We start from the raw sequence: 42,479 nt of genomic DNA, 5'->3' as shown, positions 1-42,479 counted from the left end.
GAATAGAGGTGAACTAGGGGGGGATTTTGTTCGGTGCTAGACTGATATTTGAGTAAGCCAGACAGGAGCCAGAAAAAGATATTTATCAGAAAAGTCATGATCAAGCTAGAGGTTTAAAGGCTCTCTTGGATTTGGTGGGTAAAATGTATTCTAAGATACATTCCTCCTAGCGAGGGGGTGGAAGGAACCACAAAGACACAGAGGACACAAAGATCGATCACTACTATATAAGTTAAACTGATCACACAAAGAATAAGAGAGCCATGACTGTTTACCGATCACTAAACAAACCCCACTTCCCCGAACATTTGTCAAGACTCCCAGGGAAAAAGCCGCGTTTGTTTACACAGCTTAATTAAGAGTTGTAACTTTTAATGAACAGGAAGGGAGTCTAGGGCTGAGAGCTTGCTATAGTGAATCCTAGCCGTTTTTTCACGGCTGGTCATTATCATCTCAGAGCCTTTACTCGTCTCAATCATCATCCCAGAGTAAAATCAATAATCCCTATGGTCAGCACGATCCAAAAACCAGAATTCGAGGAAATCCGTCCGGGTATAAAAGTTCCCGCTAAAGAAACGATCCTCACTCCCCGCTTCTACACCACTGATTTTGAAGCGATGGCGGAAATGTCGATCGCCGCTAACGAGGAAGAACTGAAAGCGATTTTAGAGGAATTCCGTACCGATTATAACCGGCATCACTTCGTTCGCAATCAAGAATTCGATCGCTCTTGGGATCACATTGATGGCGAAACTCGCCGCTTATTCGTGGAATTTCTGGAAAGATCCTGCACGGCTGAATTTTCCGGCTTTCTTCTCTACAAAGAACTCGGCAGACGTTTAAAAAACAGAAATCCCGTTCTCGCGGAATGCTTTAACCTCATGTCCCGGGACGAAGCGCGTCATGCTGGGTTCCTTAATAAGGCTTTATCGGATTTTAACCTCTCCCTTGACTTGGGATTTTTAACCAAAAGCCGTAACTACACCTTCTTTAAACCGAAATTTATCTTCTACGCCACCTATCTTTCCGAAAAAATCGGTTATTGGCGTTATATCACCATTTATCGTCATCTCGAACAACATCCCGAAGATCGGGTTTATCCGATTTTTAACTTCTTCGAGAATTGGTGTCAAGACGAAAACCGTCACGGGGACTTCTTCGATGCGCTCATGCGTGCGCAGCCTGATATTCTTAATGATTGGCGCGCTCGTCTCTGGTGTCGTTTCTTCCTGCTTTCGGTCTTCGCTACGATGTACCTCAATGATACTCAGCGTTCTGGTTTCTACGCCATTCTCGGTTTGGACGCTCGCGAGTACGATAAGTATGTAATCGAGAAGACCAATGAAACCGCCGGCCGCGTCTTCCCGATTGTTCTTGATGTGGATAGTCCTGAATTTTATGATCGCCTAGAAATTTGTGTTCGCAATAACGAGGGATTACGGGCGATCGATAGCGAAAACAGTGCCGCACCAGTTAAATTCCTGAAGAAATTGCCTATCTTCGCCTCTAACGCTTGGCAATTCCTCAAATTGTACCTGATGAAACCGATTCGGGTCGATAAATTAGCTGGTAGCGTCCGTTAAAAAGTTTGTTTTCTTGAGACATGGTGAGGGTGGGTAAAACCACCCTTTTTTTGTCGATAAAATTCTTAAGAAAATCCTCTAACATTTCTATCCTCGCTAGACTGGATCCTAGGGGTGTGAACTAGGTTTTTACTTTTTACTTTTCACTGTCAAAAATATGGCTATTTATAGTGAATTACCCACAGGACAACGTCTCTATCTCGATAATCAAGGGCTGCAGACGATTGTAACCCTCGCTAGTGGTGCAGTGGGACAACAACAACAGTCTAGCAGTAGTTTTGCTACGGGAGTTTGGACACAAGAACCCCAAATAGAGATAATTCCCCAAGGGGCAATTATTGAAATTATCACTGAAACCGGACCCCACAGAATCCAAATTCAAGGAAGCAGTATCGGTTTTTCCTCTCCTCATACCTCTGGAGTTTCTCAGTCCTCTCAATCGACCACTGCTACCAGTTTCTCCTCCTCACCGATGCAACCAATGCAACCGATGCAACCGATGCAACCGATGCAACCCATGAAAATGGGTAATATGTCGATGAATTTTACCCCCATGGAAATGCAAATGGGAGATATGAAAATGAGTATGGGAGACACAAAAACCGTCAGCAAAGTCCGATTTTGTCGTCAATGCGGGGCAAAGGTAGCGGCAACCGATCGCTTTTGTAGTAGCTGTGGTCATCAGTTACAGTAATAAAACCTGTTTAGCTAAATCCATAACTCCTTTTCGGGCAAAATTTTGGGGAGCATCTCATTTATGCAGGTTAGTAGTTATACTTGTCACTAAAACTGTTTTCTAGCAAGGCTTTCAAAATAGCTTGACATAAAAACCTGATTTAAAGGTTACAAAGGTGAGATGCTCCCAAATTTTGTTTATATTAGCTAAATTTACCCGCTTCTAACCAGATTCGTCCACAGCGATCAAAAAGTTTATCGAATAGGGAATTGGCTGTGCCAAAGTAATAAAGCAACCGGTGTAAAGATCAGTTGCTCTGGAGAAGAACTGTATTTCAAGGGGGAATTGCTGAACTGCCCAATTTTGCTATACTGAAACCCATAACTCAAAATAGCGTTTGTTAAGTTGAGGTGTTAATGCAAGCAATGACTCCTATATACATAGAACGCCCTCCTATCGAGGAGACCTGTCGTCAGGCAATTCAAAATCCTGGAGGCCTGATTCGTATTAAAGCTCCTCAAAAAATGGGCAAAACTCTCCTACTAAGAAAAACTCTAGATTATGCTAGAAGCCTTGGATACCGAACCGCTAGTATTGATTTCTCGGAGTGGGGTCTGAATAATCCAATTTTTGATGATTATGAACCATTTCAGAAGTCACTGTGTATTGAAATTTCTAAATGTTTACAAATAAAGGATAAGGATATTGAAAGGAATATTTCTGAAACTTGGGGAATTAGATTAAGTCAGACAAAACCTACAAACTATTTTCAGGATTATTTACTTAGTCAGGGAGGGCTAGTCGTTAGCTTTGATCGGTTTGAGGTTTTATTTGATAAACGAAATATCTTTGAAGATTTTTGTTGTTTGTTGCGATCATGGCACGAAAAAACAGAATTACAGTGGCAAAATTTTAAATTGATTCTTGTTAATTCAACAGATGACTACCCAGAACTTGATATTAATCACTCACCATTTAATGTCGGTATAGGAGTTAATTAATCGACTGGATTAACTGGATTTTCCCTTTCACAAACAAGAGAATTATTAAATTTTTATCAGCTAGAATATCTAAGCAGAGCTAATGAAACAGTCCTACAGAAGTTTGTTGATTTTGTGGGGGGTCATCCTTTTCTTTTAGATGAATCCTTCAAGTATTTACGAATAAACCCGACTCAAACTTTACAACAAGTAAAGGAGGAATCTCCTACACAAACAGGGATTTTCAATCATCATCTTGGAGAAATTCTAGAAACTCTGGATAGCCACCAATATCTTAAAGATGATTATATTAAAATAATTCAACAATTTAATCGCGGTATCGCTAGAATCGATGCTCAAAAAACTCATAGTTTCAGCCTTAGTTTTACAGAACATGATTTACGACAGACATTTCCCTATAAAAATATTCCCTTAGCTTTTATTAATGATATGGAAGCCATACCAATTCTCCAAAGTCTGACTACAGAAGTTTAATCCCCCTAAATCCCCCTTAAAAAGGGGAACTTAAAGGGGGATTTAAATTCGATGTGTAGTTTTCATTTAGAGAAATGGTATTAGAAGAACTTTACACTGCTGAGTATCAATCCAAACCCGAAGATAATCGAGCCTTGATGCTAGTTACTGACGGTCTAGGTCAAGCATTATGGCATAGCTGTTCAGAAGGACAAAAATTAAAACCGATACCTTCTGAAGGGGGACATACTGATTTTGGAGTAAGCAATGACCAAGATATAGAACTTCTAAAATTCTTAAAACGACTGAAACAAGACAAAGATGATAATAGCCCTGTCAGTTATGAATATGTCCTTTCCAGACCTGGTTTGGTCAGAATATATCAGTTTCTGAAAAATCTACCTGAATGGGGAAACCAACCCGATATGAATGATGCCGATACCATCATACAATTGGCACAATCTGGAAATACACTATGTAAAAATGGGCTCTTCTGGTTTCTGTGTGGAAACGAGGTCTATACTGATAGTTTATTTAACAAAATAGTCCTAAAAGTTTTTCCCAGTAAACATTTCACGATTTCATAAGCAAAAATTATCACACAAAGTCGAGAAGAGCCAAAAATGCCTTAGATCAATTTATTTCTATTTGGGGAGCGCAGGCTGGAAATCTAGCTCTCACTTACAAGGCGGTTGGCGGTGTCTATATTGGAGGTATTTCTATCCCGATTGAAATTTTAAAAGAAGGTAAATTTCCGGATGCTTTTATTAACATTGAATTAGGGTTTTCAGAAAACGTAGCCTAGTACGATCGCGACGCAGGGAACAGAGCCAATAGAGAGCCGAGGAAAAACTGCTACCCCGTTCAAGAGGAAGACAAGTAGCTTCAACGCTAGTGGAACACTGCATCTCGTAGGGTTGAATCTGCCACAGGGGACGACCAACCACATCATTTTCTCCCCAATAGCCGAGGATGACGATGATTGATTAACCAAAGAGCATCCAGACGCGAGGTTAGGGGGTCACGGGGTTGAAATAGACGAGTGACGAGAGGTTTCCGCATAAGTACCACAGCTAGTAGAATTACCTTACCTCAGAATTAGAACGGGGTAGTAGCTTTTCTGTCCGTTTACCCGCCTATAACGATCGATAATAGAAAAAATACTTTCTGCCGATCGGTCACTGTTAATGGCTTCTAATTGGGATATCTTGTTAATACAAGCGGCACGTCAGGGCAATCTGGCGCGGGTTCAAGCTTTACTGAGTCAGGGGGCAAATGTCAACGCCACCGATGGCCAAAATACGACGGCTTTAATCTATGCCGTGCAGGGGGGTCATCGGGAAATTGTGGCAATTTTGCGAGAATTTGGGGCAGATATCAACAAAAGTAAACAACCTCAAGGTTTAAGCCCTCTCATGTTAGCGGCTGCCCTCAATCACAGTGAAATCCTCGCTCAATTAATCGCCGCCGGTGCTAATGTCAATCAGGTTAATCAAGATGGTACACCAGCACTAATGATCGCCACTTATAAGGGTTATACAGCGATCGCAGAACAGTTATTAACCGCCGGCGCTCGGGTCAATATGCGCGATCGGGATGGAGATACGGCTTTATCTGTAGCAATTAGCCAAAATTACGATGCAATTGTCGGTTTACTGCTCGATAGTGGTGTAGATGAAGAAATCCGTCAAGAAGCTTGGTTACAGGCTCTCACCGCTAATTGCCCAGAAGTCCTCCAATTGTTTATTAACCGTGGTATGCCCCTCGATGCTCCCACTTTATCCGGGGAAACTCCCCTCATTTTGGCTGTAGAGAGGGGAAATCTCGGCAGCGTACAAACTTTACTGCAAGCGGGAGCAAATCCGAATATCAGCACGGAGGAGGGAGAAACTGCCCTGATGCTCGCCGCTGCTGAGGGATATTTCGATATTGTCCGACTTTTACTCGCTCAGGCGGCCAGTGTTGACAATCAAAATCAGGCCGGAGAAACGGCCCTGCATTTAGCCACGATCGAAGGACATTTAGAGATCGTTCAGGCCCTACTACAAGCCGGTGCTTTTGTCAATCACCGCAACCATTTTGGGGATACACCCTTGCTCATCGCCACGGTGCAGGGATACGAAGCGATCGTTTTAGAATTGTTAAAACAGGGGGCCGATCCTAACCTAACTCAGCAGGGAGAAACACCGTTAACTTTAGCTCTACAGCGCCAATTTACGGAAATCTGCCGTTATCTCCTCGACTACGGGGCTAATGCCAACGCCGTTTATCCCGATGGCAAAACCGTCCTCATGAAAGCTTGTGAGGGCAATAATAGTCAATTGGTGCGCTGGTTAATCGATATCGGCGCTGATGTCAATAAACTCGATTTTAGCGGCGCTTCCCCGTTAATGTGGGCCAGTTATCACGGTTGTCTCGACACGGTTAAAGTTTTGTTAGACGGGGGAAAGGTGAACTTAAATCAGAAAAATCAAGGGGGAATGACCGCTTTAATGTTAGCTAAATTTAATCACCATCAGGCGATCGTTTCTTTATTACAACAAGCAGGAGCGATCGAGTAGAAGTGCAAGTTTAGCGATCAGCGATCGCTATTTCCTCTCAATTCTGCGTTACCATGACCACGGTGATATTATCAGAACCGCCGGCTTCTTTGGCCGCTGCCACTAAATTCTTGACAATTTCCTGACAATCGGCACCAGTTTGCAAATAATCGCTAATTTCCTGGTCGGACAGTTCTTCCGTCAAACCATCACTACAGAGAATTAAACTATCGCCAGATTGCAGATCGAGGGGAGATACCGTCACTGGGGGCAAATCGCGACGACCAAGACATTGAAATAAAATATGTCGCCAAGGGTGGTTTTTCGCCTCTTCTTTGGACAGATCACCCATTTTGATCGCCCTAGCTATCCAAGTATGATCCTCCGTCACCTGTTCTAATTTTTGCTCACGAAAGCGATAGAGACGGGAATCACCAATATGGGTGTACCAAGAGCCATCATCTCGGACGATAGCCATGACTAGAGTTGTCCCCATGTCCTGTCTTTCGGGATGTTTCAGTTGATCTTCAATAATCTTCTCGTTAGCGACGGTAATTGCCTCCTGTAGCAATTCTCCAGCAGTCAGGGGCGAATTCCAGTGTTCTTCTAGATGAACTTGGATAGTTTCAGTGGCGATTTGACTAGCTTCCTGGCCTCCCGCATGACCTCCCATACCATCAGCAACGATAAAAAAGCGCTGCTCGGGGTCGATATAATAACTGTCCTGATTAACCGATCGCACTACACCTGGATCAGTCATTCCTCCAAAAGAAAGATTGTTCATCGAAATTTTTGGTGCTAACACAATATTTATTATCCCGCAATCGATTACATCATACGATCCTGACGTTCAATTTTCTGCCAGAGTCTCACAAAAGCTATCCCCGGCAGCAGCGAAATCGCCATCGGTACTAAAGTTAACCAACCAAAACCACTGACGAATAGAAGCGTCGCTGAGATAAGCAAAGCACTGATCAGTAAAGTATAGTTGGTTCCCATTTGAATCATACCCAATCGCCGCAAAAGTCGATCGGATTCGCTGGAACGTACCCGAACACGGATATCACCCCGTTCTAATTTTTCGATCGTATCATCGATGCGTCGGGGTAAACTCAGGGCGGTGCTGCTCACTTGGGCTGCTTGTCGTCCTAACTCATCGAGGATATTACTGCCATTATTTCCTGTCATATCATTTACTAATTGCAGGGCAAAAGGTTGGGCCACTTCCATAAAGTTAAATTCGGGATCGAGTCCTTTGCCTACCCCTTCTAGGGTAGAAAATGCTCGCATGACGAAGGTAAAGGTAGCGGGAAAGCGAAAAGGCTGATCGTAGGCGATTTCATAGAGATCATCGCTGATAGAGGCCACGGATTGCTCCTCAAAGGGTTTATCCATGAAGTTATCGAGCATATACTGGATCGATCGCCGCACTGCTCCCATATCACCATTAGCAGTTAATGCTCCTAAATCCACCAGAGAAGTGACCACGCGATCGGCATCTTTTTGGGCAATTCCCAAGAGAGTCTGCATTAATTTTTCGCGCACGTTGGTTTTAATTTGTCCCATCATGCCGAAATCGTAGAAAATTAGGGAGCCATCACTGTCAACGGCAATATTGCCAGGGTGAGGATCTGCGTGAAAAAAGCCGTTATTGAGTAGTTGAATTAGATAGGCTTTTGCCCCTAGTTTAGCCAACAATTTGCGATCGAGTCCGGCCGCTTCTAGGGCTTCATAATGACTGATTTTGATGCCGGGGAGGTATTCTAGGGTTAAAACCCGGGGAGCGGTGTAGCGCCAATAGACTTTCGGTACTTTCACCCAATCTTCCCCGCGAAAATTACGGCGAAAAGTGTCAGCGTTACGACCTTCATTGAGATAATCGGTTTCTTCCCAGAGGATTTTACAGCATTCTTCATAAATACCCGTCCAATCGCGACCTTTACCCCATTTGGGATGATTTTGGAAGTATTGGGCGATTTTTTTTAGGATGGTCAGATCGATACTAAATAATTTTTTTAATCCGGGCCGTTGGACTTTGACCACCACATCTTCCCCGCTCTTCAGTTGGGCCCGGTGAACTTGCCCTAAACTAGCGGCTGCCAGGGGAATAGGATCAAAGCTTTTAAAGAGTTGATTGAGGGGTTTACCGAGGGATACCTCGATAATTTTGCTGGCCTGTTCGTAGGTAAATGCGGGAACCTGATCCTGTAGTTTCGAGAGTTCTTCCACATATTCGAGGGGAAAAAGATCGGCCCGGGTGGAGAACAGTTGACCGACTTTAATAAAAGTCGGTCCCAATTCTAGCATGGTTTCCCGAATCCAAGCGGCTTGTTTTCTGCGTCTGCTGGCGAGTTTTTCCTCGCTATAGCTGCCGTTATAGCTCCATTTTTTACCGTTGAGCCAGAATTGATAAAGTACAGTCAGAACGAATCGCCAAATATCTAGACGACGACGATTGATGGAATAGTTTTCTTGATTCCAACGATAGCTATTTTTGGCGACTTGGAGGGCCGGCATTGCTGGGTTTAACTCTAGGGTAACGGGGACGGGTAGAAGGGCTGACACGCAATTTTTGGGGCTTTAAAGCGACTAAAAGAGGGTTTTTGGTTAATTTCGGTAGTTTTTTAGTTCCGAGCGCAATTGGGCGATTTCAGCCCGCATTTCGTCGATGTTTTCCTGCACATCGGCACTGGAGGAACCACTGGAGTCTGTACCAGTATATACTCCCTTTTCCATGGCTCGCTCGGCTCTCATTTGCACTTCTTCGACGAATTGCCGCAGGTTTTCCCGTTGTTCGGCATCAAATTTGCCTAATTCGCTTAAAGCGTTGGTAAACGCATCTTCTAGCTGTTCACTGACCACTTCAGCGATCGCTCGTCCGAGGAAAAAGGCGTGAATAACCGGGTTAGTCATAATCTTAAATGGATGTTTTCGCTTCGGGGTTTGTGGACGGGAAAGGCGATAATAGATTCCCTAACTACTAGGTTAGGCGACAGAACCAGAAAAGGCAAATCGTTTTTCTGAAAAGGGAGGTGAGACGGGGAGGTTAATCGACAAAATCAGGAGAAACAAAAGGCGCTAAGGGAGCAAAATCCGCTTCGATCGCGTCGAGAATTATCGCTGAAATCAACCCGATTAGCGAAATAATAGTGTCATCAACAATATCAGTCCCCGGAGAGTTAAGATGCTCAGAAAACGTTTATTAATCCCCTTAATACTATCCCTAGTCACTTTCGGTCTAGTGGTGGCCTGCAATTCCGGCACTCCCACCAGTCAAACTAACCCCAGTCCCGCAGAAAACGCCGCCACTGCTGCTATTCCCATCGGTGCAGCTTTAGCTCAAACCAGCAATCTCGCCCTATTGGGACAGGAACAGGTGATCGGTGTCAAGATGGCTGAAACATATTTTAATAAAAAGGGCGGAGTCAATGGAACACCGATTAAAGTTATTATCCAGGATGTGGCTGGGGATGAACAGGGCGCAATCAACGCCATCAATACCCTAATCACCCAAGATAAAGTGGTGGGTATTCTTGGTCCCTCCCTGTCCCAACAAGCTTTTGCCGCTAGTCCGATCGCCGATCGAGCTAAAGTTCCCATTCTCGGCCCGTCTAACACGGCTAAAGGTATTCCCCAGATCGGTGAATATGTGGGTAGGGTGTCCGCTCCTGTGGCTGTGGTCGCCCCCAATGCAGTTAAAACCGCTTTAAAAATCGATCCCAAGATTAAAAAAGTGGCTGTCTTTTTTGCCCAAAATGATGCTTTTAGTAAATCGGAAACGGAAACTTTTCAAGAAACCCTAAAAAGTTTAAATCTTGATATTGTCACCGTGCAGAAATTCCAAACCACCGATACAGATTTTCAAAACCAAGCCACCGCCGCTATTAATATTAAACCGGATTTAGTGATTATTTCTGGTTTGGTTGCTGACGGGGGCAATTTGGTCAAACAGTTGCGACAATTAGGCTATCAGGGGTTAATTATTGGGGGCAATGGTTTAAATACTTCTAATATTTTCCCGGTTTGTCAAGCTCAATGTGATGGTATTCTCATCGCTCAAGCTTATAACCCGGAATTAGATAATCCTATTAATCGGGATTTTGTCGCCGATTATACAGCAGAAAATAAAAAAGCACCGCCCCAATTTACCGCTCAAGCTTTTACGGGAATTCAAGTTTTTGTCGAGGCCCTAAAACGGGTAGATGATAAAAATAAACTCAGTACACTTTCCCTCGAACAAATTCGCCAACAATTAAATCAGGAAATTTTAGCGGGTAAGTATGTGACTGTCCTGGGAGATATTGCTTTTACTCCCGAAGGGGAAATCATTCAGGATAAATTCTCCGTGGCACAAATTAAAATGGATGCCGATGGTAAAAATGGTAAATTTACTTTTGTGAAAAATTAATCAGTAAAGGGTTCTTCTCATTTCTATCTCGTTGCAAGGAACTCCCTTGCAACGCATTTCCAGAGGTTCTAGCTTTTGTGTCATAATCAGACACGCTATAAACTAGGCGATGTTCTTTTGTAATGCGTCGTGACCATAATCCTGATAGTTCATGTTTTAATGCTTCTGATTTTCCTAGTCCAGAAAAAGGCTCTCTTTGAACATCTGGTTCTTCGGTGCAATTTTTGTCAATTGTTTGCGATCTGGAGCGAACTAATCAATTAAATCTCTTGCCAGATAAGGATTTAGTCGATTTATGCCCCCCTATCGAACCATACCAAGTAACGAAGAACCGAACATCTTTAATAAGGCTGACAATTTTAGCGTAAACTTTCTTGTCTGCGATCGCCTATTGGTTAAACTCATCAAAACTTCGGGTTAGAAAGGCGACTTTCCTCATAAGTTAGCAGCATCTACATAAATATAACTATCAGGATTTTTAAGAGATTCTATTGCCTCTTGGAGATGTTGACGGTTAGCTTCTGTGGAAAGCAGATAGTCCGTTTCATCCATTTCAGCAGCTTCTTTAATCAATAAAATCGCTTCGACCACTGTTCCTTCTGGTAAGTCGAGGGGAGGTAAACTAAGTTGACCATTTTTGATGATTGTTTGGTATTTTAGTGCATTCATATAATTTTACTATTCTTGAGATTTTATTAATTATAGCAGTTTCAACGATAACTTGGCTCTTCTCGTTTCTGTATAGTCTTACCTCGTTGCCAGGGATACCCTGGCAACGCACTTCCAGAGGTTCTATAGCAAAAAATGGGTTATTTAGGACGCTTTCAATTTTCAAACTCTTATCGGTCAAGGGTTTCAGCGATTGATTGTCCTAACCACCCCGATCTTTGCTATAGCTTTTAGGCGTTGTCAGATAAAGAGATGAGAAAGCAAAATAGATAGAAACTCAATGAAGGAAAAAAACGATGAAATGTCCAGAATGTAAAAGTAACCACATCAATAAAAATGGTCATCGTGGTCAAAAACAAAACTATATATGTGTAAACTGTGGTCGTCAGTTCATCCACAGCTATGAAACAAAAGGCCATAGGGATATTGAGCCTTTAAATTATGTGTCGAAATGTGTCGAAATGTGTAGAAGTGCCGCCCCCAAACCCCCCGCGCATTAGTTTTTCGGTGAGATGCTTACAGACAGCTGCTGATATATCTGTAATAATTTAAAAGTCACTGATAATTGCTGATTGTCGGTATTTCTGCAAATGTGGGATGCACCCAGGGAGAACAAAGCTGCCCATTGCCTATTGCCTATTGCCTATTGCCTTTTCTGACTGATGGCTGGGGGCTAAAAAGCTGATAAAATTTGACGGCTGAAAACTAATTAAGCCAGAAAGCTAGAGATTGATTCTAGATTGAGTAACAAAGTGAAATATTTTTTCTTAACGGCAGGTTGGACAATAGGACGGGTGTGGGAATTTGGCGGTTTGTGGGACCATGCGAGTAGTTGGCGACGACCACCGCAGATAGAGCGATTAAATATCGGTATTTTGGAAGGAGAACAGGTTTTATGGCTTTATAAGGTGGAAGAAGCCGTGATTATGGTGGAAGTTGCCCCCAAGAGTGCCGAAATTGCTGATACTGTCCCCACCATCGGGCAAGTGGTGCTAAAACGCTTGATTAGTGCCGAACAAGTCCTCGAAATCCTGCAAAATGCCGAAGAACTACTGAGGAAGTAATCAGTTATCAGTAATCAGTAATCAGTTATCAGTCATAATTCCCCATCTCCCCACACCCCACACCCAACACCCTACACCCTACACCCCACACCCAACACCCTACACCCTACACCCCACACCCCACACCCTACACCCTACACCCTACACCCTACACCCTGATCTGGAATATTCTGGCGGAAGATCGATCGCAAGCACTTGAAATCTGTTCTAACAATAGTTACACTTCTTTAGAATAGATACACTTTTCAAGGGATAATGTAGGTTGGCTAACTCTTGCACTTAACAGTCGAGATTGTTGGGCTTATATTTTGACCCTGAATATAAAAAGCGTCTAAGTGGACACTAAATTGTCAATAGGAGGAGCGTAGTCAATGGGACTACCTTGGTATCGAGTACACACAGTCGTTCTCAACGACCCGGGCCGTTTAATTTCCGTTCACCTGATGCACACCGCACTGGTAGCGGGTTGGGCTGGCTCCATGGCCCTCTATGAGCTTGCTATTTTCGACCCCAGTGACCCCGTATTAAACCCGATGTGGCGGCAAGGAATGTTCGTGCTGCCCTTCATGGCCCGTTTAGGTGTCACCGGTTCTTGGGGTGGCTGGAGCGTCACCGGCGAAACTGGTGTTGACCCCGGTTTCTGGTCTTTTGAAGGCGTTGCCGCCGCTCATATCGTCTTATCCGGTCTGCTATTCCTAGCGGCGGTTTGGCACTGGGTTTTCTGGGATTTAGAATTATTCGTCGATCCCCGCACGGGCGAATCTGCGCTCGATTTGCCGAAAATGTTCGGTATTCACCTGTTCTTATCTGGTTTACTTTGCTTTGGTTTCGGTGCTTTCCATCAAACAGGCCTTTGGGGTCCCGGGATGTGGGTTTCCGATGCCTACGGTTTAACTGGTCATGTGCAGCCCGTAGCTCCGGAATGGGGACCGGCTGGTTTTAACCCCTTTAACCCCGGGGGTGTGGTAGCTCACCACATTGCTGCGGGTATCGTCGGGATTATCGCCGGTTTATTCCATTTAACCGTTCGTCCCCCCGAAAGACTCTATAAAGCCCTGAGAATGGGTAATATCGAAACGGTGCTTTCTAGCAGTATCGCCGCCGTTTTCTTTGCCGCTTTCGTCGTGGCTGGAACCATGTGGTACGGTAATGCTACCACGCCGATCGAACTCTTTGGCCCGACCCGTTACCAATGGGATAAGGGCTATTTCCAAGAAGAAATTGAGCGTCGTGTGGAGGCCAGCATCGCCAATGGAGCCACCATCGCCGAAGCTTACCAAGCAATCCCCGAAAAACTGGCTTTCTATGATTATGTCGGTAATAGCCCCGCTAAAGGTGGTTTATTCCGTACTGGTGCCATGGATAGCGGTGACGGTATCGCTAAATCTTGGTTAGGACACCCCGTGTTCAAAGATGGCGAAGGTCGCGTCCTCAGCGTGCGTCGGATGCCTAACTTCTTTGAAACCTTCCCCGTTGTCCTGACTGACTCGGAAGGTATCGTTCGCGCTGATATTCCCTTCCGTCGTGCGGAATCGAAACTGAGTATCGAACAAAGTGGTGTTACCGTTTCTTTCTACGGTGGCTCTCTCGATGGTCAGGTCTTCAGCGATCCTGCTGATGTGAAGAAATTTGCGCGTAGAGCGCAACTCGGTGAAGCTTTCGAGTTTGACACCGAAACCCTCAAGTCTGACGGGGTATTCCGCACTTCTCCAAGAGGTTGGTTTACTTTCGGTCATGCTGTCTTTGCTTTACTATTCTTCTTTGGTCACATCTGGCACGGTTCTCGTACCATCTACCGCGACGTATTCGCCGGGGTCGATCCAGATCTGGAAGAACAAGTGGAATTCGGTTTATTCCAAAAATTGGGTGATCTTAGCACTCGTAAACAAGAAGTTTAGTTTTAGCTAAATCATCTATATAACTAAAGGAGTCAAGTCTTTGACTCCTTTTTTTAATTAGGGTATGCTGAAAAAGTTTTTCGTGGGGGCAGGGTGTGGGGTGTGGGGAGAAGGGAGCAGGGAGTGGGGAGCAGGGAGAAACAATTCATAACTTGAGAGTTAATCACACTATTAAAAACGGATTTGGTATTAAAGTTCGATCGAGCTTTACTTTTCACCGAATAGTGAAAAAACCGCTAGTTATTTCTATAACTAACGGCTTTTTGCTGGGGGAAATTACCCGTAATGGAATTACATAGAGGAACCTAAACCGGCGTAAGCTCCGTAGAAGAAAAGACCAAGCACAGCGATAACGCCTAGACCGGCGATGGTGGCGACTAACCACAAAGGAATACGACCTTCTGCGAACATGAATAACACCTCCTAATTGCGATGACAATAAATCGGGACTAATTAGTTAAAGAAATAGCTGGAAAATAAAATTCCCAAGACAGCAACTAGGAGTAAACCTAGATAAAGAGAAGTACGATTTAACTCGACGGCTTGCCGATTCGGATTAGGTGTTCTTTCCATAATTGTTCTCCTAGCGTTGAATAAACTGCATTGCCGCAATTGCACCGATAAAGAAGACAGTGGGGACCGCTAAGGTATGAACTGCCAACCAGCGAACGGTGAAAATGGGGTAAGAAATGGGTTGATTGGGATTACCACTAGCCATTGTTTTTATCCTTAATTAAAGTAAACTACTGATTAAACTGCTCGATTTGATTTTTGGCCTCAAAGCGATCATTAATGATCGGTAATTCTTGACGCTCTTGAGTGTAATACTCATCGGGACGGGGAGTGCCAAAAACATCGTAAGCTAAACCGGTACTCACGAATAACCAACCTGCGACAAAGAGCATGGGGATGGTGATGCTATGGATAATCCAGTAACGAATACTGGTAACGATATCGCCAAAAGGACGTTCGCCGGTACTACCTGACATGGATGGTTCTCCTCGGAATGATAGGACTTGAAAAATTCAATCTCTATAATAGAGACTTTGTTGACCCTGAGACAAGTTTTAGGCCGGCTCGCTGGGGGGATTATATTTCAGTAAAACCCCATCTTGTCCCAAGACAAAACCCTTGTCGGAATTGATAAAAACAATTCGATAGAGATTGGAGGGGACACTTTCCACCGCGCGATCTTTTTGCCAAGACTGGCCGTTGTCATGACTGACCAAGAGATTGCCGCTACCACCAGCGACCCAAATTTCTTCGGGGGTGCGGTAGTTGAGGTCCAAAAGTCCCCAACTGGTGGAAAACTCGGGGAATACCTTATCTTCCCATGTATCGAGATCATTGGGGCTAGTAAATTGTAGTTGACCACCCCGGGCCAGGGCCCACAATTCCCCTTTTTCACCATAACCGACTTTTTGTAAACGGCGGGAAGAAAGACGATTGTGGGGTTGCCATTCTGTTGACCCCGGTTCCCAAGTGGAATAAAAGTTCCCGCGTGCGGAAACGGCCACATATTTACCATCATGGGAACGAACAATTGTCCGGGCCACACCCACAGCACCTTCCACTAAAGCTTGCCAAGTTTTGCCTCCGTCTTTGGTGCGGTAGATAGCGCCTAAATCCGTGACCATTTCGGCGGTTTTGTCGTTCAGAGCGATAATTCCGTAGGGAGAACCGGGTAATTTTTCACTTAAGGAGATACGGGACCAGCTGCTGCCCCCGTCTTCGCTATGGAGAAGAATTGAGGGTTTACCGACAATCCAACCCTCTTGGTCGTGGAAACTGACGGCGCTAAAGCTAACTTTTTCGTCGCCAAGGTTGAGGACTTTTTGCTGCCAACTGTTCCCCCCATCGCTGGTTTCAAAGAGGGTAGATTTGGTTCCCACTAACCAACCGTGCTGCAGGTCGTCGGTAAAGGCGATATCGGCAAAAGTGGAGTCAGTGTCGAGGGTGAGGATTTGCCAAGGACTATTGCTCAGGGATGGCACACTACTACAGCTAAAGCAGAAAAAGGCTACAGCTAGAACTATTACAAATTGTTTCAGTTTTCTCATCAATGGTTCAGAGGTATTGGTCAAGGAATCGGGACGGATTAAGGTTTGTACCCGATGAGTTACAGGCTCATAAGAGCCGTTAGATTTAAAGATAATGAGTGCTTGAGTTAGTTTAAACCATATAAACTAATAAAGAAAACAAATCCTAGCGCTAAAGCCCCGAAAATCAAAATATTTTTTTGTGCGGGAGTGAGACGGTTGACTCCAAAACCATAGCTAAGATTTTCTTGGAATCCCGAAGGAGCATCTTTAGCTCCGATGTTGATAAATTGGGAACGACGCACACCACACACGGGACAGCGCCACGTTTCTGGCAATTCCTCGAAGGGGGTTCCAGCGGGAGTGTTGGTTTTACTATCTCCCTTGCTGGGGTCGTAAACGTAGCCGCAGGAGCGACATTCGTGGTTGGCAGGGGCCTGGTCGGCTAGGGTTAGTTCTGGTGGGCGATCGCTCATGACTAAGATTAAAGGAATTTTCAACACTCTGTTACAAATTATCCTTGAAAATTGACCTCTCTGACGGCCAACCCCTAACAGAATAGCCAGTTTTCAAGTCTGAAAAGGATTAGCGAGGCAGCATATCGGCTTAAAAAAAACCAAGATTAATCTATTAGGGCTTAAATGTCTATTAAAACTTTATTAAGTTGATATTTGGGCTATTTACCCTGATTTTGGTAGTAAAATTTAGTCTGAGAAATTGAGAAATTTCAGGCAGGGAAGAAATTCGGGGTCTGATTTCTCATCTCTAACTGATTATTCTTGACCAAATTGACTAAATCCCCGGCTTAATTTCTTCTTAGAGGCGAGAGTGAAGCTAAATTACTTGTCCCTCTCCCTTATGGAGGCTTTCCATTTAATTAATTTCTAAGTGCGAGTAGAGAGTCACTAATTCTACCCGTGTCACCAAAGACATGGTATTCCCTCAACCCCGTTAAGCTTTTTTCACGAAAATAACGTCTTTTTCGACCTTGACTTGATAGGTGGTTAGATTGCCTTTTGGGGGTTTATTCGTGACGACTCCAGTGGCGGTAAATTTTCCCGGATGGCAGGGACAAGCTAAAATCTGTGCGCCAGTATTCCATTTCACCGTACAGCCTTCATGGGTACAAGTCGGGTTTACTGCACTGATCTTTTTCGCCTTTTTCTCCCAGATTAGGAGCAAGGAGCCGACCGGGGATTTTTTATCCAGAAAACTGCCTTTGGCTTCCAATTCTTTGAGGGTAATGCCCGTCACTTTCACAAAGCCATCCGCCGCTTGGGCCGGGGTCATCTCTTGGTCGGTAGCCGTCCCTAGGATTTCTGGGGCGCAGGCCATGGCTCCGCCAACACCAACGAGGGCAACAAATTCACGACGATTCATGGGATTAGGTTTTTTCCAACAGTAACGTTAACTTTCACTGTACCGTAGAAGCTCTTTCCATTCAATTAATTTCTAAGTGCGAGTAGAGAGGGCCAGTAAGCAAACGCCTGACCAGGATTAGGCTTCAGAAGCTAGTTGCGACCGATAATTAATTTTTGAGGGTTCAAAAATGGCAAAAATAAGGATTAAATGGCATAAAATATGTAAATAGACTATTTAGTTAATTATTATTCATTCTTAATTCTCCTGACTCCTGACGACCGACTCCTGACTCCTAACCCTAACAACAATTTTTGATTTTTACAACACTCCTAATGAATCCCCTCGTCAATTATTTTCGCAACCTGCACGAAATCCACTCATCCCAAGCAGCGGTAAAAGAAACCTCCTACTACGGCACTCTCGAAACTCTCCTCAACGAAATCGGTAAAACCCTAAAACCGCGAGTCCGCTGCATTATCAACCTCAGAAATCAGGGTGCGGGATTGCCGGACGGGGGACTTTTTAACGTCGATCAATTCCCCAAAAATCAAGAATTAGAACCTTTTACGGCGATTTTTCCCGAAAGAGGCGCGATCGAGATTAAGGGAACCAAAGAAGATATCAAAAAAATCGCCGCCAGCGAGCAAGTACAAAAATACTGGCAAAAATACGGTCAAGTATTAGTCAGCAATTATCGCGATTTTCTGCTCATCGGTCGCAATAGCCAAGGTCAACCGGTAGAATTAGAAGCCTATAGTTTAGCCCCGTCAGAAGCCGAGTTTTGGCTAAAAACCTCAAATCCATCCAAATTTGCCGCCGAACACGGTGATAGCCTCTTAGAATACCTAAAGAGAGTGCTTTTACAGGCGGCTCCTATCACCTCACCGGCCGATGTTGCTTGGTTTCTTGCTTCCTATGCGCGGGACGCAAAAGCACGCTTAGAACATCATTCCGATCTTCCCGCTCTGGCCAATATTCGTCAAGCTTTAGAAAATGCCCTCGGTATCAAATTTGAACGGGAACAGGGAAATAAATTTTTCCGTTCTACCCTCGTGCAAACCCTCTTTTATGGTTTATTCTCCGCTTGGGTATTATGGCACAAGCAAAACCTCAATCGCGAGGATAAAGAGGATAAGTTCGATTGGAAATCCGCAGCCCACCATCTCCATGTTCCCATGTTAGCGATCCTATTTGAGCAGATCGCCGCACCGAGTAAGTTAAAATCTTTGGGATTAGTAGAAGTCTTGAATTGGACTGGTGCAGCTTTAAATCGAGTGCGACGAGAGGAATTTTTTCGTCAATTCGATGAGGGACAAGCGGTACAGTATTTCTATGAACCATTTTTGCAAGCTTTTGATCCTGATTTACGCAAAGAATTGGGAGTTTGGTACACTCCTCCGGAAATTGTTCGCTATATGGTAGCGCGAGTCGATCGAGTTTTACGAGAAGAATTAAATATCGAGGACGGTTTAGCTAATCCCGATGTTTATGTTCTCGATCCTTGCTGTGGAACTGGTGCTTATTTAGTCGAGGTTTTGCGCTATATTACCGATACTTTACAGGAAAATGGGGCGGGTGCTTTAGCCATGGCTTTGGTGAAAAAAGCAGCCATAGAAAGAATTTTCGGTTTCGAGATTTTAACCGCTCCTTTTGTCGTCGCTCATCTACAATTAGGTTTATTCCTGCAAAGTTTGGGTGTACCTTTAATAGAAGATAGTGAACGAGTCGGGATTTATCTGACTAATGCTTTAACCGGTTGGCAACCCCCCGATGAGGAAAGTAAACAGAAAATTCAACAGCTACAATTGAGTTTTCCGGAGTTAAATAAGGAACGAGAAGCAGCCGATGAAGTTAAGCGCGGTAAACCGATTTTAGTTATTCTCGGTAATCCTCCCTATAATGCTTTTGCTGGAACCAGTCCCGCAGAAGAAGCGGGTTTAGTGGAAGTGTATAAACAGGGTTTAATCTCCGATTGGGGGATTAAAAAGTTTAATTTGGATGAGTTATATGTGCGCTTTTTTCGTTTAGCAGAAAGATGTATTTCAGAAAATACTGGTAAAGGGGTTGTTTGTTATATTTCTAATTTTTCCTATCTCGGTGATCCTTCTTTTGTGGTGATGCGTCAAAGATTTTTACAAGAATTTGATCGTCTTTGGTTTGATTGTCTCAATGGGGATAGTCGCGAAACGGGAAAGTTAACCCCTGAAGGTAATCCAGATCCTAGTGTTTTTTCTACTCAATACAATAAGGAAGGAATTCGAGTCGGGACAACTATCGGACTAATGGTAAGAAAGGAAGTAAGGAATAAAAATGTTGATGTCTATTTTCGCCATTTCTGGGGAGTTGCTAAACGAGAACAGTTATTAGATAGTTTAAATAATCAAGATTTTGATGCTTTTTATCAAGTCTCTAACCCAGAACAATCTAATCGTTATTCTTTCCGTCCCTCCGATGTTTCTTCTCACTATTTAGCATGGCCAAAGTTAACAGATTTATCTTGTCAAGATTCATCATTAATTATTCCATTACAGGGTATGGATGAAGATCGTGCAAATGCACTGATAGATTATGATCAAGATATTTTATCATTAAGAATGCAAAAGTATTTTGATAAAACAACTGACTGGGATGAATTTTTAACTTTAAAAACTGGGTTAAGTCGAGATAGTGCGTCTTTTGATGCTAAAACTGTACGAAAAAAAGCACATCAATTAGATTCGTTTAAAGAAAATAACCTGAAAAGATATAATTTCCGTCCCTATGATACAAGATGGTGTTATATTACTTTAGCCCCTAATGTTTGGAAAAGAGTAAGGCCAGATTTATATGTACAATACACATATAAAAATTTATTTTTATTAAGTCGTTCTAAAGGAGTTGCTCAACCAGAAGGAATTCCATTTCTATTTACTCAAAGTCTTTTTGCTAGGGATTGTATGAGAGGTCATGCAGTTGCATTTCCCATGTTAATTTATCCTTCTGCGAAACATGAAGCAAAAAAACAAGATAAATTATTTAATGTTGAAAGTTATACAACTGTTAAAACAAAAGCCAATCTCTCAGAAAAATCTCGTCAATACTTAAATGAACTGGGTATTAATAATCTTGATGAAAATATCGAGAATGCTTCCTTAATTTGGCTGCACTCGTTAGCGATTGGTTACTCTCCCTTGTATCTTCGGGAAAATGCCGACGGTATTCGTCAAGACTTCCCAAGGATTCCCCTTCCTAATAGCCAAGAATTATTAATTAAATCTGCCCAACTAGGACAAGCGATCGCATCTCTTTTAGACACAGAAAACCCCGTTATAGGAGTCACCAAAAAACCGACCCCTGCACTGCAAAAAATCGCCTTGATTTCCTGCACTGATGGGGGAAATTTAAACCCAGATAAGGGGGATTTAATTATTAACGTCGGTTGGGGACATGGGGGTAAAAATGGTGTGACAATGCCGGGTAAAGGAAAAGCGATCGCCAGACAATATACAACCGCAGAAATGAGCGTAATTAGCCCAGAAATGCGAAAATTATTAGGAACGACCACCTATGATATTTATCTCAATGATCGAGCCTATTGGCAAAATATACCGGCCCGGGTTTGGGAATATACCATCGGGGGTTATCAAGTCATTAAAAAATGGCTAAGTTATCGCGAGGAAAAATTATTAGGACGGGGATTAACTATCGCAGAAGTGCAGGAAGTCAGCGAGATGACGAGAAGAATTACTGCGATTATTCTCCTAGAATCAGATCTAGATGATAACTACCAAAATATCAAAACTGCCGTGTATTCTTTTTAATTAAATGATTGAAACCTGCCTTATCAAGGGGGGCAGGGGGGATCAAACCCCCCTTATCAAGGGGGGCAGGGGGGATCAAACCCCCCTTATCAAGGGGGGCAGGGGGGATCAAACCCCCCTTATCAAGGGGGGCAGGGGGGATCAAACCCCCCTTAATAAGGGGGGAGTAAGGGGGGATCAAACCCCCCTTATCAAGGGGGGCAGGGGGGATCAAACCCCCCTTATCAAGGGGGGAGTAAGGGGGGATCAAACCCCCCTTATCAAGGGGGGCAGGGGGGATCAAAACTAAAATCGATTGGTATTAGGTGAACTGGACTCAGAGCAGTTATCAAAAGTTGAAGATGTTTGGCTTTTTTGACTTGGGCTACTCTAGAACTATGAATTTCTGAAAATGCGATCGCTTAAGTTAAAATAGAGAGGTTCAGTTTCAGGGACGAAAAAGGTAAAATAGATTAAAAGCTTACAATCTTCTAACTCGCTGCTATGCCAGTCACTCGCCAAGCTCTTAAGCAAGACCTTGACCAACTAACTAATGATCAACTTCAGCAAGTTGCTGACTTCATTGCCTTTCTCAAGTTCCAAGATAAACGCCGCCGGATCATTCTCGATCCTAGTCAACTTGTTTCCCTTGCGACTGATTTCGCCGAGGAAGACCGTATCTTTGCCGAAGCTGGAATGGATGATTATGCAGTGATGCTTGCTCAGGAAGATCATCAATGACTGAACAGCTTAAACGTGGGGAAGTTTGGTTAGCAAACCTCAATCCTGCTCAAGGTTCTGAGCAGGCAGGTATTCGTCCCATCATTATTTTTCAAAATGATATTGTTTCTCAATTTTCCACAACAACCATTGCTATTCCCCTAACGACAAACCAACGCCGTGCTTTATTACCAATCTGTATGTTGATTAGACAGGGAGATGGCGGGTTATCGCAGGATTCAGTCGCACTTTGTTTTCAAATTAGAGTGTTAGATAAGACCCGTTTAATTCAGCGGTTAGGACTACTTAGGACTGAAACAATAGCTCAACTAGAAGATGTTGTGTTGATAACATTAGGATACCAACTATAAGGATAGTACGATCACCGCTCTTGTCGGGTGCAAAAACCCGCAGGTAACGCATCAATAATATCTTTGAGGCTCATCCCAATAATTTTCTCTAGCTTGGGGAATTTCTATGAAGAGCCGGTAGGCGTTAGGCTGTATTTGTTTTGACATCAACGCCCCGTATTGTTCTCGGTAAAACCCCACACCCCACACCCCACACCCCACGAAAAACTTTTTGGGCAAACCCTAATTATTGCCCCCCCAATAGCCATCATTGCTCCTTGCGAGCGGCGAATCATTAATAATTTCTTTAGTAAACGGCAAAACCGATAAAAATTTTCTATCAAAAAATTGGCAAAAATTGGCAGGACGAAAAATGCTGATCAGCTTGGAACATCTGAGATAGAGCATCGTCAATCTGGACATTCAAAATGTCACCAACTTGCTGTGATCCCAGTGCTAATGGTCAGAGATAGACTTGCATAATTTCAAAATCTAAGTTAATCTCACCTAAAAGTCACCTTTAGGTATTTTGACTAAAAAGTAAAGTTGCTTAACTTCTACTCTAGCCTCAAGGCTAATGCTGAAAGCTAGACCCATCGGCTTAATCCACTGGCTCTAGCTAACTCTTTACACCACAGGAGGTCTGTTTGAAAGAGACTTTTATCCACAACCCCATGACATCCGCTACCCCAGAACAGAATTGCACCGCTGAGTCTAACCGAGTCCGTTACTCAGTTGCTCTACTGGGATTAGCACTCTCTCTGGGAGTACCTAGCATTCTCAACTCCACCTCAGAATCAGCCCAGGCCGCCAATTCTGTACCCTTAGAATGGGAAGTGATTGACCTGGCCCAAAAAGCCAAAGCTGCGGGTAAAGAACTAAAAGAACCGCAAATAATCCAATCCCAAGCACTCGCCACCGTCAAATTCATCGCCACATCAGTGGTTGAGCATCAGGTAAAACCGGGAGAATCCCTGTGGAGTTTAGCCGACAGCTATCAAACCACCCCCACAGTGATCGCTGCCCGCAATAATCTCTCCCCCCAATCCGATTTGATTATCGGACAAACCTTAAAAATTCCCACTCCTGAGCAGTTGCCCCCGGCAGCCCCGGCAGCAACTCCTGAGCAGTTGGATAGTTCCTCTGCTAGTCTCCGTCAAACCCGTCAACGTCTCCAAGAAAGTTTGGCCGCCCTGCGAACCGAGGAAAACCCCCATCAGTCCAATTCCGGGGAAACGGTAATCGTCACCGAAACTACCGCTCTCGTTCCCGATAATTCGCCAACTAGCGTCGAGATTCCCGTTATTGCTCCCGAAGAATCCCCCCGACCAACCAGCCAGGTGATCCCGATTCCCGTTCCCACCCCTGAAAGCGATCGCCCGATAGCCACAATTCCCCTTAATCCTCCCTTGACAAGCAGACCGGAAATTCCTAGCGTTGCCCTACGAAATCCGGCTCCTGTGACTGAAATTCCCGCCGTTCCCAATCCTCGGGTCATAGTTCCCCCAGAAAACCAAGTTTATCGGGTTCGGCCAGGAGATACCTTAAACACGATCGCTCGCGCTCTCGGCATCACCCCCGCCGAATTAGCTAGGGAAAACGGCATTGACAACCCCAACCGGATTAAAGTTAATCAAACCCTAGTGGTTCCCGATCGCTCTGCCAACGCTAGAGTTAATCAAAATCTTACCCCTTTGGACGGCGATCGCCCTAGGTTGTCCTTTAACCCCAGCAATCGACAAAATCCGCCCGCGGAAACTGCCACCACGGGGACGGAAGAATTCCCCGAAAATATCACCGGCAGCTATCGGGAAAGATTGCGCCAAGAGGTGGCTAATCTGCGGGAAACTAACCTTTCGGAAACCCAGAAAAGTATCGCTATTCCCGTCGATAATCCCGCAGAAACCCTCGATGAGCCGCAAATAACCCCTAATCCCCAATGGACTGCCCTTCGTTCTCGTTCTAACCAAAGCACCCCCCCACAGATTATCGGTTCGGCTCCTACCAATGTGGAAGAATATAATGACCGCCTCCGAATTCCCGTCGGCGAAACCGTAGAACCTTCCCTTCCTCCCCTCACTAATCCCGATGAGCATTTACCTAATCCCGCCCCGATTTTTACCGGCTTTATTTGGCCCACTAGAGGTGTGTTAACCTCTGGTTTCGGTTGGCGCTGGGGCAGACCTCATCGCGGCATCGATATCGCCGGTCCAGTGGGGACTCCGATTGTGGCGGCGGCAGCCGGTGAAGTAATCTCCTCCGGCTGGAATTCTGGCGGTTATGGCAATCTGGTGAAACTTCGTCACCCCGATGGTAGCACCACTCTCTATGCCCATAACAGCCGTCTGCTGGTGCGTCGCGGCCAAACTGTTCAGCAAGGCGAGCCGATCGCCCAGATGGGCAGCAGTGGCTTTAGCACCGGCCCCCACCTACATTTCGAGGTTCACCCCTCCGGCCGGGGAGCAGTTAATCCTATGGCTTTCCTGCCAGGCAGACGTTAAAGATGCCCCCAAAGGGAAGAAAAAATCTTCCCTTTTTTGCTCTTGTGCAATTGGGTGATTATGTGTTATGATTGATAACTGTGTAAACAACGGCTTAGTAGCTCAGTTGGTCAGAGCAGGGGACTCATAAGCCCAAGGTCGGCAGTTCAAATCTGCCCTGAGCCATTTTAGGAAAACCTAAGTGTAGAATTTTAGAAATACAGAATCTTGCTTGAAGATTATCTCGTTCCCCAGTTCTACCTGATCACTGCCCCCACCAAAGCCTTTTTTTTGATTTATGGAAATTCGCACCCATAAGTATGGGAAAGGGCTTGACTTAGGCGGCGGTTTGCGTTATGCTTTTTTTATAATGGGAATCTGTGCCAATTTAGATAATTGTCAATATTTCCATTATGAATAAAATCTTTTAGAAATATTATCTCAAAATCTCCCCAGAAAAGCAAGCAAAATTTTGCCAATAATTGTTAAGTTTTGTTAAAAAGAAATGGAGAGATCAGCCTTTATTTTTTCCCTTGCAGTAAGCCAAAACGAATTAAACCCGACTCGTAACCGCGCCGCATTAACCCTAAAGATAAAGCCCCTTGGATAGTAGTGTAACCGCTGGCTAACAAACCTGCGATCGCATCTGGGGTTAGGGCCGAATCAATCACCACATCCCAAAAAGCGGCCACCGATAGAGACCAATCATCGGTTTTTAGGTCTTGAAAGCCAATGTCACGGGCAATATCGGCGTATTCTGGCAAAGAAATCACATAGGGCAGACAATAAACCTGATAAATCTCGTTTAATAGTTTAATCTCTCCTTCCGTTAAATTACCAGCCAGGGAAGTGGTGGAACGATGACACCAAGTAGCCATCAAAAAAGTCCCCCCAGGCTGCAAAACCCGATAACATTCCCGCAGAAATTGCCTTTTATCGGGCATATGTTCGCCACTTTCCAATGACCAGACCAGAGCAAAATTATCGTCAGGAAAAGGGGTTTTTAGGGCATCAGCCACACAAAAACTGACTTTTTCTTCTAAATTAAACTCTTGCGCTCTTTGGCTGGCTCTAGCGGCTTGTACCGGGGAAAGGGTAATCCCCACCGCTTGGCTGTGAAATTTTTCGGCCAGATAAAGACTACTGCCACCAATACCACAACCGACATCAAGAATCCGATTAGCACCGGTGACATGACCCCAAGTTAATAATTCTTCTATTAAATCAATTTGTGCCTGACGGCGATCGAGTTTAATCTTGCCGCCGCGACCGTAGTAACCATGGTGCATATGTTCGCCCCAAATCCTTTCCCATAGTCCACTAGAGGAGTCATAAAAATCGGCTATTCGTTGATAAAGTTCCATGGTGATTTCCTAAGTGAGTGGGTGGTGTCTTTTTCTCCAAGTTGTTGATTCATATAGTCCACAATACCTAGCTCATCAATGATAGCGGCGATGATGCCTAAATGGTCGGGATTTTTAACGGTTAGTTGAGTCATTGTCAGGTGAGTGACTGGTTGATTTGATTGTAGCTATTCCGTCGCTATTTCTGAGTTTATTTTTTACCTCCTCTTAACCAGTACGGAATATGGGTTACAAAGGTGAGATGCTCTCCTCTAATACCATTTTTCTTTATTTGCGTCACAACGAATGCAAGCTTGGCAAGCATTCGAGCGTGGATGTCTGTCATGGATTTAGAAATTTGGTATAAGTCCTAAAAATAATCTCCCGACTCCTGAATTCTGATAACTGATTCAAGGCTAAGGGTCAACAATGCTAGGATAAAGGCTTGAGTAGAGAACGATCAAGCGAAAGCCATGTCATCGACAGCCGATCTTGTAGGGTGCGTTCCCTAATGCAAGTCCTACTGCTCCACCGATCGATTTTTGGGGAACGCACCATGCACATTTATTGCAGCTGTGGGTTAAAGTGCGATGCCGCTCTGATGGGTTGAGTTCTGGATTGGTAACCTGTTACCGAGCAAACCCGACGATGTTGGAATGATTCTGATAGCTGACGGCTAATAGCTAAGGGTTATCAATGCTAGGATAAAGGCTTGAGTAGAGAACGATCAAGCGAAAGCCATGTCATCGACAGAAGTAAAAACCCCGCCCCCAGACAGTACCGAATTCCTCGATGAGTTACCCGGAGAAGTGGAAATGTCCTTATTTGACCACTTGGAGGAGTTGCGGCGCCGGATTTTTTATAGTTTAATTGCCGTGGCTGTGGGTGCGGTGGGATGTTTTATCTTCGTTAAACCCCTAGTACAAGTGCTGGAAGTTCCCGCCCAAGGGGTAAAATTTTTGCAGTTAGCTCCGGGAGAATTTTTTTTCGTCTCCCTAAAAGTAGCTGGATATAGCGGCATACTGGTGGCTAGTCCGGTCATTCTCTTACAAATTATCCTCTTTGTGCTGCCGGGGTTAACCCGTCGCGAACGGCGTTTAATTGTCCCGGTAGTGTTAGGATCGAGTGTTTTATTTTTTGCTGGTTTATTTTTTGCCTATATTGCCCTGATTCCCGCCGCTTTAAACTTTTTTGTCAGTTATGGGGCGGAAGTGGTCGAACAAGCTTGGTCGATCGAGCGCTATTTTGAATTTGTCTTACTTTTACTGTTTAGTACTGGCATCGCCTTTCAAATTCCCGTTATTCAATTGATTTTGAGCTTTTTGGGCATTATTTCCTCGCAAACGATGTTATCGGGGTGGCGTTTCGTGGTTTTGGGGGCGGTGATTTTAGGCGCGATTTTAACCCCTTCCACAGATCCTCTCACCCAATCCCTGTTAGCAGGGGCGGTCTTGGGTCTATACTTTGGGGGCATTGGGGTGGTGAAATTAACGGGACGTTAGCAGTTTTTTGATAAAATTTGACGGCTGAAAACCAATTAAGCCAGAAAGCTAGAGATTGATTCTAGATTGAGTAACAAGGGACTTGCGTATTAATAAATTACCATCTAGACTTATGGTAACTGAACTGACTGAAAAAATCAAATCAAGCTTGAAAGATGCGGCAAAAAAGCTGACAGGTTTTAAGAAAAGGGCTTTTATGGCGCAAGTAACTATAGACTATTTTAACTCTTTGCCGCGCCGGGCTGAAACAGAATTGGGATGGTCTAGGCAGGCAATAGCAACGGGATTGAAAGAGCTAGAAACTGGAATTATTTGCGTTGATAATTATCGTGCTAGGGGGAGAAAAAAAACGGAGGAACTGCTACCAAACTTAGAGGCAGACATCAAAAGTTTAGTGGAGATGTACTCGCAAGCAGACCCTAAATTCCAATCAACTTTTGCCTTTACTAAAATCAGTGCCAGAGCCATAAGAGAGGCATTAAAAGAAGAAAAAGGCTATCGAGATGAACAATTGCCCTCTCGTCAAACCATTGGAGATATTTTGAATCGAATGGGCTATAGTTTAAAAAAACACAAAAAATAAAACCGCTCAAAAAAATCCCAGAAACCGAGGCAATTTTTGCCAATGTAGCTCAAGCCAATCAAGCCGCTGACAACCAGACTAAATCCTTGAGAATTTCCTTGGATAGCAAAGCTAAAGTTAAGATAGGCAATTTGTCTCGTGAGGGTAAAGCCCGCTATCTCGAGCCATTAAAAGCTGATGATCATGATAGGGAATGGAGGGCTGTTTTAGTCCCTTTAGGAATTCTAGATGTGAGGGGAGAACGCCTGTCTATTTATTTCGGTCAATCGGCTGAAACCTCAGATTTTGTAGTAGATTGTTTAGAGTTGCGGTGGCAAGAAAATCAAGCAATCTATCCAGGGTTAGAAGAATTAGTCATTGATTTAGATGGAGGAGCCGCCACTCGCAGCAACCGCACTCAATTTATCAAAAGAATGGTAGGATTTGCCCGAAAAACCCAATGGCAAATACGGCTCATCTATTACCCGCAAATGCCATAGTAAATATAATCCCATTGAAAGGTGTTGGGCAGTCTTAGAGAACTATTGGAATGGGGCAATTTTAGATTCAATTGATGCGGCTCTTAATTGGGCTTCTAACATGACTTGGAAGGGTATAAAACCTCTAGTAAATTTGGTAGAAGGAACTTATGAAAAAGGGGTGAAGGTTTTGGCTAAAGAACTAGAACAATTGCAACCTTTCAACGCAGCGTTCTGAAACTTTGCCCAAATGGGATGTGACGGTTCTGCCCTCCTAGCTGGCATCTTATTTTTACGCAAGTCCCCAAAGTGAAATATTTTTTCTTAACGGCAGGCTGGACAATAGGACGGGTGTGGGAATTTGGTGGTTTGTGGGACAATGCGAGTAGTTGGCGACGACCACCACAGATAGAGCGATTAAATATCGGTATTTTAGAGGGAGAACAGGTTTTATGGCTTTATAAGGTGGAAGAAGCCGTGATTATGGTGGAAGTTGCCCCCAAGAGTGCCGAAATTGCTGATACTGTCCCCACTATCGGGCAAGTGGTGCTAAAACGCTTGATTAGTGCCGAACAAGTCCTCGAAATCCTGCAAAATGCCGAAGAACTGCTGAGGAAGTAATTAGGGTTTGCTGAATAATGGTAAAACCCTTTTTAGATAAGGCTTTTGACCTGTTAAAATCCGATGTTCATGCTGCGAAAATAGGATTGGAACCTTCAAAAACCTTGCATTATCCTTCTTACAGTACATAAACTGGTACAAGAAAAGGGGGCAACAAAGCCTGAAACTCCTGCCTCACAGCCTCGGATCATTCTGCCTGACCCTATTCTAGGCCTTTTTCAGAAGAAATTAATTAATAATTATTCTCAATTATTTGAGAAGATTACTCTAGCTGCGATCCAAGATTCATGCTGAAAAGCCTTGATTTTCAAAGGCTAAACCGGCTAAAAATACTAATGTATCAAAGGATACCGAGCAACTGTAACAATTCTTAACTTGACTTTATTGAGAATTATTCTAGACTAAGACTTAAAGCTTATTGCATATTATTATCAATAAGCTTGGTTCTATTTTCGTTAAAAGATGCCATGCAGACCTACGACAATCCTCAGATCAAGTACGACTGGTGGGCAGGAAATGCCCGTTTTGCCGATAAATCAGGCTTATTTATCGTTGCCCACGTTGCCCAAGCTGCTTTAATCGCTTTTTGGGCAGGAGCCTTCACCTTATTTGAAATTTCCCAGTATCGCCCCGATATAGCCATGGCAGAACAGGGCTTAATTTTACTGCCGCACCTGGCCACTTTAGGCTTTGGAGTCGGAGAAAAGGGGCAAATCATCGATATCTATCCCTTTTTCGTGATTGGCTCAATTCATCTGATTTCTTCGGCAGTTTTGGGAGCAGGAGCCTTATTTCACCTGTTAAGAGTCCCAGAAACCCTGAAAGATTCCTCTGGTCCGGGGAAAAAATTCCATTTCGATTGGAGTGAACCCCGACAATTAGGAGTTATTCTCGGTCATCACCTGCTCTTTTTAGGTATAGCTGCATTATTATTAGTGGCCAAAGCTATGTACTGGGGGGGATTATACGACGCAACTATCGGCGCTGTCCGAGTCGTTAGTGAACCAACCCTCGATCCTTGGGTTATCTATGGCTATCAAACCCACTTTGCTACTGTGGACAATCTCGAAGATTTAGTCGGTGGTCATATCTACGTCGGTTTAATGTTAATTGGGGGCGGTATCTGGCATATTATCGTTCCCCCGCTCAAATGGGCGAGAAATGTGCTGATTTTCTCTGGAGAAGCCATTTTATCCTATTCTTTGGGCGGAATTGCCCTAGCTGGTTTCGTGGCCGCCTATTTCTGTGGGGTAAATACCCTCGCTTATCCAGTCGAATTTTACGGGCCAATTTTAGAAGTGAAGTTAGGAATTGCTCCCTACTTTGCCGACACGGTGAAATTGCCCTTTGGAGTACATACGGCGCGCTGTTGGTTAGCTAATGCCCACTTTTTCCTCGCTTTCTTCTTTTTACAAGGTCATCTCTGGCACGCTTTACGCGCGATGGGTTTTGACTTTAAACGAGTAGAAAAAGCCTTAAATGCGATAGAAGCCTAGTTTTTTCAAGGAAGATTAGGATAAATTATCGATTTTCCTAATTTTCCCCGCTGATCAATCTTTCTAACTGTCCCTTATGCCTTACTGTACCTGTTGTAACACCAAATTGCTGCATCACATTGGACGCTCTCGCTCTTATTGGTACTGTAGTTCTTGCCGGCAGGAAATGCCAGTTTCAGAGAGAGAAAACTGTAATCAGGGGCTTTATTCCCTATCAAGGAGAATTAAGAGTTAAACTCACTTATTTCGCAACAAGGACAAATTTTATGGCAAAAATTGGCTTATTTTTTGGCACGCAAACCGGCAAAACCGAAACGGTGGCGGAAATGATTCAGAAAGAATTTGGAGGTGAGGCAATTGTAGAATTACACGATATCTCCTCCGCTTCTACCGAGGATTTTGCCCCCTACGATGCCCTGATTATCGGTTGTCCCACCTGGAATATCGGCGAATTACAAAGCGATTGGGCGGGTTTTTACGATGAATTGGATGACATTGATTTCGTCTCCAAAAAGGTCGCTTATTTCGGGATGGGGGATCAAATCAGTTATGCGGATAACTTTCAAGATGCTCTGGGGATACTGGAAGAAAAAATCGCCTCCCTGGGGGGTAAAACTGTCGGTTACTGGCCGACAGAAGGTTACGATTTTAACGAGTCGAAAGCCCTAAAAAATGGCAAATTTGTCGGTTTAGCCCTCGATGAAGACAACCAATCCGATTTAACTGAACAACGGATCAAAACTTGGGTCGCGGGACTTAAGGGCGAATTTGGCGTTTAGTTAGCTATCAATCAGTTATCAGTTATCAGTTATCAGTTACCAGTTATCAGTTATCAGTTACCAGTGAATAGTATTAAGTGGCTAGTTCGCAGCTTTCTTTTCACCGACTACTGATTACTGTTTACTGATCGCTAAAAAATCCCCTATATCCTTGATTATTATGTCTCGATTACCTGATGCAGTTTGGATTAATGTTAACCCCAGTTTTCGCCGTTTTGATCGCCCGGTGTTGGATTGTTTAGCCCGGGAAGTTGCGATCGCTGATTGGCAATACTGTCAATCTCTTGATCAGCCAGCTTCTCTTGATATTGCCTTAGTATTAATACAAGATTACCTGAAACAATGCGATCGACCGCTGCATTTAGTCGGCCACGGCACGGGGGGATTAGTAGGATTACTGTATGCGCGTCGTTATCCAGAAAGGGTAAAATCCTTAACTTTGCTCTCTGTGGGAGTCTATCCGGCGATCGATTGGCAAGCTCATTATTATGTGCTATCAAAATTACTGCCTTGTTCTCGTCAAACTCTGCTCAATCAATCGGTTCACAATCTTTTTGGTCATCAATCCTGCGCTTTAACCCAAGAATATCGCTATCTCTTGGAAGAGGATTTATTATTGTCCCTTTCTCCCCATAATCTCTATCAGAATGCCCATTTCCCCCCGGGGACAGTTCCCGTACCCCTGTTAGTCTGTGGGGGAGATATCGATACGGTAATTGATCGGCATTTATTGCAGGGATGGCAACCCTGGTTAAAGTCAGGCGATCGCATTTGGAGTTGTCACAAAGGGCGTTATTTTTTCCACTATTCCCACCCCTACAGCGTCAGTCAAGAGATTTTTAGTTTCTGGCGATCTCTAGTTCCACAGGAATTCCTTTCTGAGCAAACTGTAATTATTCCTTAATTGACAAAAATCGAGATTTATGTTAAGGCTAATACCGCTCTTTTGTCCGATCGCAATCTGGATAACGCTGCTGTTCTTTTTTACTGCCCTTTTTCTTGCTGTTGCCCAAGGGCGCCGGCAGTTGCAAAAGCTGCATCGAATTCCCTGTAGTCGCTGTGTTTTTTGTACCGGAGATTATCGCTTGAAATGTGCGGTGCATCCAATGCGTGCCTTTTCGGAAGAGGCGATCGATTGTCGGGATTTTGAGCGAGAAACACGTTGGAAGTCGAGGATTGGTCTAAGTTGGACTTGTCTCGGTAAATTTTCGAGATATAGTCATTTCAATTAAGATTGGGAATATCAATGCCAGATAGAATAAGGGTTTTATCGATCGAGAGTGTATCGTACTTATTTGAAATCACTACAATAGCATTCTAGACCCAATTCGTTAGGGTTAGAATGGACACTTTTCGGGGGATCGATCGTCCCGGAGCGATGTACTATAATTAGACTAGGTAACTCGCGCGTCCCGTTCTCATGAACTTCTCGAACATAACAGAATTAAAAGACTATCTTCGTCGATATAACTCTCATTCTATTTTAAAAATGGGAGCTAATATTTGTTGGCGCAACTGGGAAAGCTGGAAGAGTGATCCTTGTAAATGGGTAGAAAGTAACGCATTACGCAATTATGCGATTCGATTGATCCTTCTTGCTAGTGCGGGAAACATACATCGTGATCAAGAAATAATTCCAGAAGAATTCGATTCTTTGATTCAAGTTTATTTTGGTTGGCCGAACCATACAATTTCAGACAAAAATCTGTTGAAAAAAGAATCGGAAGAAATCGTAAATAACATTGCAAAATACGAGAAAAACCATATAAACAAAGTTCGTAACTGGACGATCAAGCCTAGTGATTTTATCACAAAAGAGAAAGTGCGCCGCCATTCGCCAGGACTCTTCTGTCAGCGTTCGGCGGCTTTTCAAAATTCGGGATTTGGAGACTCAATAGCTCGTATTCAGCGCACGATTAAATTATTGGAGATTATTCATCAATCACACCCTCTTATTCTTGAGCTTTTTTATCAGCGAGCGGGATTATCAACCCAGGTTTACTTTAATCAATTTATGTCGGCGATTGAATGGGGAAAGAGCAATGGAGAGCAATGGGGTCTTATCGACTTTTCTCGGGATAAAGAACTCGAAGATCAGGGAATTACTCAAGAGAATCTTGAAAAATTTATTTCACTCAATAGCTTGCCTTTTAATCTATCTACAAAAAAAGATTCTCAATGTTTTTGGACAAAAGTTGAGCGAAGTATAGAAACAGTATCAGAACCTTATCAACCATTCTTTTATAATTATTTTTTAGATATTCCATTTATATATCTTGGCAAACAAAAATACTGTCTTCCCGATCCTCTTTCTTTGTCTGAATCCTGCTGGAACCAGATTAACACAAATATTCTTACGCCCTACGAAGAGAATCGAAAAAAACGAGATGGTATTTTAAGTGATGCGGTGGAAACATATCTGGAAACAGTTTTTTTGCCCCAGATTGCTCCGACATCTTTTGAAAGAATTCCTGTTGACGAAACAGACTCGATCAATAAAGCGGGAAAACGAGCAGACTTTTTGATATGCCTTCCTAATGCCTATATTATTATCGAATGTAAGAATTCGCTAATGTCCCCTGACACTAGCGCCTGTTTTCATCCTGAAGGACTAGCCAATTTTTATATGAGATTTCACGAAGCTACAGAACAAATTTCGGCAACCGTTCGAGCGTATAATTTGAAAGATAAGCCTGTTATTCCTTTGGTTCTCTCCTTTTATGATGCAATAAGACCTTCTCAAATGTTTGAATTTATGATCGAGGAAACTAATTATTGTTCGGAATTAGGTCTGACAATGCCGCCTGTTATTCGTTCACTACATGAGTTTGAATATTTTACAGAAAATAGAAGTCTAGAAAATTGGGCCGAGTTAATAATTTGTCAAGCTAAACAACCTCGGTTTGTTCCACCAGATGAACGAGGACAACCCCAACCACATCCTGTTCCACGCGATAATCGGGGTCATGAATATAAGCACTTGGCCGATTATAAATTATGGCTCTTCTAGAGTAGTTATGATATATTAGCACAATAATTCCTGTGAGACTTGTGTAGCAAAGCTTACTAGGAATTCAAAAAAGCAATTTTAATAAAAAAGCTTTTTATTTTGTTGGATTCTCTACTTTTTAAGGAGTTAGGCTCATTTAAACTACTCATTTGCTATAACCAGTCTAGGAGAGCCACTTTTTGCTGGCTATGGAGTACATCTAAGCAGAGTATAGTCAGTCTGAAAAATAAGGGGAATGATTACGAACTCAACCCTTAATATACATAGCTTATAGATGTTGAGCGCATTTTTCTCTCAGACATCAGCCCTCCTCTGCTAAGATGATAATCATTATCATTTTAGCAGGCAATGGTCAATCAGATTAAGTCCCCCCGAGCAGAAAGCTCCGTTATCGAGGAAGATTCGCAAAAAATCGTAAAAATACGCCATACTTGCGCCCATATCTTAGCGATGGCTGTACAAACTCTCTTTCCTGAAACCAAAGTCGCTATTGGTCCCTGGACAGAAACGGGATTCTACTACGATTTCGATCGCCCAACACCCTTTACCCCCGAAGATTTGGAGAAAATAGCGGCAGAAATGGGGCGAATTATCGGGAAAAACCTGCCAATTATCCGAGAAGTGCTGGAAAGAAGCGAAATTACCGCAGAAATCGAGCGCCTTAATCAACCCTACAAAAAGTTAATTTTAGAGAGAATTCCCCCAGATGAAACCATTACCCGTTATTTTATCGGTAGTCCGGACGCAGGACGGAGCGATCGAGAACCCTCGTTAATTGATGGTGCTGTTTCTCCCCCGGAAGAATTTTGGTGGGATCTGTGTGCGGGACCCCATCTCAACTCGACGGGGGAAATTAACCCAGATGCTTTCGCCTTGGAGAGTGTAGCGGGTGCTTATTGGCAAGGAGATGAAAAACAGCCGCAATTACAGCGAATTTACGGCACAGCTTGGCAAACCCCCGCAGAATTACAAAATTATCTCCAACAAAAAGAAGAAGCGCAGCGACGAGATCATCGCAAATTGGGACAACAATTAAAATTATTTAGCATCCAAGAAGATGCCGGTGGCGGCTTAGTTTTTTGGCATCCCCGGGGTGCAACAATGCGTTATTTAATCGAAGATTATTGGCGCCAAGCTCATTTAGAAGCGGGTTATCAATTTCTTTATACTCCCCATCTAGCTAATTTAGATCTGTGGAAAACTTCCGGACATTGGGACTTTTATCGCGACAATATGTTTGAGGCGATCGAGTTAGAACAGCAAAGCTATCAAATTAAGCCGATGAATTGTCCTTTTCATGTTTTAACCTATCAAAATGACCTGCATTCCTATCGAGAATTTCCCCTCAGATGGGCAGAATTAGGCACAGTTTATCGTTACGAGCGATCGGGGGTTTTACACGGATTAATGCGGGTAAGAGGTTTTACTCAAGATGATGCTCATATTTTTTGTTTACCCGAACAAATTGCCGCAGAGATTCTAGGAGTTTTAAATTTAACCGAGAAAATTCTCTCCGATTTTGGCTTTACTAATTATCAGGTAAATTTATCGACTCGTCCCAGTAAATCCGTGGGTAGCGATAGTGTTTGGGAATTGGCAACTGCAGCTTTAATTGAGGCATTAAATGCTAAAAAGTGGGATTATATTGAGGATCAGGGAGGTGGGGCTTTTTATGGTCCAAAAATTGATATAAAAATTCAAGATGCGATCGGTAGAATGTGGCAATGTTCCACGATTCAGGTCGATTTTAACTTGCCAGAACGCTTTGATATGCAATATGTCGCTAGGGATGGTACTCGGGAAAGACCGATTATGATTCATCGAGCTATTTTTGGCTCTTTGGAAAGATTTTTTGGTATTTTAATCGAGAATTATGCGGGAGATTTTCCTCTCTGGTTAGCACCTATTCAAGTCCGTTTATTACCCGTTAGTGATGAACAGCAGCATTATGCTTTAGAGGTAGCAGTGCAGTTAAAACAAGCTGGTTATCGAGTGGAAATCGATAAAAGTGGTGAGCGTTTAGGCAAACAAATTCGTACAGGAGAACTAGAAAAAATCCCTGTCTTAGCTGTGATTGGAAAACGAGAAGTTAGCAGTAAAACTCTAAGTGTTCGCACTCGACAAGGGGGTGATTTAGGTTCGATGACGCTGGCAGATTTATTAGAAAAAATGCAAACGGCGATCCTATCTAAAACTAATCTCTGAAACTTTTGTATAAACCAGCAATTAGTGGATATCGATCCCCTCCAAGCGAATTTAACAGGGTTGAGAAAAGCCTATTTTCTGCCAATTAATTAACTTACAAGTGGGTTAGCTGCCATGAGTTCTTTGATAATTCCCCTCTCCGATTCCCTCCCTTGCTTGCCTAAATCAGGAATGCCTGTGACGATTATTACTGGTTTTTTAGGGAGTGGAAAAACCACCTTACTCAATCATATTCTTGACAATAAAGAAGGGTTAAAAGTTGCCGTCTTAGTCAATGAGTTTGGGGATATTAATATTGATTCTCAATTGCTTGTTTCCATCGATGAAGATATGGTAGAATTGAGTAATGGCTGTATTTGTTGTACGATTAATGATAGTTTAATTGAGACAGTCTATCAGGTCTTAGAAAAAGAAATACCCGTGGACTATCTAATTATTGAAACCACAGGATTAGCCGATCCTTTGCCAATTATCCTCACTTTCCTAGCCACGGAATTAAAATATCTGACTCGCTTAGATTCTATTATTACCCTCGTGGATTCTGAAACCTTTACTGCCGATCATTTTGATAGTAATATTGCCCTTAGTCAAATTCGTTATGGTGACGTGGTAATTCTCAATAAAATAGATCGAGTCAGTCCCAAGAAATTAGATGATTTAGAAAAGTTTATTCGTCGAGAAAAAGAGGGTATAAGACTCCTAAAAAGTAGTTATGGTCAGGTTCCTTTGGGTTTATTGTTAGATCTAGGTTTAACTAAAGAAGAATTGTATAAAGTCCAGTTGAGAGACTTTCAAAAAAATCGCCAAAGCTCCAGTGATAATCAATCTCCTGAAGACTTTAATTTTGTCTCCTTTGTTAGCGATAAACCATTTAATCTAGATAAATTTGAACCTTTTCTCACGGAAAAAATTCCAGTAAATGTTTTTCGAGCTAAAGGGATTCTCTGGTTTCAACAAAGCGATTTAAAACATATTTTTCAATTGAGCGGTCTTCGTTACGATCTGCAAGCGGTAGAATGGGATACATCTCCTCAGAATCAGTTAGTTTTTATCGGCAGAAATTTAAATAAAGAGGAAATCTTGACACAACTAAACGAATGCTTGGCTAGTTCTCAAAAAATTAAAAAGCACAAACTATGAATAGACCTCTTGCAGAAATCAAAAATCGTTGTTAGGGTTAGGAGTCAGGAGCCAGTAGTCAGTAGTCAGGAGAATTAAGAATGAATAATAATCAATTAAATGGTCTATTTACAGATTTTATGCCATTTAATCCTTATTTTTGTCGTTTTTGAACTCTCAAAAATTAATTATGCAAGAACTCTAATAATTTATGGATAAAAACTTTAAAATTTAACGAACCCTCGATCCCATGGTTTTACATCTCTTTGTTCTCCAAGTTCATTATCGCAAACCCTTGCACTTTACGGAAGCGGCGATCGATTAAGGGAACAATTAAAAACGAGGGGAATTATCTTAGTTGATTTACCCGATGGACAAAGCCAATGGTATCCTAGAGAAAAGAGCCATAACCATGATTAATATCCCAAGAAACCGCCAATTTTTCCCAAAATAACCTTACTAAGTCTAGAGGATTGGTTAAGGAAGATTACTTGCCCCAATCTGACTTATGCTAGAATGATTATCATTACCACAATAAAGAAGGAGCAAAATGATTATCGTGGTGACGGGGGGTATAGCTGCGGGAAAAACCCATTGGATTCGCCAACAAATCGCCCAAAGCAAGCAGCCAAGTCTATATTTTAGTCCCCAGACGGAAACTTTTCCCATTGATCATCTCACTTTACAGAGTGACTTTCCCCAGTTGTCCTCTATTTCCAGGGAAGAAGAAGACCTTTTGAGCAGTTTATCCATGGAAAACACGATCTATATGGAAGTACCATGGCATTTAGACACGCAATCCCTCGAAAGCTTTCTAAAACCCCTCAATTGTCATCGGGTAGCGATTACGTCTCCAGACGAAGAAATCCCCGAAGGACAAGTTCCCGTCGATGAAATAGTCATCAGTCCCGTCAAAACAACCATAAAAGGTGATCAATGGTTAAAAAAACGAGAAATACAGATTTATAGAGCCGTTTTAACGGGAGAAATCCTCGATTTTTCCAGTTTAACCACCTTTTGGACAGAATTAACCCAAGGGGCCTATGGGGAAGTGCTGCGGGTTAAAAGTATCTTCGATATCATCGACGGTCAGTGTATTTATGGGGAATTTATGGATGAATGGCCAGAAAAAGACTTTCAAAGCTTAAATTTCCCCTTAAATCTCGATGGGAGACCGAATCGCTTTAGTGGGATTGAAATCGTCGGTCGCAATCTCGATAAACCGACAATTGCCGATACCCTGAGTGATTGTTGTCTGTCCGATGAGGCACTTTTTTATTATCAACAACAATTTCAAGAATCTTTAGAGCCAGAAATGGAGTTAATCTGATGAAAATAGCCGTTTTATCCTGTATTCATGGCAATATGCCCGCTTTTAATGCTGTTTTGGAAGATTTAGACCAACAGGGTTGTCAAGAAATCTACTGTTTAGGGGATTTAGTTGGGTACGGACCCCATCCTAACCAAGTGGTGGAAAAAATCCGTCAACTGGGGATTACCACGGTACAAGGGTGTTGGGATGAGGATATCGTTGAGGGATTAAATGCCTGTGAGTGCAGTTATCCGTCGCTTTTAGCAGAAAAACGCGGTAGATTAGCTCATGAGTGGACAAATCAAATAATCACCCCAGAAAACCGTAATTATTTGTCAAAACTGCCCGAAATTTTTAAGCTAGATCACCTCTGTTTTGTCCATGGTAGTCCCCAAAGTAACCATGAGTACCTTTTAGCCGAAATGGACGCTTTTACGGCTTTAGAACGGGTTTTATCGGTAGATACAGAGGTTTTATTCTGTGGACATACCCACATCCCCTATATTCGCACTCTCGACGCGGGAAGCTTGCAAATAAAAGTGTATCAACCCGATGGGGAACAGTCGCGGCAATTTACCACACCGGTTAAACGTATCATCAACGTGGGATCGGTGGGAGAACCACGTCACGGTCGTCCAAATGCCACCTATGTGATTTACGATCGAGAAACGGCAGCGGTACAACTGCGAGAAGTGGCCTATAACTATCAGGAAACCTGTCAGGCTATTTTAGCATCGGGTTTACCTCCTATTTTCGCTTGGCGATTGGCTAAGGGTCTAGAATATGCGGAAAAAGCCGATGATCCGACTCATGTTTGCGAACGTTAATTTGTGATAAATCAAGAAATTATGTGGGCGATTTTAAGCGGTATTCAAGGCAATTTACCAGCCTATCAAGCGGTCTTGGAAGATATTCAGCAACGGTCAGTTACTGTAGAAAATTTATATATTTTAGGAGATTTTATCGGTGTTAATCCCGATAGTGAAATGCTAGTAGAACAAATACGTTATCCCACTAAAAATAACTTATATCCGCAGGTTTGTCGGGGATGGTGGGAAGAACAATGTCTAATTTTACACAGTTTAGGAGCAACAGGAGAACCGACGGAATTAATCGATAAACATGGAATTGATAGCACTAAACAACTCTGGGATGCAGTTTCTTTAGAAACGGTGCAATGGTTACGAAATCTCGATTTTGGTTTTGTCGAGTTGGATTGTTTATTAATTCATGGCAGTAGTGTCAGTGTTAGTGAAGAATTAACCCCCGATACTCCCCCATGGCAAATTTTAGATCGACTGCAACGGGTGGGAGTTAATAATCTATTTTGTGGTCGTGCGGGAAAAGTTTTTGATTATTCTTTACAGTCCGCTAATTTAACCAGCACTGTTACTACTTTAGATAAACGGCAACCAAGTCAAACTTTGACGATTCAAGATAAGCGTTTAGTTGGGGTTGGTAGCGTTGGTAAAGAATTAAATAAAGCAGTTTACACTCTCTATAATCCTAGTAATAATTGCGTGGAGTTTAGAACCGTACCTTATTAATCTTTCAGAGATTAATTAAATATTAAAGATTAATTTAAGTAGGTAGGTGTTAAAAATTATCAGACACCCCCCTTATCAAGGCTATCCCTTATAGGGATCTTTCTTAACAATTTTTGCAGTGTCAGTAAGGGTGTCAACAAGGAATATTACAAATTGTTAACCGAGTCTTGAAAGCCTTGTGCTACAAAGGTTTGAAATGTTAAGAAAGATGTGACTAAAGGACAGCTTATCAAGGGGGGATCAAGGGGGGATTTATCTTCAATTTAATTATAACCAGCTAGATAACTGAGGTAAGAGACTCTTGCTGACTTGCTTGCAGATGGGATTGAGCGCGAACAGCGCGGAACATCCCAAAACGACATAAACCCGTACCAAAGGCCAAACGCATCAGCAGAATTGTCGGCACTTCTCGGACAGATTTAAGCAACCCAGTTAGACCAAATTGCCACCAACCTTGGGGACGAATCACCCCCTGCCAAATGGTATCAATCCAAGAGGGTAGAGTGGCTTTTGTCCAGTCAGCAGTCACCACTTCCCCATCCACCAATCCCGTGGCCGCTAACTGTTCGGCAAAACCTTCGATACTGGCAAAAGCGGGGTGGGACCACTGATCCAAAAGTTGGCGCATTACAGGACTTTCCCAGAAATTGAGCGGTTTTTGACGGTCATCTCGCTGATTCCAGTCCGCTACCACTAGGACTCCCCCTGGTTTGAGAACTCGCAGTAATTCCTGAGCAAAAACGGCTTTGTCCGGCATATGGGGACCGGCTTCAATTGACCAGACCACATCAAAACTCTCGTCGGGAAAAGAAAGGGCCATGGCATCATCGACCAAAAAGCGAGCATTTACATCTGGGGGTGTTAGTTCTTTGGCCCGTGCCACTTGTTTGGGACTAATGGTGACACCGGTAACGGCAAATCCGTAGTCGCGGGCCAGAATGCGACTGCTCCCACCAATACCACAACCGACATCGAGGAGAGTTGCACCAGTGGGTAGTTTATCCAAACCTCCCCAAGAGACCATTTCCGCCACAAAGTCAGCTTTTGCCTGTAGAAAGTCTTTTTTTTCTGGTGGGGAACCGTAGTGACCTAAATGGATGTGTTCGCCCCAATAATATTCTAAAATCCCGTCTTCGGTCCATTGGTCGTAGGAATTGGCCACCGAGTCCGACGATTGGTACTTGCGAGAGGAAACAAAATAGACGACGATAGCGATCGCTAGGAGTAAACCTAAAGATGATGTCACCAAAAGTATATTCATTAAATGCTGCCGGGCAAACTGATACAAAGCTTAATAACTCTTAAAAATTATACAACCTTGAGGTTCTGCGGTTGAGTGACTTTGGTTCCTCGCCAGAAATTAACTATACTTTAGACGTTCATAATCTGAGATTTATTAAACTTCTGAAATCGTAGAGTCAGCAAGGAATCCAGTTCTTTTTTATGTTTCAGATGGGCATCATTCAGACATTCATAAATAGC

41 protein-coding genes, 1 tRNA gene and 4 pseudogenes are annotated in these 42,479 nt (G+C 43.2%); 29 read left to right on the top strand and 17 right to left on the bottom strand.

The features are described from left to right. Nucleotides 1-506 precede the first annotated feature (506 nt). From acsF to EWV60_RS01325, 5 genes and pseudogenes are all read left to right on the top strand, one after another. Nucleotides 507-1,583 (top strand): magnesium-protoporphyrin IX monomethyl ester (oxidative) cyclase, encoded by a 1,077-nt coding sequence (gene acsF / locus EWV60_RS01345; RefSeq protein WP_287230400.1) that lies wholly within the window; start codon nt 507-509, stop codon nt 1,581-1,583. A gap of 157 nt (nt 1,584-1,740) precedes the next feature. Further along, the gene (locus tag EWV60_RS01340; protein ID WP_287230398.1) at nt 1,741-2,277 is read left to right on the top strand and encodes a zinc ribbon domain-containing protein; all 537 of its coding nucleotides are present in this window, start codon (nt 1,741-1,743) and stop codon (nt 2,275-2,277) included. 398 nt (nt 2,278-2,675) lie between these two features. Further along, nucleotides 2,676-3,734 (top strand): annotated as a pseudogene (locus tag EWV60_RS01335) (AAA-like domain-containing protein). A gap of 74 nt (nt 3,735-3,808) precedes the next feature. Next, the gene (locus tag EWV60_RS01330) at nt 3,809-4,300 is read left to right on the top strand and encodes a glucokinase (protein WP_287230397.1); all 492 of its coding nucleotides are present in this window, start codon (nt 3,809-3,811) and stop codon (nt 4,298-4,300) included. Next, nucleotides 4,297-4,518 (top strand): glucokinase, encoded by a 222-nt coding sequence (locus EWV60_RS01325; protein WP_353734370.1) that lies wholly within the window; start codon nt 4,297-4,299, stop codon nt 4,516-4,518. Before EWV60_RS01330 ends, EWV60_RS01325 begins: the two co-directional genes overlap by 4 nt. On the opposite strand, the gene EWV60_RS01320 is transcribed toward EWV60_RS01325, so the two are convergent. Then, a complete protein-coding gene (locus EWV60_RS01320) occupies nt 4,481-4,660 on the bottom strand; it encodes a hypothetical protein (RefSeq protein ID WP_016516693.1) in 180 nt (59 codons plus the stop codon). The two genes, EWV60_RS01325 and EWV60_RS01320, sit on opposite strands and share 38 nt — an antisense overlap. A gap of 240 nt (nt 4,661-4,900) precedes the next feature. On the opposite strand from EWV60_RS01320, the gene EWV60_RS01315 reads away from it, so the two are divergent. Then, nucleotides 4,901-6,274: an ankyrin repeat domain-containing protein gene (locus EWV60_RS01315; protein WP_287230394.1), complete on the top strand. Its 1,374-nt coding sequence runs from the start codon at nt 4,901-4,903 to the stop codon at nt 6,272-6,274. Between the two features lie 37 nt (nt 6,275-6,311). Here EWV60_RS01315 and EWV60_RS01310 read toward each other — a convergent pair whose 3' ends face one another. The 3 genes from EWV60_RS01310 to EWV60_RS01300 form a co-directional block, all read right to left on the bottom strand. Further along, nucleotides 6,312-7,037 (bottom strand): Stp1/IreP family PP2C-type Ser/Thr phosphatase, encoded by a 726-nt coding sequence (locus tag EWV60_RS01310; protein ID WP_287230392.1) that lies wholly within the window; start codon nt 7,035-7,037, stop codon nt 6,312-6,314. Between the two features lie 44 nt (nt 7,038-7,081). Then, nucleotides 7,082-8,770, bottom strand: coding sequence for an ABC1 kinase family protein (locus EWV60_RS01305; RefSeq protein ID WP_287230408.1), 1,689 nt, complete (start codon nt 8,768-8,770; stop codon nt 7,082-7,084). Between the two features lie 90 nt (nt 8,771-8,860). After that, on the bottom strand, nt 8,861-9,166 hold the full coding sequence (locus tag EWV60_RS01300; RefSeq protein ID WP_002736243.1) for a DUF6825 family protein: 306 nt from the start codon (nt 9,164-9,166) through the stop codon (nt 8,861-8,863). A gap of 271 nt (nt 9,167-9,437) precedes the next feature. On the opposite strand from EWV60_RS01300, the gene EWV60_RS01295 reads away from it, so the two are divergent. Continuing rightward, nucleotides 9,438-10,661, top strand: a complete 1,224-nt coding sequence (locus EWV60_RS01295) for an ABC transporter substrate-binding protein (RefSeq protein ID WP_016516687.1) — start codon at nt 9,438-9,440, stop codon at nt 10,659-10,661. Here the strand turns inward: EWV60_RS01295 and EWV60_RS01290 are convergent. Then, nucleotides 10,642-10,893 (bottom strand): Txe/YoeB family addiction module toxin, encoded by a 252-nt coding sequence (locus EWV60_RS01290; protein ID WP_287230407.1) that lies wholly within the window; start codon nt 10,891-10,893, stop codon nt 10,642-10,644. The two genes, EWV60_RS01295 and EWV60_RS01290, sit on opposite strands and share 20 nt — an antisense overlap. 203 nt (nt 10,894-11,096) lie before the next feature. Next, a complete protein-coding gene (locus EWV60_RS01285) occupies nt 11,097-11,330 on the bottom strand; it encodes a hypothetical protein (protein ID WP_002792890.1) in 234 nt (77 codons plus the stop codon). A gap of 296 nt (nt 11,331-11,626) precedes the next feature. Here EWV60_RS01285 and EWV60_RS01280 point away from each other — a divergent pair. From EWV60_RS01280 to psbB, 3 genes and pseudogenes are all read left to right on the top strand, one after another. After that, nucleotides 11,627-11,737 (top strand): annotated as a pseudogene (locus EWV60_RS01280) (IS1/IS1595 family N-terminal zinc-binding domain-containing protein); the annotation flags it as partial. 345 nt (nt 11,738-12,082) lie between these two features. Beyond that, entirely contained in the window at nt 12,083-12,394 is a 312-nt protein-coding gene (locus EWV60_RS01275; RefSeq protein ID WP_002749272.1) for a hypothetical protein, read from the top strand. 371 nt (nt 12,395-12,765) lie between these two features. After that, the gene (gene psbB, locus EWV60_RS01270; protein ID WP_002735904.1) at nt 12,766-14,292 is read left to right on the top strand and encodes a photosystem II chlorophyll-binding protein CP47; all 1,527 of its coding nucleotides are present in this window, start codon (nt 12,766-12,768) and stop codon (nt 14,290-14,292) included. 291 nt (nt 14,293-14,583) lie between these two features. Here the strand turns inward: psbB and EWV60_RS01265 are convergent, their stop codons facing one another. The 7 genes from EWV60_RS01265 to EWV60_RS01235 all read right to left on the bottom strand — a co-directional run bounded on the left by EWV60_RS01265 (nt 14,584) and on the right by EWV60_RS01235 (nt 17,711). Continuing rightward, nucleotides 14,584-14,703 carry a photosystem II reaction center protein J gene (locus EWV60_RS01265; protein ID WP_002736108.1) on the bottom strand — a complete coding sequence of 40 codons (120 nt, stop codon included), beginning with the start codon at nt 14,701-14,703 and terminating at the stop codon, nt 14,584-14,586. Nucleotides 14,704-14,745: 42 nt separating this feature from the next. Continuing rightward, nucleotides 14,746-14,865 (bottom strand): photosystem II reaction center protein PsbL, encoded by a 120-nt coding sequence (gene psbL, locus EWV60_RS01260; protein ID WP_002735805.1) that lies wholly within the window; start codon nt 14,863-14,865, stop codon nt 14,746-14,748. A 10-nt stretch (nt 14,866-14,875) separates the two neighbouring features. Then, complete coding sequence (psbF, locus tag EWV60_RS01255) at nt 14,876-15,010, bottom strand: cytochrome b559 subunit beta (RefSeq protein WP_002736175.1); 135 nt, start codon at nt 15,008-15,010, stop codon at nt 14,876-14,878. Nucleotides 15,011-15,035: 25 nt separating this feature from the next. After that, entirely contained in the window at nt 15,036-15,281 is a 246-nt protein-coding gene (gene psbE / locus EWV60_RS01250; RefSeq protein ID WP_002737435.1) for a cytochrome b559 subunit alpha, read from the bottom strand. 78 nt (nt 15,282-15,359) lie between these two features. Continuing rightward, nucleotides 15,360-16,352, bottom strand: coding sequence for a photosynthesis system II assembly factor Ycf48 (locus tag EWV60_RS01245; RefSeq protein WP_016516685.1), 993 nt, complete (start codon nt 16,350-16,352; stop codon nt 15,360-15,362). A 107-nt stretch (nt 16,353-16,459) separates the two neighbouring features. Next, nucleotides 16,460-16,807 carry a rubredoxin gene (locus tag EWV60_RS01240; protein WP_002736293.1) on the bottom strand — a complete coding sequence of 116 codons (348 nt, stop codon included), beginning with the start codon at nt 16,805-16,807 and terminating at the stop codon, nt 16,460-16,462. A gap of 475 nt (nt 16,808-17,282) precedes the next feature. Next, nucleotides 17,283-17,711, bottom strand: coding sequence for a QcrA and Rieske domain-containing protein (locus tag EWV60_RS01235; protein WP_287168703.1), 429 nt, complete (start codon nt 17,709-17,711; stop codon nt 17,283-17,285). A 314-nt stretch (nt 17,712-18,025) separates the two neighbouring features. Between EWV60_RS01235 and EWV60_RS01230 the strand changes: the two genes are divergently transcribed. The 5 genes from EWV60_RS01230 to EWV60_RS01210 all read left to right on the top strand — a co-directional run bounded on the left by EWV60_RS01230 (nt 18,026) and on the right by EWV60_RS01210 (nt 25,208). Next, nucleotides 18,026-21,493, top strand: coding sequence for a type ISP restriction/modification enzyme (locus EWV60_RS01230; protein ID WP_287230385.1), 3,468 nt, complete (start codon nt 18,026-18,028; stop codon nt 21,491-21,493). A gap of 483 nt (nt 21,494-21,976) precedes the next feature. Continuing rightward, complete coding sequence (locus EWV60_RS01225) at nt 21,977-22,213, top strand: hypothetical protein (protein WP_002737182.1); 237 nt, start codon at nt 21,977-21,979, stop codon at nt 22,211-22,213. Beyond that, a complete protein-coding gene (locus tag EWV60_RS01220; protein WP_002735534.1) occupies nt 22,210-22,563 on the top strand; it encodes a type II toxin-antitoxin system PemK/MazF family toxin in 354 nt (117 codons plus the stop codon). Before EWV60_RS01225 ends, EWV60_RS01220 begins: the two co-directional genes overlap by 4 nt. Nucleotides 22,564-23,216: 653 nt before the next feature. After that, complete coding sequence (locus tag EWV60_RS01215) at nt 23,217-25,043, top strand: peptidoglycan DD-metalloendopeptidase family protein (RefSeq protein ID WP_287230382.1); 1,827 nt, start codon at nt 23,217-23,219, stop codon at nt 25,041-25,043. Between the two features lie 91 nt (nt 25,044-25,134). Further along, nucleotides 25,135-25,208 (top strand) — tRNA-Met (locus EWV60_RS01210). Nucleotides 25,209-25,543: 335 nt separating this feature from the next. Here the strand turns inward: EWV60_RS01210 and EWV60_RS01205 are convergent. After that, a complete protein-coding gene (locus EWV60_RS01205; protein ID WP_287230380.1) occupies nt 25,544-26,386 on the bottom strand; it encodes a methyltransferase domain-containing protein in 843 nt (280 codons plus the stop codon). Then, nucleotides 26,365-26,520, bottom strand: a complete 156-nt coding sequence (locus EWV60_RS01200; RefSeq protein WP_002742273.1) for a DUF4277 domain-containing protein — start codon at nt 26,518-26,520, stop codon at nt 26,365-26,367. Before EWV60_RS01200 ends, EWV60_RS01205 begins: the two co-directional genes overlap by 22 nt. Before the next feature lie 585 nt (nt 26,521-27,105). Between EWV60_RS01200 and tatC the strand changes: the two genes are divergently transcribed. From tatC to EWV60_RS01130, 14 genes and pseudogenes are all read left to right on the top strand, one after another. Then, a complete protein-coding gene (tatC, locus tag EWV60_RS01195; RefSeq protein WP_002737652.1) occupies nt 27,106-27,867 on the top strand; it encodes a twin-arginine translocase subunit TatC in 762 nt (253 codons plus the stop codon). 112 nt (nt 27,868-27,979) lie between these two features. Further along, nucleotides 27,980-28,929 (top strand): annotated as a pseudogene (locus tag EWV60_RS23100) (ISAzo13-like element transposase-related protein). Beyond that, a complete protein-coding gene (locus tag EWV60_RS23095; RefSeq protein WP_103111231.1) occupies nt 28,874-29,146 on the top strand; it encodes an ISAzo13-like element transposase-related protein in 273 nt (90 codons plus the stop codon). Before EWV60_RS23100 ends, EWV60_RS23095 begins: the two are co-directional and overlap by 56 nt. A gap of 71 nt (nt 29,147-29,217) precedes the next feature. Next, a complete protein-coding gene (locus tag EWV60_RS01180; protein WP_024969511.1) occupies nt 29,218-29,529 on the top strand; it encodes a hypothetical protein in 312 nt (103 codons plus the stop codon). 467 nt (nt 29,530-29,996) lie between these two features. Next, nucleotides 29,997-31,025: a chlorophyll a/b binding light-harvesting protein gene (locus tag EWV60_RS01175; protein ID WP_002742255.1), complete on the top strand. Its 1,029-nt coding sequence runs from the start codon at nt 29,997-29,999 to the stop codon at nt 31,023-31,025. Nucleotides 31,026-31,291: 266 nt separating this feature from the next. Beyond that, nucleotides 31,292-31,804 (top strand): flavodoxin FldA, encoded by a 513-nt coding sequence (gene fldA, locus EWV60_RS01170; protein WP_016515946.1) that lies wholly within the window; start codon nt 31,292-31,294, stop codon nt 31,802-31,804. Nucleotides 31,805-31,964: 160 nt separating this feature from the next. Beyond that, nucleotides 31,965-32,708 (top strand): alpha/beta hydrolase, encoded by a 744-nt coding sequence (locus EWV60_RS01165; protein ID WP_190380188.1) that lies wholly within the window; start codon nt 31,965-31,967, stop codon nt 32,706-32,708. A 19-nt stretch (nt 32,709-32,727) separates the two neighbouring features. Then, nucleotides 32,728-33,036, top strand: a complete 309-nt coding sequence (locus EWV60_RS01160) for a hypothetical protein (protein ID WP_287230371.1) — start codon at nt 32,728-32,730, stop codon at nt 33,034-33,036. 257 nt (nt 33,037-33,293) lie between these two features. Then, nucleotides 33,294-34,814 (top strand): hypothetical protein, encoded by a 1,521-nt coding sequence (locus EWV60_RS01155; RefSeq protein WP_287230369.1) that lies wholly within the window; start codon nt 33,294-33,296, stop codon nt 34,812-34,814. Nucleotides 34,815-35,162: 348 nt separating this feature from the next. Continuing rightward, complete coding sequence (gene thrS / locus EWV60_RS01150; RefSeq protein WP_287230367.1) at nt 35,163-37,019, top strand: threonine--tRNA ligase; 1,857 nt, start codon at nt 35,163-35,165, stop codon at nt 37,017-37,019. 114 nt (nt 37,020-37,133) lie between these two features. Next, the gene (locus EWV60_RS01145; RefSeq protein ID WP_287230365.1) at nt 37,134-38,159 is read left to right on the top strand and encodes a CobW family GTP-binding protein; all 1,026 of its coding nucleotides are present in this window, start codon (nt 37,134-37,136) and stop codon (nt 38,157-38,159) included. A 529-nt stretch (nt 38,160-38,688) separates the two neighbouring features. Then, nucleotides 38,689-39,468 (top strand): hypothetical protein, encoded by a 780-nt coding sequence (locus EWV60_RS01140; protein ID WP_287230363.1) that lies wholly within the window; start codon nt 38,689-38,691, stop codon nt 39,466-39,468. After that, on the top strand, nt 39,468-40,277 hold the full coding sequence (locus EWV60_RS01135) for a metallophosphoesterase family protein (protein WP_024970229.1): 810 nt from the start codon (nt 39,468-39,470) through the stop codon (nt 40,275-40,277). The genes EWV60_RS01140 and EWV60_RS01135 overlap by 1 nt, the downstream gene beginning before the upstream one ends. 21 nt (nt 40,278-40,298) lie before the next feature. Beyond that, nucleotides 40,299-40,997 (top strand): metallophosphoesterase family protein, encoded by a 699-nt coding sequence (locus EWV60_RS01130; protein ID WP_002797982.1) that lies wholly within the window; start codon nt 40,299-40,301, stop codon nt 40,995-40,997. A 277-nt stretch (nt 40,998-41,274) separates the two neighbouring features. Here EWV60_RS01130 and EWV60_RS01125 read toward each other — a convergent pair whose 3' ends face one another. Together EWV60_RS01125 and EWV60_RS01120 are read right to left on the bottom strand one after the other, a co-directional pair. Beyond that, complete coding sequence (locus EWV60_RS01125; RefSeq protein WP_287230402.1) at nt 41,275-42,258, bottom strand: methyltransferase domain-containing protein; 984 nt, start codon at nt 42,256-42,258, stop codon at nt 41,275-41,277. Between the two features lie 110 nt (nt 42,259-42,368). Continuing rightward, nucleotides 42,369-42,479, bottom strand: a pseudogene (locus EWV60_RS01120) (IS630 family transposase); the annotation flags it as partial.

Origin of the sequence: Microcystis sp. Msp_OC_L_20101000_S702, from assembly GCF_007095705.1 — a bacterium.
Classification (GTDB): Bacteria; Cyanobacteriota; Cyanobacteriia; order Cyanobacteriales; family Microcystaceae; genus Microcystis; species Microcystis ichthyoblabe_A.
This window is presented reverse-complemented; position numbering and strand designations above follow the sequence as displayed.

Coding starts and splice junctions, on each gene's coding strand:
- fldA (WP_016515946.1), top strand. CDS start 31,292: ATGGCAAAAATTGGCTTATTTTTTGGCACGCAAACCGGCAAAACCGAA.
- EWV60_RS01160 (WP_287230371.1), top strand. CDS start 32,728: ATGTTAAGGCTAATACCGCTCTTTTGTCCGATCGCAATCTGGATAACG.
- EWV60_RS01155 (WP_287230369.1), top strand. CDS start 33,294: ATGGGAGCTAATATTTGTTGGCGCAACTGGGAAAGCTGGAAGAGTGAT.
- acsF (WP_287230400.1), top strand. CDS start 507: ATGGTCAGCACGATCCAAAAACCAGAATTCGAGGAAATCCGTCCGGGT.
- EWV60_RS01135 (WP_024970229.1), top strand. CDS start 39,468: ATGAAAATAGCCGTTTTATCCTGTATTCATGGCAATATGCCCGCTTTT.
- EWV60_RS01265 (WP_002736108.1), bottom strand. CDS start 14,703: ATGTTCGCAGAAGGTCGTATTCCTTTGTGGTTAGTCGCCACCATCGCC.
- psbB (WP_002735904.1), top strand. CDS start 12,766: ATGGGACTACCTTGGTATCGAGTACACACAGTCGTTCTCAACGACCCG.
- EWV60_RS01145 (WP_287230365.1), top strand. CDS start 37,134: ATGAGTTCTTTGATAATTCCCCTCTCCGATTCCCTCCCTTGCTTGCCT.
- EWV60_RS01130 (WP_002797982.1), top strand. CDS start 40,299: ATGTGGGCGATTTTAAGCGGTATTCAAGGCAATTTACCAGCCTATCAA.
- EWV60_RS01240 (WP_002736293.1), bottom strand. CDS start 16,807: ATGAGCGATCGCCCACCAGAACTAACCCTAGCCGACCAGGCCCCTGCC.
- EWV60_RS01330 (WP_287230397.1), top strand. CDS start 3,809: ATGGTATTAGAAGAACTTTACACTGCTGAGTATCAATCCAAACCCGAA.
- EWV60_RS01310 (WP_287230392.1), bottom strand. CDS start 7,037: ATGAACAATCTTTCTTTTGGAGGAATGACTGATCCAGGTGTAGTGCGA.
- EWV60_RS01125 (WP_287230402.1), bottom strand. CDS start 42,258: ATGAATATACTTTTGGTGACATCATCTTTAGGTTTACTCCTAGCGATC.
- tatC (WP_002737652.1), top strand. CDS start 27,106: ATGTCATCGACAGAAGTAAAAACCCCGCCCCCAGACAGTACCGAATTC.
- psbL (WP_002735805.1), bottom strand. CDS start 14,865: ATGGAAAGAACACCTAATCCGAATCGGCAAGCCGTCGAGTTAAATCGT.
- psbF (WP_002736175.1), bottom strand. CDS start 15,010: ATGGCTAGTGGTAATCCCAATCAACCCATTTCTTACCCCATTTTCACC.
- EWV60_RS01220 (WP_002735534.1), top strand. CDS start 22,210: ATGACTGAACAGCTTAAACGTGGGGAAGTTTGGTTAGCAAACCTCAAT.
- EWV60_RS01215 (WP_287230382.1), top strand. CDS start 23,217: ATGACATCCGCTACCCCAGAACAGAATTGCACCGCTGAGTCTAACCGA.
- EWV60_RS01340 (WP_287230398.1), top strand. CDS start 1,741: ATGGCTATTTATAGTGAATTACCCACAGGACAACGTCTCTATCTCGAT.
- EWV60_RS01295 (WP_016516687.1), top strand. CDS start 9,438: ATGCTCAGAAAACGTTTATTAATCCCCTTAATACTATCCCTAGTCACT.
- EWV60_RS01230 (WP_287230385.1), top strand. CDS start 18,026: ATGAATCCCCTCGTCAATTATTTTCGCAACCTGCACGAAATCCACTCA.
- EWV60_RS01285 (WP_002792890.1), bottom strand. CDS start 11,330: ATGAATGCACTAAAATACCAAACAATCATCAAAAATGGTCAACTTAGT.
- EWV60_RS01140 (WP_287230363.1), top strand. CDS start 38,689: ATGATTATCGTGGTGACGGGGGGTATAGCTGCGGGAAAAACCCATTGG.
- EWV60_RS01235 (WP_287168703.1), bottom strand. CDS start 17,711: ATGAATCGTCGTGAATTTGTTGCCCTCGTTGGTGTTGGCGGAGCCATG.
- EWV60_RS01305 (WP_287230408.1), bottom strand. CDS start 8,770: ATGCCGGCCCTCCAAGTCGCCAAAAATAGCTATCGTTGGAATCAAGAA.
- EWV60_RS01205 (WP_287230380.1), bottom strand. CDS start 26,386: ATGGAACTTTATCAACGAATAGCCGATTTTTATGACTCCTCTAGTGGA.
- EWV60_RS01225 (WP_002737182.1), top strand. CDS start 21,977: ATGCCAGTCACTCGCCAAGCTCTTAAGCAAGACCTTGACCAACTAACT.
- EWV60_RS01165 (WP_190380188.1), top strand. CDS start 31,965: ATGTCTCGATTACCTGATGCAGTTTGGATTAATGTTAACCCCAGTTTT.
- psbE (WP_002737435.1), bottom strand. CDS start 15,281: ATGTCAGGTAGTACCGGCGAACGTCCTTTTGGCGATATCGTTACCAGT.
- EWV60_RS01175 (WP_002742255.1), top strand. CDS start 29,997: ATGCAGACCTACGACAATCCTCAGATCAAGTACGACTGGTGGGCAGGA.
- EWV60_RS01245 (WP_016516685.1), bottom strand. CDS start 16,352: ATGAGAAAACTGAAACAATTTGTAATAGTTCTAGCTGTAGCCTTTTTC.
- EWV60_RS01200 (WP_002742273.1), bottom strand. CDS start 26,520: ATGACTCAACTAACCGTTAAAAATCCCGACCATTTAGGCATCATCGCC.
- thrS (WP_287230367.1), top strand. CDS start 35,163: ATGGTCAATCAGATTAAGTCCCCCCGAGCAGAAAGCTCCGTTATCGAG.
- EWV60_RS01315 (WP_287230394.1), top strand. CDS start 4,901: ATGGCTTCTAATTGGGATATCTTGTTAATACAAGCGGCACGTCAGGGC.
- EWV60_RS01300 (WP_002736243.1), bottom strand. CDS start 9,166: ATGACTAACCCGGTTATTCACGCCTTTTTCCTCGGACGAGCGATCGCT.